Consider the following 49,367-nt stretch of genomic DNA (forward strand, 5'->3'; position numbering starts at 1 on the left):
GCCCTCAAGCGGAAGATCGTTTCGGAGGAAAACAGCGGAGCCAAGGAAGTAACCATCTGGGGCCAGCGCGTCACCAAGGCGCTTTACGAGAAAATTCGCGACGACAAGGTTCAGGACGGCATCGTCCAGGAAAGCCTGCTTGGCACCAAGAAAAAGGGCGTTCTGGACATCAACTGGAAATCCGGCGTCAAGGATGGAGCGATCACCGAATGGTAGGCCGACTTCTTTCATCTCAGGAAAAGGGTAACACCTCATGCTGACCGGACGCGAGACCATGACCTCGATCGAGGCAGCCCTGAACGACCTGCGCCGCGAGGAAGCCGAACTCGGCACCCGCATCGAACGGGCAACCCGTGCCTTTGCCGACTTCCAGACCCGCAAGGGAGAAGCCTATAAGGATCTGGCACGGTTCCGGCTCGACACGCAGTCCGTCGAAAATCTGGATATCCGCCTGGATTCCGCCGCACGTGAAGCTCGACGCCTGCTGGAGAAGCGGGCATCGGACCTGAAGGTGCTGATGGAAACGCTGCGCACGCGCGAAACTGAACGTGCAGAACTGCAGGCAAAGCGCGACAGCCTGATCGCGGACCAGACCGCAGCTGAAGACCGTCTGGACGGCCTGATGGACGCCGTTGACGAGACTCTGGAAAAGGACGCTGCATTTCTGGCCCAGCGCGACCGGACATTGGCCGCCCAAAAAACCGCGGAGGCTGCTGCGGCAAAGGCAAAAACAGCCGTTGAGGACCGCGCGTCGAAAGGCAAGGCCTATGATGACGACCGCCTGTTCATCTATCTGTGGCAACGCGGTTTTGGCACACCGGACTACAATCACCGGGGCCTCACCCGGGCGCTAGACCGCTGGGTTGCCGGGATCATCGATTTTCACGGTGCACGCGCCAACTACGCCATGCTGACCAGCCTTCCGGAGAAACTGGAAGCGCATGCTGAACGCTGTGCGGAGATTGCCGAGGAAGAGGCCGCCCGCCTGACCGCTCTCAGCCGTGCGGCGATGGAAGAAAAGGCTGGCGAAGACCTCGTTGGCAAGATCGAGACCCTGAGCGAGGGGGCAAGCGATCTTGAAACCCGTCTTGCAGCTGTCGACAAGGGCATTGAAACCGTTGCTGCGGCTGTTCAGTCCTACAGCACGGGCGATGATGACGATTACCAGAAGGCGGAGGAGCATCTGGCCAAGTCACTGGAAGGCGACGATCTGGACGACCTCTGGCGCGCCGCCCTTGCAACGCCCTCCCCCGAGGATGAGAAAATCGTCCGCCAGATCGAGGATCTGAGCGAGAGAATGGAATCGCTGACCCGTGAAATCCGGCAGGATCGGGAATTGCAGCGCGACATTACCGCCCGTCGGTCGGAACTCACTGACGTCGTCAAGCGGTTCCGGACCAAAGGCTACGATCAGTGGGAATCCACCTTTTCCGACAACAGCCTGACCACAGTGTTGCTTGGGGAGTTGCTCAAAGGTGGCATTGATGCCGCTGAATACTGGGCGCGGGCGGAGCGGTCCCACAAGCGACGCAAGCCGCGTGGCGGTCAGGTCGGTTTTCCCGGTGGCTCCGGCTTGCCCTCCAGCATGGGCGGGCGTCGCTCCGGTGGAGGCAGCTTCGGCGGCGGCGGATTCAAGTCGGGCGGCGGATTTGGCGGAGGTGGTTTTACCACCGGCGGAAGCTTTTAGGTCACACTGCGCAATAATCTTGCAAAAATGGCCCGGACGTACATGCAATAATAAGCAAATTGACGTAGATAGCGTTCCAGTTGTTCCAAACCGAGCTGCCGAGAGACTGATGTTGAAGTATGTGATGCCCGCCGCCCTGGCCTTGGCCCTGACCGCCTGCCAGTCCAGCACGACGCCGACAGAACCAACCACACCGAAACAGCCAAACCTGACCGTTCCTCAGGGCGCCCAGTCGGTCAAGATCGCCGCTGACCCTCAAACGGTTCGCAACGCGCTCATTTCCAGCGCAAACGAACGCGGCACCAAGGTGGTCCAGAGCACCGCCAACATGGTGGTCATGGAACGCGTCATGGCCGGTGAGAACCCGGCACTGGACGCAGAATTTGGCCCCTCGAACAACGGCAATCGAGTCATTCGCATCCGTGTGCGCTTCACCGGCGCAGCTTGCAACACCTTTGCAGTTCAGGAACTTGCGGTTCTCAACAATGCCCATACCGCCCTTGAGCAAAGCTTTGTCCTGCCCGGCAATGCCAACACACAGGAAAGCCTCAACGGCCTGAAATCCCGCGCCGAGCAGTCAAGCGGATGCCCGAAGATCGGATAAAAGCAATCCGGGAGCGCTGCGGCCAGCCTCCCGGTGATTACTCGTAGTTAGACAGCCTCGGCTTGAAGGTAGTTGTCCTTGTATTCAGCTGCCGCCGGGATCGGTTTGATCACATCAATCAATACACCGTTCGGGTCGCTGGTAATAAAGTGACGCTGGCCAAAGGCTTCATCTTTGAGTTCAAGCGCAATTGGTAGATTTTGCTTCACAGCGTGTTCATAAACGCTGTCGACATCCTCTACTTCAAAATTGAGAATGATGCCCTGCGATTTGCCGCGAGCGGCAGCTGGAATTGTTTCGTGGCTACCGTCCATGATTGCCAGATTGACATTCTCGTCTTCCGACGATTGCAGATGCACATACCAATCTGCCTCGAAGACCACATCGAAGCGAAAGTTTTTCCGGTAGAACCGAACGGTCTCCGCTACTCGATCTGTCATGAGGACCGGATAATGTTGTGTGCACTTCATGGCTTCCATCCTTCTTCAAAATTACATACAGTGTGTATGTTTATAGCAACTAACATACAGGCTGCATGTATGCAAATAAGATCTGCGCGGCGCCCTCAAGCTGAAAGACGGGCAGAAACAAGAGATGCGCTGCTTATTGCGGCCCGAAAATTGTTTGCTGAAAAGGGATACGCGGAAACCGGCACGCCCGAAATCGTGAAGGAAGCCAAGGTTACGCGCGGCGCCCTTTATCATCATTTTACCGATAAAGCCGACTTGCTGAGTGCAGTCCTTGAACGCGAAGCTGAAGAAATCGCCGAACAGATAGGCAAGGATACGAACACCGCCCAGTCTCCGCTGGACGCCTTGTTGACCGGCGCCAAAGCCTATTTCATCGCCATGAGCAGGCCGGGAAGAACAAGATTGCTGCTTCTGGAAGGCCCGGCTGTCCTCACTCGGGAGCACATGAAGAAGATCAACCTGACCGCAGGCGAAGCTGCACTTCTGGAGGGTCTGGTACATGCCAAGAAACAAGGCTTTCTTGGCGATCATTCACCTGATGTCATTGCAGATCTGCTCTCCGCAGCTTTCGACCGCGCGGCTCTTGCGATTGCAAATGGTGGAAATCAGCAGCTGTATGAACGGGCTATCGAAGCCTTGCTGCACAACCTCTTGAGCAAGGGGAGTTGAATTGCCAATAGCAGTGACGCATGGTGAGTGAAATTGACAAGAAAAGCTCTTCCATGCCCACCGTTTATCAGCTGAAGTCCCGTTTTCAGGACCTTCTCCGCCCTCTCTGCAACAGGCTCGCCCGCGCTGGCGTCACCGCCAATCAGGTTACGATAGGCGCGTTGGTCTTGTCTGTTGTGGAAGGCCTCGCCATTATTGCCTTCCCCGCCAGCATCTGGCCCTTTGCCCTTTTACCCGTGGTCCTGTTCGTCCGCATGGGCCTGAACGCCATCGACGGCATGCTGGCTCGCGAACACGACCAGAAGTCAAATCTCGGCGCGATCCTCAATGAGCTAGGCGATGTGGTCTCGGACGTCGCGCTTTACCTGCCCTTTGCCGCCCTTCCCTTCATTCGCCCGGAGCTGGCCGTTGGTCTGGTGGTGCTGGCCATCATCGTGGAAATGACTGGCGTGATCGGCGTCCAGATCGGGGCGAGCCGACGCTATGACGGCCCCTTCGGCAAGAGCGACCGGGCTGTTCTCTTTGGCACCTGCGGCGCATTGATTGCCATCGGCGTGACGAGCCCGCTGCTTTTCACCATCGTGTTTTCCGTGGCGTGCGGCCTGTCCCTCTGGACTATCTGGAATCGTGCCCGCAACGCCCTTCGTGAGCTGGAGCAGGCCTGACCATGACATCCTTTCATTGGGCGATTGCCGGCATCTGGGGACTTTTGATCCTCGCCAGCGTGATCGTGTTCGTTATCTCGAAGCGGTCTGAAAAGGATGTTAGCGAGCTGGTGCAGCGAACCCAAAGCTGGTGGGTGATGATCGGGATCTTCACGGTCGCCTTCCTCGTCAGCCCGGTTATCTCGATCATCGTGTTTGGCCTCATCAGCTTTCTGGCGCTGAAAGAGTATTTCTCGATGATCCCGACAAGGCGGGCCGACAGACGGGTTCTGCTTTGGGCCTATCTTTCGATCCCTATCCAGTATTTCTGGGTCTATGACAGCTATTACGGCATGTTTGCGGTCTTCATTCCGGTCTACATGTTCCTGTTCCTGCCCTTTGCCAGCCTGATATCCCAGCAGACGGACGGGTTCCTGAAATCGGTCGGAACCCTGAATTGGGGCCTGATGCTCTGTGTCTTTTCCATCAGTCATGCGGCATTCCTGATCACCTTGCCGCCGGTTACCGATGGCGGCGCGGGCGGCCCCGGACTGTTGCTGTTCCTTGTGTTCCTGACCCAGTTCAATGACGTTGCCCAATACACCTGGGGCAAGATGTTCGGGCGCCACAAGATCATTCCCGGCGTCAGTCCGAACAAGACCTGGGAAGGCTTTCTCGGAGGCGTTGGTACCACTTTCGTGCTTGCCGTTTTCACTGCACCGCTCGTCACCCCGTTTTCGTTGGGTCATGCGGCGGCAATCGGCCTGATCATCCCGGTCACCGGCTTTGTGGGAGATGTTACGGTTTCCGCCCTGAAGCGGGACCTCGGGGTCAAGGACACAGGCAGCCTCATCCCGGGTCACGGCGGCATTCTAGATCGGATCGACAGCCTGACCTTCACCGCGCCGATTTTCTTCCACTTCACCCGTTTCTTCTTCTACTAGGCCGGAAACGCATGCTGCAGAAGATCTTCTACATCTTCATCAAGATAGCGGTGCTCTTTCTGCTGGGGCTGAATGTTCGGCGCAAGGAACTCCTGCCGGACACAGGCCCGGCCATCATTGTCGCCAACCACAACAGCCATCTCGACACGATGGTCCTGATGGCCCTGATGCCCCTGGATCGCCTGAAAGACATCAAGCCGGTCGCAGCGGCCGACTATTTCTTCTCCAGCCCCAGGATGGCGTGGATCTCCGAACATGTGCTCGGCATCATCCCGGTGGAACGCAGCGGTGCCGACAAGTCCATCGACCCGCTTCAAGGCTGTTATGATGCCCTGGAGCAGAACAAGGTGCTGATCCTCTTTCCCGAAGGCTCGCGCGGCGAACCGGAGAAGATGACAGACCTGAAGAAGGGCGTATCCTATATCGCCGAGCGCTTCCCCGATGTGCCGGTCGTTCCCGTGTTCACCCATGGGCTTGGAAAGGCGCTGCCAAAGGGCTCGTGGCTGCTGGTCCCCTTCTTCTGCGACATCTTTGTGGGCGACGCGTTCAATTGGACCGGTGATCGCGCCACCTTCATGACCACCCTGCAGGAGCGGTTTCAAACGCTCTCAAAGGAAAAGAACTTTGCTTCGTGGGAATAGCCCCACGAAGCAATGTTGATTACACCTGCGACAGCCCCCATCCCAGAGCTGCCGCGATTCCGAGGACCAGAAACAGGTTCTTGTGCCAGCGCAGCAGGAGAAGACCGCAGATAAGCGTGACGACGGGCACACGCCAGTCGAGACTGGAAAGGTCCGGGATCCAAAGGGTCAACGGCCCGTGCTTGCTTGCGCTCACCTCGCCAAAAAGAACATGCAGCGCGAACCAGACCGACAGGTTGAGCACCACGCCAACGACTGCGGCAATAATCGCCGTCAGAGCCCCCTTCAAACGCGGCTGGGCCGATATCCATTCAATGTAAGGCGCACCTGCGAAGATCCAGAGGAAACACGGCGCAAAGGTGGCCCAAAGCGCCACCACGCCTGCTACAAGGGCCAGCCCGACTCCGCCTTCCTTGAAAGCCGCCAGAAAGGCCACGAACTGGGTGACGAGAATGAGAGGCCCCGGCGTTGTCTCGGCCAAGCCGAGCCCGTCCATCATTTCCCCGGCGGTCAACCAGCCGTTCTGCGTCACCACATCCTGCGCCATATAGGCCAGAACTGCGTAGGCTCCCCCAAAGGTGACAACAGCCAGTTTTGAAAAGAACAGGCCAATTTCGCTGAGGATCGGCACGCCGGACAGGGCGCCAATGGCAATGAGGGGCACGAACCAGACAACAAGCCCGATGACGACGGTTCCAAGTGTACGCCTGACGGAAACCGTGACCGCCACCTCGCCCCCCTCACCGGCATGCCCGCGATAGGCAACGGCCCCGTAACCGGCCGCCAGCAGCACGATCAGCGGAAACGGCACGGCCAGAAAAAAGATCGCCACGAAGGACAAGCCTGCAAGAGCCCATTGCGAGGGACTGGTCAAAGCGCGCCGAGACAGCTTCAAGAGCGCTTCAAAAACAATGACGAGGACCGCAGCCTTGATGCCAAGAAAGGCCTGACCAAGGACGGAAACTTGCCCATAGAGCGCATAGATCGTCCCGAGCAGGAAGATGACCGCCGCACCGGGCAGGACAAACAGGAGGCCTGCAAGCAACCCTCCCGCGACGCCTTTCAGCCTCCAGCCGGAATAGGTTGCCAGCTGCATCGCCTCCGGACCGGGCAACAACATGCAAAAGCCCAGCGCGTTGGTGAAGCTGCGCTCCGACAACCATCCGGTTTCGTCAACCAGCTTGCGATGCATGAGGGCAATTTGCGCTGCCGGCCCCCCAAAGGACAAAAGCCCGATATTGAGAAACACGCGCAACACCGCCGCCCAGCCCGGAGAGCCGTGATCTGAACACGGTTCTGCCATCGTCTGCGTGGCCATTTCTGATCGCTGATCCACCGCTCACCCCCGCTTCGCTGCAGTCGGCCAATCATGGCCTTCGTCGCTTGCATCCCGAGCCCAGCGATAGAACGCATCATATAGGCCAAGTCCAGCCTCAAGTTGCTGAAGATCATCCTTGAACATGCGCGACAACCCGACAGAGGCAGCCAGCAGACCGGCGGCCTGCGGTGCCAGATCATGCCGGTTCGTATCGGCTGCCCGCACCACAAGGGCAAGGCGCTCCAGCGCCTCACACTTAAGGCCGAATTCCTCAACCATTGTGTCAAACGTGCAGGCTTCTCCCCGGTGGCTCCAGAAAACGTCCTCCACGTCAAAAGGCACAGCACCAAAACGGTCGGCAACGCCTTGCACCTGCAAGGGGGAAACAAACAGGAACCGGGCCTTTGGATCGACAAACCGTCGGATAAGCCACGGACAGGCAATCCGGTCGATCTTGGGGCGGTGCCGCGTGACCCAGATACACTCGCCAGGTGCATTTCCCGGCGCAACGGATGTGGCGGGAATGCGGACGAAACCTGAAACCTTCCAGCCCTCCGCCCCACCTTCCAGGTATTCGGCAGCAATGCCATGCAGTCTCAAAAACGCTGCCGCCCCTTCGCTCAGCTTCAAGCCACCATGACAAACCAACACCACCTTGCGACCGAGGAGTTCGGGGACAAGGGTCTCAATGGACCGGTGGGATTGCCTGAAGGCGGTGGGGATGTAGGTCGGGTCGGCCTCGAAATCCTCATCAATGCGCACATCAATGATGACAGGGCACTCCGGTGTTCCGACCAGACGGTTCAGTTGGGATGCAGTAATAGCATTTGGAGACGGCATAGTGCGTCCTTCCATGTTTCAGGAGTTAAAGGACGCGAATTTGGGCCGTTGCCTCACGGGGTATTCGCAAACCCCATGAGGGCGATCATGCAGTTGGCTGTGCTGATGTCAAGCCGGGAAGCCCAGACGGCTGGTCCGTATTATCAGCCGTTCAGGACGTCTTTCACCTTTGTTGCCAGCTGCTTGAGGGTGAACGGCTTGGGCAGGAAGTCGAACTGCTCGTTTTCCGGCAGGTTCTCCTCGAACGCATCCTCCGCATAGCCGGACACGAAGATGATCTTCAGGTCCGGGCGGGTCTTGCGCAGCTCAACCAGAAGCGTCGGCCCGTCCATTTCCGGCATCACGACGTCGGACACAACCAGATCAACATTGCCACCGGCTTCTTCCATCACTTCCAGTGCCTCGGTGCCGGACCCGGCCTCGTGCACGGTATAGCCACGTGATGCAAGGGCACGGGCCGCAAAGGCCCGAACCGCTTCCTCGTCTTCCACGAGCAGAATGGTCGCCGAGCCGGTGAGATCCGTAGCCTTTTCCGATTCTGGCTGCTGAACAACCGGCTTTGTCTCTTCAACAAACTCCGGAATGTGGCGCGGCAGGAAGATGCGGAAGGTAGTCCCCTTGCCGACCTCACTGGTGCAGAAAACAAAGCCGCCAGTCTGCTTGACGATACCATAAACCGTCGAGAGGCCGAGGCCCGTGCCCTTGCCAACTTCCTTGGTCGAGAAGAACGGATCGAAGATCTTCTCCATGACGTCCGCCGGAATGCCGTGCCCAGTGTCTTCCACTTCAACCAGCGTGTACTCGGCAGGCGGCATGCCACGGGTGTTTTCGAACTTGGTCGATTCCTCGGCTGTCACATTGGTCGTGCGGATGGTCAGCTTGCCGCCGTCCGCCATGGCATCGCCGGCGTTGACAGCAAGGTTCACAATCACCTGTTCCAGCTGGTTGAGGTCGGCCATGACAGGCCACAGGTCGCGCCCATGGACCACCTGCAGCTCGACCTTTTCGCCCAGCAGGCGATCCAGAAGAATGGATAGATCCGCCAGAACATCATTCAGCGCCAGCTGTTGCGGACGCAAGGTCTGGCGGCGCGAGAACGCGAGCAGCTGCCGCACCAGACCGGCAGCCCGGTTGGCATTCTGCTTGATGTTCATGATGTCCTGGAAGGACGGATCGGTCGGGCGGTGGCTGGCCAGAAGCAGGTCAGAAAAGCCGATGATCGCGGTCAGGACGTTGTTGAAGTCATGCGCAACCCCGCCAGCCAGCTGGCCGATGGCCTGCATCTTCTGGCTCTGGGCAAACTGGGCTTCCAGCGTGCGCTGCTGGGTTGTTTCAAGTGCATAGACGATGGTCGTCTCGCCATCCCCTTCCCCGTCCTGCACCGCAGACACGTAGAAGGTGGCCGAGCGCGGGTCATGCCCTTCACTGAGCGGAATATCGATCGGGGCAATTTCCCCGATACCCTGCGAGGCCGCCTTGAGCGCCTTGCCAAGATCGTCACGACCACTCTGGGCGACATAGGCCTCCATCTTCGGTGCGCCGTCATCGGAATTGACGGCTCCGAACAGCTTCAGGAACGGCGCATTGGTCCGAAGAACCCGGCCTTCCTTGTCGAGCGAGGCAATGGCGATCGGCGTATTGTTGAAGAAGCGGGCAAAACGGACTTCTGCAGCCCGAAGAGCCTCGGAAGCTTCCTCGCCGCGCGAGCGGTTCAGCACCAGCGTCCGGCTGTCGCCTGCAATGCCGTTTTCGCCAAAGGGAACCCGGTGCAGCAGTCGAACCGGCAGCCCCCGACCGGAACGGGTCACGAGATCCAGATCAAAGGTGTCGCTCTTCACTTCCCCGGCCTGACCCGTAACCGAGCGGATCAGTTCCGCGCCATCGCCGCGAACGATGTCGATCAGGGAAAGATCCCCGACTTCAAACTGGGCAAGATCGTAACCCAGCCAGTCGGCCAGCGTCGCGTTGAGATAAACCACCTGTCCAGCCGCATCGCAGGACAGGAAGCCCGCCGGTGCGTGGTCGAGGAAGTTGATGACGCGCTGCAGTTCCTGAAAGGAGTTTTCCTGCTCGGCCCGGTCACGGGTAATGTCGGACAGCTGCCAGACAGTGAGGCGGCGGTTGGAGCGCCCCTTATCAGTGATCTCCAGTGGCCGCACAAGCACACGATACCAGCGCGGGCCGCCATCGCTGCGCCCGAGCGGCGAAGCCATACGAACTTCTTCCTGTGCGCGGCGTCCATCCCGCATGGCCTGCGACAGACGGTAGATCGCGTCAGCAGCATCTGGATCGCTTGAGAAAACGCGCTCGATCACACGGACATCGGCTGAACTGTCGACGCCCGTCAGATCGGCATAGGCCTGATTGGCATAGACAAGACGACCATCCTGATCGGTTACGATGGCCCCGTCTTCCAGTGTCGCCAGAAAGGCCGCCGCAATGGGGCTCGATTCAGCACTTCTGCCGGACAGTCTGAGAAAGCCCATCGCCCAGGCGAAGAGGCAGAACACACCGACAACGGCTAGGATGCCCAGCATGGCCAGAACAAATGGCTGGGCCTGGGTCCTGTCCATGACGGCCAGGATCGCCGCAATGCCGAAAAGGACCAGCGCGAGCACAATCAGCAACCACAGACTGCCGGACCGCTCTGGCCGGTCAATCAGGGGCTCATTCGCCGCACTGTCAAATTCACTCATCGTGTGTAACTCCCCAGCCCGAATCGTTTACAGGCTCATTCCCAGCATTCTGCGATCTTCCGGCGAATTCAACCAAGTGTTCCCCCGGCTATGTGGATGAAGCCGCCTAATTTGAGCGCCAATTGGACCGTTTGCGCATCCGGTACACGAAGCCGATGACTTCGGCCACTGCCTTGTAGTGCTCTTCGGGTATTTCCTGCTCAATTTCTACACTTGCATAAAGGGCACGCGCCAGTGGCGGATTCTCGATCACCGGAATTTGGTGTTCCTTGGCAACGCCGCGAATTCTCAAGGCAACTGCATCTGTACCCTTGGCGATACAAAGTGGTGCCCCCATGCCGTCTTCATATTTCAGGGCCACCGCATAGTGCGTCGGGTTGGTAACGACCACGGTCGCATCCGGCACGGCAGACATCATGCGCTTGCGCGAGCGCTCCATGCGGATCTGTCGGATCTTGCCTTTGACGTGCGGATCGCCTTCCGTCTGCTTGTACTCATCCTTGACGTCGCGCAGCGACATCTTCTGCTTGTTGAACCACTTGTTGCGCTGATAGGCGAAGTCGGCCGCTGCAACGACGGTCATGAACGCCATCACCGCGCCAAGCAATTGCAGGATCAGGATCCGCGCCTCTTCCAGAATGATGGTCAAATCCGCGAAGATCATGACATCGGCTTCATCGCGACGCGGCCACAGAACCGCAACCATCAGCGCACCGACAACGAAAATCTTGGCGATACCCTTGGCGAAGTTCACCAGACTTTCGCCGGAAAACAGCCTCTTGAAGCCGGACAAGGGTGAAATCTTGGACAGTTTCGGCGTGATGGTTTCCGTCGTGAACACCAGCTGGTGCTGCACCATGTTTCCGGCAACGGCCATCACTACGAGCGCGAGAAGCGGCAAGCCGACAATAAGCGCTATCGATTGACCCGTATCACGCCAAAGGGCCTTCAGCGCATAGCCATCCACCGGGATCTGGTGGGCGTGCTCCATGTAGCCTTTCAGGAGACTGCCAATGGAGGCGGCAATTTCAGGCGCAAAAAGAGCAATCAGCAACGTCGCTCCGGCAAGGGTGAACCAGGTGCTCACCTCCTGCGATTTGGCAACGTCCCCCTTGTCATGGGCTTCCTTGAGCCGTTTTTGTGTGGGGTCCTCAGTCTTTTCTGCATCATCTTGATCATCAGCCATGGCGCTCTCCTACCCTGCTATGAACTTGCCAAGCGCCGCCTCGAAATGTTCCAGATAGAACGTAATCAAGGTGCCAAGCAGGGCCATGAGGAGGAAGAACCCAATCGCAATATTGACCGGCATGGCGATAAAGAAGATCTGCATTTGGGGCATCAGCTTGTTCAAGAGGCCGAGCCCGAAATAAAAGACCAATCCCATCACGATAAAGGGCGCGCTCATGCGAAGCGCAATCGAAAAGACTTCCGCAACCGTCTTGGTCGCGTTGTCTGCAAAATCCCCGACCGGCACGAAACCGCCAGGGGGAAACAGGGTGAAACTGTCATGCAGGGCGGCGATGACCAGATAGTGGCTGTCCGTCACGAACACCATAGTCATGCCCAATAGAGACAGGTAGTTCCCGAAAAGGGTGCCTTGCTGACCACCATTCGCGAGATCCGCGCCGAAGGCAAAAGCCAGACCCGACTGGTTGGCCATGATGACGCCAGCGGTCTGAAGCGCGGTCGAGATCAGCTTGCCGCACAGCCCGATCGCAAAGCCGATGATCAGCTCGCTGCCAAGAAACACCAGCAAACGTGCAGAATTTACTGTGAGGTCCGGCGGGTAGTATTGGGAGGCAACGGGATAAAGGACCAGCGTCACACCAAGCGCAATCGTCAGGCGAATGCGGGGCGGGATAGAGCTTTCACCCAGCGCAGGTAACAGCATGACCATCGTGCCGAGACGCGCAAACATCAACAGGAAGATTGCGGTGATCTGCGGCAGGAAGTCGAGCTGGATCGTCATGCGCGGCCGTCACGACGTCTTCAGGATCATCTCGGCGATCCGGGCTGTGAAGGAGGAAAGCAGCTGCCCCATGAACGGCAGCGACAGCAGAAGCGTGACGAAGATCGCGAGGATCTTCGGCACGAAGACCAGCGTCATTTCCTGAATCTGGGTCAAAGCCTGAAACAGCGCGATGACGACACCGACAAGCAGGCCGATTATCATGACCGGCGCAGAGATGAGGATCATCGTCCAAACACCCTCACGGGCGAGATCCATAACTTCACCGCCGGTCATCGCAAGCCTCCAGTGCTTCAGGAGCTGTAGGGCAGATCACATCGGCATCCGCATGATTTCCTCATAAGCGGAAATCACCCGGTCACGAACCGAGACCATCGTTTCAAGTGCTACTTCGGTTTCGGCGATTGCGGTCACCACGTCAACAACGTCGGTCTTGCCTTCCACAAGTCCGATCGCCTTCTTATCGGCTTCCCGTCCCTGCTGGATGGTGCTTGAGACCGCTTCCTGCACCATCTGACCAAAGTTGGCCTCAGGTGTTTTCTGCTTGATCTCGTTGGCAGCAATCTGCTGCGCCAGACGTGCAGCGGACTGATAGGCATTGTTGGCAATCAGCGAACTGGCCATGACCCGGAACTCCTAGACTTCGCGAACAGGCTGAAAGGATCAGCCCCTGAGGATATCGATGGTTCGCTGAAGCATGCGGCGGGAGGACTCGATCACATTCAGGTTGGCCTCGTAGGACCTCTGAGCTTCACGCATGTCCGCCGTTTCAATCAGCGTATTGACGTTAGGCTCAAGAACATATCCTTGTTCGTTTGCCGCAGGATGGCCGGGTTGATAGCGCTCCTCGAAGGGAGACTTGTCTTCGGCGATTTTCCCAAGCTCAACAACTTCTGCGTTGAGTTCCTTGGAAAAATGGGATTGGAAAGTCGGGATGCGGCGGCGATAGGGTTCCCCGTCCGGGGTCTTGGCCGTCGAATCTGCATTGGCGATGTTCTCTGCGATCACGCGCATCCGGCCGTTTTGCGCCTTCAGACCGGACGCGGCAACGAACAGGGACTTGATCAGATCCATCTTGTTTCTCCCGGGGCCCGTTCAGGACGCCCATTTGTCAGTCGGCCCAATACTCAACCGCCCTTGGACAGCGCGGTCCGGATGAGCCCGAGACCACGCGAATAGAGGGTCGTGGCCGCCTGATAATCCATCTGGTTCTGGGTGACTTTCATCATCTGCTCTTCCAGAACCACGTTGTTCCCGCTGGGGGTAATTTCAAACATATCCCGCTTTTCCGCCTCTCCGGCGGCAGGAGCGGACAATGATCCGGAGATATGCCCGACTTTGGTCACCGATGTCTGGAGCCCGGCTTGCGCCAGCCCGACATGGTCGGCAAAGTCGAACTGCTTCACCTCGCGAGCGCGGTAACTCGGTGTATCGGCATTGGCAACGTTCTCGGCCAGAACGCCCTGACGGACCTGATGCCACTGCATCTTGGACTTCAGTGCCTGGAAAAGCGGAATGTCGGAAATCGCCATAGCGAGCCACCATTGGTTAACAAACTAGGCAAACATTGCCGACCAGAAGGTTAATGAAAGGTTAACAAACCCCTTTCACCTGCCCGCAACACACCGGTTTCCTTGAAGCAAAACTTAATTTCCTTTGCATTTTGCGAGATTTTCCCTCGCGCCGGCAGGCAGTTTTTGCCGCCCTCTGTTAACCTGTGAATAGCAAGAGATTCGTTTTCAACCGCACCAACGGTCGAAGGCACTACAGATAACAGGCGTTGCGGCAGAAGCCCGGCGGTCAAACCGCTCAAGAGGATCGAATGTACAACTGGATTGAACAAACGCTTGGCGTCGGAGACGGGCTTGCCCGCATTCTGGCATTCACCGTATCCCTGATTGTTGTTCTGGTCCTCTTTGCCCTTTTCGTCATCATCCTGAAACGGCTGATGGGCACCAATTTCACCGGACCGAGGAATCGTCAGCCGCGAATCCAGATCATGGACGCGGCAACGATTGACCCCAAGCGCAGGCTTGTGCTGGTGCGCCGGGACAATGTGGAACATTTGCTCCTCATTGGTGGCACGACCGATGTTGTGGTGGAGCAGTCCATCATACGCAACGCGCCTTTGGGTGCGCAGCATCCGCGCCAAGTCCCGACCCTTGCCGCAGGCCCTGGCCCGCTTCCGGAGCCGCCATCAGACCTTGATTTCGATGATGAACAAGAGCCGATACCGGGAAAAGTGGAAACAAGGTCGGCGGAGAGCGCCACCAGAGCTTCTGAGCCTGCCCCTATGCCTGTGGTCGAGACGGCCAGCGTTCAGCCATTCACGGCTCCCACTCGCCAGGTTGCCGAGCCGCCCAAGCGGACCGGACCGAGCCCTGAGGCATCCCTCGTTCGGGCTGCGGCAGGCGGATTGTTCGCATCGCGTCAAATAAAGACGGATGAAAAGCAGCAAGAGCCGCCGACATCGGGGATTGCTGAAGTTGCACCTCGCCCGGCGACAGAGGCAGCACTGGCAGAAGCAGCGGCCAAGGCTCCGACGCTTCCCCCGGTCACGCCTCCGCAACCGGTCTCCGCGCGCCCTGCACTGTCACCGCAAACGGCATCCCTTTCCGGCCTGACGGCATCCCGCAACGCGCCTGAGAACCGCTCTTCACCGGAGACCGCGAGCACGGCGCGGCCGGCCCCTGCAATTGCCTCGCCGGCAATCACCCCGCCGAACGCAGTTGACGACAGCGAACTTTTCGAGCCTCAACATTCCGGCCCCGAGAAAACTGCGCCGCTGACAACAACCCTCGCCAATTTCGCCGCGCGCAAACCCGCCCTGTCCCCAAGCCAATTCAGCCGGACCCCGCCGAAGATCACTCCTCCGGCCTCGGGCCCTGCCGCAAGGGCGAAAACCGCTGTACTGGCAGGCTCCGGAAACCCATCGGAGGTAAAGGAAGACGCGGTTTCAGAAGACGAAGCAGTCGACACCACTGCCTTGACTTCGGCAGAACCGGCGGCAGCCAAATCAGAACCTTTACCGTTTCCCTGGCGTGGATCGGCTGCCGCACCGCAGGTGACAAAGCCTGTCGAACCGCCAGCACCTGCCAAAACGGAAACCGGGGAAACAGTGTCCGCAACTTCCATGGACACAAAGCCTTCGGAAACAGGCTTGCCGGACGATCAAGCATCCACCTCGGCGCTTCAGACCTCGGACGCTCCATCCGGGGAGACCAAGGCAGAGGCCAAAAAGGATGATCTGGACCTGCCATTGGGTACGGAAAAGAAAGAAGCAGCAGCGGGCGAAAAGGCGTCTGACTCCAACGCTCCAACCGTGCCGTCAGAACAGGAAAACGACAACATTCCGGCAGAAAGCGCTGCCGTTGTGACGGCGCCGACCAGCCCGTTCAAGCCTGTTGTCGTTCAGTCGGCGCCCAAGGTGGAACACTCTCGCGTGCACGCAACCCCAACAGAAGTAAACCCCATCGAGGCGGAAATGGAAAAGCTGCTCGATGAAATTCACGGACCACGAAGCATATGACAAAGCGCCTCCGGCTGTCTCCGGGACGCATCACATGGTTGGCCCTGTCAGCATTGGCGCTGTCGGCGCTTTTCTTTGTCTGGCCTGCGTCTGCCCAGGACATCACGATCGGATTTGGTGACGACACCACGCTGACGGAACGAGCCGTCCAGCTGGTCGCGCTCATGACGGTGCTGTCCCTCGCGCCGTCAATCCTGATCATGGTGACAAGCTTTACCCGAATAGTCGTGGTTCTGTCCCTGCTCCGATCAGCCATCGGCCTGCAAACAGCACCGCCAAACATGGTCATGATCAGCCTGGCCATGTTCCTGACCGCATTCATCATGGCGCCAACCCTTCAGCTCGCCTATGACGAGGGCGTCGAGCCGTTGGTAAATGGTGACATCGAATTCAGCGAAGCCTTCGTGCGGGCATCCGATCCGTTCCGCAAATTCATGCTGTCTCAGGTGAGGGAAAAAGATCTGGCATTGTTTCAGGAAATGTCCGGTCGTGAAGCTCCTCAAACGCCGGAAGATCTAGAACTCAGCACCCTGATCCCGGCCTTCATGATCAGCGAACTACGCCGCGCCTTCGAAATCGGGTTCCTGCTGTATCTGCCGTTCCTCATCATCGACCTTGTTATCGCATCGGTGCTGATGTCGATGGGTATGATGATGCTGCCTCCGGTCGTGATCTCGCTTCCCTTCAAGCTGATCTTCTTCGTGCTGGTGGATGGCTGGAACCTTGTGGCGGGGTCACTGGTCAAGAGTTTTGGCGGCGGTTAAAGCGTTTCCAGGCGAAGTGGATACCGGTTCGCCGTCAGGAAACGCGACAGATCAAGTATTTAGAGCGCGTCGAGCGATTTTGTAAAAACGAGACGTGCTCTAGCCCCGCCCGCCGGACAGCCCCCAACGATGGCAAAGTCAGGCCGGGTCTCAAGACCTTGCCCGCAATTCCATGCCAACAGTTTGAACAGATGATCTTTCAGCGAACCGGGAACAGAACTTATCCGTTTTCGCTGTCGACGCCTTCGCCGACAGGATCTACATCAGCCCGCGTGCTCGGCGTCATATATTGACGGCGATATTCCTTCATGAAGGTTTCGAGCGTGTCGATATCAGCGAGATTGTTCGCCACGTCGAGGAACTCGACCCCCTGAGCGGCAACCGGCCGGGTCACGACCTCAAACGCAAAGGCTTCCGCGCTGTCGGTCATCTTTGCCAGGAACTTGGTGTGCAGGCGATCAAGGCTCAACTGATCCCCGGCCAGAGAATAGGCAATCGCCGCACGCAGTGCATCAAGCCGCTCCGTGTTGTCGAGCGCCACCGGGTCAGACCAGCGAGAGCCGAGCATGCCCTCAAGCTGCTCACCGGCTTCTCGCCAGCTCTGGGCTGCCCAGAACGTGTCGGCCCGTAGCCGATCCACTTCGCTGCCGCGCATGTTGCGAACAAGTTCCAGCGCAAGGTCGGGACGACCGCTCGCGGTCAGGGCTCGTGCCTCGACGATATTGCGTTGGCGCTCCAGAGCGGTCGGCAAGCTGGATTGCCGCGTGCGATTGATCACCCGAAGCGCCTCTTCGGGCTTGCGATCCATCAGGTAAATCGCGCCAAGGTCTGCCGCGATCTGCGCACGCGCCGCACCTTTCAGGCGGTTGTCCACCTGATGCTGCAGCAATTCGGTTGCCTGATCCAGAAGGTCGACATCCATCAAACGGCGAGCCAACTGGCGCACCATCTCGTCGCCCTGTCGCCCGATCGGGGTCAACTCCCGAAAGTCATAATAGAGTGCCAACGCCGCCACGGTTGGCATCTCGTCCGCTTTCCCATCCAGGAAGAGCGACGTGAAGACCGCATTCATTTCTTCTTGCAGCAACCGCGTCGTATCAGCTTCAGGATCGGCCTGAACGGCCAGCTTCATGGCTTCAAAGGCTTCGCGGTAGCGCCCCTTTTCTGCATAAAGCTGGGAGAGGAAGCGAAGTGTCTTCAACTCGATTTCGTCGCCGCGCCAGGACATTGCCAGCCCCGAAAGCTGATCTATGGCAGTGTCGCTATCAATTTCTCCATCACGGAACCGGATACGGATGGCCCGATACTCGGCTTCCGATGCCCGTGGGCGATCCAATGACCGTGAGACCAGATCGAAGACCCGCAGTGCTTCCTGCGAACGGCCCGACGCATCCGCGACACGGCCTCTCAACAGGTCATAGCGAGCGGCCTGCGACGAGGTGATTTCGCTGGGCTCGATTTCGGCGAGAAGCGAATTGGCCATTCCGAAGTCATTGGCTTCCACGAGCGCGCGAGCTGCGGCCAGCTTGAACTCGGTCTGGATCGCTGTTGGATAATTGCCCACCACCGGGCGCCCTCGCGGCATGGTTATGCGCGCTGCGTTCCAGTTACCAAGTTCCGCATCGACGATGGTCTGCCAGATGGCCGCGTCGGCGTTGCTCTTCAGATCCGGCCGGTTGAGGTGTTTAGAGGCATCATGCGGGCGACCGGCCATTGCCTCTGCCGCACCCATCATCAGGTTGAACGATCCATCAGATTCAAGTCCAGGCTCCTTTTCCAGCGCCAGATGCATCAATCCGAGCGCTTCCTGAGGAAACTGGTGGGCCAGATAGAAGCGGGCCAGATTGAGAAGCGGGCCACGGCGACGCCCTTCAGGGGCCTGACTCAGCTGGTCTTGAAGGTCGATCAGCCGCTGACGATACGTCTCCGGCGTAGCGGTCTTTAGCGTCACGAACTCGACCGCGTCGACGGCATCCGGATCAACGATGGAATTGAACACCCCCGTCCCACCGCGCAAGTGACGGTCAGACAGGGACAAGCCGGTCGACTTCTCAATGATCACGTCATCACCGAGGATCTTGGCTTGAAGGCCATCTGCCTTCGGCGCGACGGCAACGCCCTGTGCGGAGCTGAGCGCATCAAGATCCACGAAGGATTGCGGCTTGAGCAAACCGCGCGGCGGGCCAAAGCCGGTCACAAGTACAATCTTGTCACCAACAAACGGGTCTTCCAGTTCGCGGATGTTCTGAGGTTCGTTGTAGTGAATTCTCAGGATCGACCCGCCGTCGCTGCGCACATTGCGCTCCATCTTCAGCGGAATGGACGGCTCCAGGATCATGTCACCGATCACCAGAGACCAGGAATTTCCATCGGCACCGACCGTTGCCAGAACAGGATCCGTCAGATCAACGCGCAACACGCGATACCCTTCGAACTCTTGCACATCGATCTTGCTGGTGTTCTCTGCAAGCGCAGATTCCATGCCGCGGGTATCAAGCGTGACGTCGGTGTCAAACACCATCCAGATGCTGTCGTGTCGACGGAAAATGGCGCTTGGCGTCGGCTTGGGGAACGGAAACACCACGCGAACCGTATTGCCTATACGCCGGGCCTCGGCGGCCACGAGATTGCGAGCATCTTCACCGATATTCAGCGGCGGCTGTTCCGGCGACGGTTGCGACTGCGGCATGGGCTGAGGCTGAACCTGCGCAAAGTCCAACCCGCCACTGGCACGCCATGGGGCTACAGAGGGATTGTCCGACGGCAGCACCAGAGGCGGTGGCAAGGTGTCGTTCATCGGTGCCGATACAGCTTCACTCACCGGCATGGGCTCAACTGGCGACGAGCTCGTCTGCACCGGTTGCGCCGGTGTTGTCGGCATGGCGCCACCCAGCGGCATGGCCGTTCCCACGTCCTCGCTCGCCGCAACCGGAACCTGCTCAAACGCAGGTACGGCAGCGGTCACTTCCGCCCGAGGAAACTCGACCGGCTGGAAAGCTTCAAAGTTGGCTGCCGGAACGGTACCGGAATTCGCGGTGGCCTGCGGGACGCCGAGCGGCTTTGCCCGAGGCATGGCCATGCCATCTGCATTTGCGGTCGGCGCGGCTTGTTCGGCCTCAGGCGCGCTTGCGATCTGAACCGGAGCGACCGGTTCGGCCGGGTCAACAACGCCAGCACGGGATTCAATCGCCGGCTCACGGCGCATTTCCTCAGATGGCAGCGTGTCATCGCGTTTTCCGGGCGCAACAATAACGCCTCTTGGCCCGCCTTCCCCGCCAGCTTCAACACTCTCCTGCTGCTGCAGAGCCTGATTAACAGGATTAAGCGGCGCATCGGAATGCGGCGTGACATCGACGACATAGGTCAGGTTTTCCCTGAAGGCGCGAATATCGACCGTTGGGTCGATACGCATCAGGAACTTCAGCCTGCCCTTGTCGATGAACGAGTTGGCATCAACCACGCCAGGTGGCGGGTCGGTGATCAGCTGGGTAATATTCAGGTCGGCCGGGTGATTGAACGTCACCCGAATGAAATCTTCCTCACGAACAAATGCCGTGTCGAATTCTGTGGACCAATCGAAAACAAGCCGCGTGAACGTCGGGTGCTCGCCAATTCTCAGGTTCACCCGCGGCGGCGGCTCATTCGTCATGCGCGCCTGTTCAAGCGCTTTCACCTTGCGAAGAGCCTCTTCGGCACGCTTGGCCAGATCACGAACAACATCCTCCGGAAGACCGGGGGGATGCCCCTGCCAGTTCATCGGCAGAATATCGATGAAGAGCTTCTCACCTGCTTCCAGCGTGTTGATGCGGTACTGCTTCTTCAGCGCAAACCGGATGGCGCTTCCATCCGGATCCCGGCGGGCGATCGACACATAGTCAGGCAGGTTGAGCGGAGCATCTTCGACCTTGATGTCGACCGGCTCCTCGAAGGAAATCCGCAGAACTCCGCCGGTTATAACCGCATCAAACGTAGGAAGAAGGGTCCTGTCCGAGAAGGTGAGAACCATGCGGCCATAGCCTTCCTCGGGCTGGGCCTGAAAACTTACAGGTTCTGGTGTCTGGGCAGATGCGACACCGCCAAAAACCATGACAACGAACAAGAGGCAGATGACTGCAGATACACGTGTCCACACGGGCGCAAAGTGCCCCGCAACGCTTGAAAAAGCGTCCTTGAACATCGTCTTGCAGCTATCGTACGGCACCTTCGCCTTTCCCCGGCTTTCTCCAACGCTCTACAATACTTGATAGGACCTTAACGCGGCCTTACATCGCCCGTTAAAAACCCCGGCTTCAGACCATCAAAAGCGGGGATTTCGGACGTTCATTTTCAGCCTGAACCCTAGTTCGACTGGATCTTGGGAAGTTCGTCAGAGGTTTCCTGCATAACCGGCTTTGGTGCGGCTTCCACACCTGCAATGGCAACGGTCAGTTGCTCGGCAGCTTCCGGGTCCATTTTCCCCAGAATGTCCGCCATTTTCTTGGGCTTCATCTGACGCACCACCTTCAAGAGAACCGGCAGGTCCAGTCTGTTGAAGATCCGCGCCGCATCCTTGGGTTTCATGCTCTCATACATGACCACAAGAGAAGCGACCTCATTCTCCTCCTGTTTCCTCTTTTCATCCAGAGCCGCTTCGATCCGCTGTTCCAGAGCCTTGAGTTCCTCGACACGCTTGTCGATGCGCTCTTCAGTTGCCTGAAGCAGCTTTTCCCTCAGATCGAGCTGGCCGCGTTGCTGATCCAGCGTCTCCCGGCGCTTGCCAAGGCTTTCCAGAACAGCACGCTCTGCAGCAGATCCACCGATTTCCAGAGATTCCGGCAAGGGGGTCGTTTCGCCTTCGGCGCTTCCCTCAGCTCCCTCAGCAGGAGCTTCCCCTTCTGCCGGGGTCTCCCCTTCGGCGGGAGCCTCTCCGTCCATCGGCTTTTCTTCACCACCTTCAGCGGCTGGCGCCGCTTCGCCCTGCGTTTCCTGCGCAACTGCAACCTTCACCGGCAAGCTCGGGCCACCTGTCCCGAAGGACAGCCCGAGCAGCTTCAGCGCCAAAAGGGCGCTGGCTGAAATTGCCAGAAGAGGAAGCAGTCTTACATTCATGCGGCAGCACCCTCGGACCGCCGACGGAAGCGCTCCAGGCGTGCGGTGGCTTCAGCAGCTGCATTGCGGATTTCATCGGCACGAGATCCCCGCGCCCTTGCCGGCTCGACGTGAACCGCCGGCGCCTGCACTGGAGCTTGAGCCTGCGGCTGCGCCTGAGTCTGCGGAGCATAGTCCTGCTCCATATCCTGACGCATCTCGCGCCGGGGAGCTGCCGCGCGTTGCGCCGCACCACCACGAGCAGCTTCAGCTATCTGGCTGATCTTGTTGAAGATCTTCTCACCCTCATCAACCTGCTCCGCCAACTCGCGTGACATCTTTTCCGCCTCATTCAGACGGGAGCCAAGGGTCTTGTCAGCTTCGGTTGCAGTCGACTTCAAACCAAGGATCGCGCGCTCGGCGATCTCCGTGGCCGTCATCAGCTCGGAGATGGTTGCCCGCAAGGTTTCCTCATCCGCCCTGAGGCGCTGCAAGCGGTTGTTCAGGATCCAGCAGTAGGCGATCGTCACCAGAAGGAGAACGGCCACCAGCAGCTCAATGATAGTTCCAAGAGGCAAGCTCATCATGTCTGCTCCACTTCGCTTTGCATCGCGCGCTCAAAGGCGGCAAGAGTCATCTTCGGTTTTCTCAGATTCTTGGAAACCCTGATAGCAATTGCGTCTTCGACCTTGCCAAGGGTTCCTTCGGTCAACGGGATGTTTCCACACTTCAAGGTCACCGGATCGGTCGGCTCCCGGTCGAAAACCAAGGTTTGGCCGACATCAAGGTTCAAAATCCGCCCCAACGGCAGGTGTGTTTCATGCAGAACTGCATCCACCTGGATCGTTGCTGCGTGGATTTCACTCGCAAGGTGACCTTCCCAGATCGGGTCGCGACCGAACTTTTCACCCATGAACATCTGGAGCAGCAGATCGCGGATCGGCTCCAGGGTTGCATAGGGCATCATGATCTCGACGGTACCGCCCCGGTCTTCCATGTCGATGCGAAGCTCGACAAGGATGGCCGCGTTGGCAGGGCGCGAGATCGCCGCAAAGCGCGGGTTTGTCTCCAGCCGTTCCATGTTGAAATGAACCGGGGACAACGGCGCAAAGGCGTGTTCCATGTCCTTCAGGATGATCGACACCATCTGATGAACCAGACCGGTTTCAATCGTCGTGTAGGGACGCCCTTCGACGCGAACGGCAGTCGTGCCGCGACCACCACCCAAAAGCACGTCGATGATGGAATAGATCAGGCTCGATTCAACCGTGATCATCCCGAACCCGTCCCATTCCTCGGCCTTGAAGACGCCCAGAATGGCTGGCAGCGGGATAGAGTTCAGATAGTCGCCGAAGCGAACCGAATTGATAGAATCCAGCGACACTTCAACGTTGTCGGACGTGAAGTTGCGCAAGGATGTCGTGGTCAACCGCACAAGACGGTCAAACACGATTTCGAGCATCGGTAGACGCTCGTAGGACACCATGGCCGAGTTGATCAGGGCGCGAATGCCGCTCTGATCGCCCGCGATCGTGTCTTCAACGTTAAAGCCCAGAAGGTTGTCGATTTCCTCCTGGTTCAGGACACGGTCAGCACCACGCGTGGCATCTTCAAGCTCGGGCTCACTGTCATCCACCATGGCCGCCCACTGGGCAGCCATGTCGTCAGACCCTTCTACGCCCTGCTCTTCGAGCGCAGCTCCCCAGGCAGCAGCAAGGTCGTCATCTTCGTCCCCTGCTCCCTGCTCGGCGAGCGCAGCTCCCCAGGCATCAGCCATATCCTCATCAGAAATGTCGTCTTCTTCCGCCATATCGCACCATCACTGTACGAGGATTTCCTTGAACAGAACCCCGTCGACCCGCGCCGGATAAACCGACAAGTTGATGCGCCTGAGCAATTCTTCCTTCAGACGAAACAAACCGGCGGACCCTTCTAGATCCGCAGGACGCAACTCACGCAAATAGATCTGGAATGCATCCAGAATACGCGGCAGAAACGGCTCGATCTTCGTCACCATTTCCTCATCACTGACTTCCAGGGCAATTCGTACCTTGAGATAGGTTGCCCGTCCGTCGGTGGACAAATTCACGGTCATTTCCGGCAGGTCGTAAAAGACCACCGGCTTTTGCTCCACGACAGGGGGCTGACCCGGCTCCCCGGCGGGCATTTCCGGCTCTGCTCCCATGAACAGGAAGTAGTAGGCCCCGCCACCGGCTGCCGCCAGAACGACAAGTCCGATCGCACCAAAGAGGATCAGCTTCTTTTTGCCACCACCACCTTCGGCGCCTTCTTCACCTTCTTCGTCAGCAGCGGCACTCTCGTCAGCCATCCGGAACCTCGCCCAAATTCACGCGCACGCGTGATTAGTATCTAAAGAGTTAATGATTAACATTCGTTACCAAAAGGTTAACGCCACCAACCCGGCAAAACTTGCCAACTGGTTAATCTTTGCCGGAATTCTTTGCCCTCCGCACCCCGAGCGTTTTTCTTTTACCCAGATTTTTCAGTAACTTGCCAATTGGCACGGTTCTCGCATTAACCATGTCGAGCAGGCGGTCTGGGGAGACCAAGCGCTCGTCGGGGAGCAAAAGGAACCGTTAACAATGGAGAATGCGCAACTTATCGCGCTCTCGCGCCAGTCCGCTCTGCGGAATCAGCTGAACGTTGTGGCCAACAACATGGCCAACATCAACACGGCTGGTTTCAAGGCTCAGCGGATGCTGTTCGAAGAATACATGATGCCGGTGGCCGAGGCGACCGAGTTCCAGAACCGTGACCAGGACCTGTTTTATGTTCACGACTATGGAACCCGCACTGATTTCCTGCCGGGAAGCATCAAACTCACGGGCAACGAACTGGACGTCGCTATCGAAGGTGACGGCTTTTTCGCCGTCCAGACCGCCGATGGCGGTGAGGCTTACACCCGCAATGGCACCTTCACCCTTGATGAAGGCGGTCAGCTGGTAACGCCGGACGACAAGCCGGTCCTGACCGATGGCGGCCCGATCAACTTCACGACTGCTGACGGCAAGATCGAGATTGCCCGCGACGGCACAATCTCCTCCGAGCTTGGAGTGCGTGGCCGCATCAAGATCGTGAACTTTGAAAATCCGCAGACACTCGTGCAGATGGGCGACAACCTCTTTTCCGGTGAAAACCCAATCCCGGTCACGAATGTGCGCGTTGCCCAGGGGGCAATTGAACAATCCAACGTCGAAGGCGTGGTCGAGGTCACCCGACTGATCGAGATCACCCGCGCCTATACCACGGTCAGCAAGCTGATCAAGGACGGCGACGATCTGCGCCAGAAGGCGATTTCAACCCTTGGACGGCTTGAAGCCTGAACCCGCAGAAGGAACTGAATCATGAAAGCACTCCATATTGCGGCAACGGGCATGAAGGCTCAGGAACGCAACGTCGAAGTGATCTCCAACAACGTGGCCAACCTGCGTACCACGGGCTACAAGCGCCAGCGCGTCGACTTTCAGGATCTGATGTATCAGAACCTGCGCCGCATGGGCTCCGAGACCTCCACCGCAGGCACCATCGTCCCGACAGGCGTGCAGATCGGCTCCGGTGTGAAGGTGGCTTCCACCTCCCGCATCATGAGCCAGGGCGCTGTTGAGCAGACAGGCAAGGAACTTGACCTTGCGGTGCGCGGCGAAGGCTTCTTCCAGATCGAATTGCCGGACGGCACCACCGCTTACACACGCGACGGTTCTTTCGAGCGCGATCCGAACGGAACCATCGTGACGGTTGATGGCTACACCGTTGTTCCAGGCATCACCATTCCGCAGGATTCACGCAACATCACGATCTCGACGGACGGCACTGTTTCCGCTGTCGATGGCGCGGGGGCAACCGTCAACCTCGGCCAGATCCAGGTCGCACGTTTTGTCAACAAGGCCGGTCTTGAAGCTATTGGCGACAACCTCTTCCTGGAAACCGAAGCAAGTGGCGCAGCTCAGGTCGACAACCCCGGTTCCGACGGGTTCGGCAGTGTTCAGCAGTACTTCCTTGAAATGGCTAACGTGGATGCAGTGACCGAGATCGCGGATCTGATCTCGGCCCAGCGCGCCTATGAGATGAACTCCCGTGTCATCAAGGCGGCTGACGAAATGTACTCCACCACGTCGAACCTGCGCTAAGGGGAGGCAGATCATGAAAATGCTTCGCTCTCTTTTCTCCGCGGCTCTTGTTCTGGCAGGCTCCGTCAGCTTTGCAGCTGCCGACCAGCGCCCGGTGCTGCGCTCGGAAGTTCACACGCTTTCAGAGATCGTCACCGTTGGCGACTTCTACTCAAATGCCGGGCTTGTTTCGCAAAAGCCGCTGTTTCGCTCTCCGGACTTTGGCACGACCGGCACCGTGCCTGCCGCCATGGTGGCGGAACGGGCAAAAGCTGCCGGGCTTGCCTCAGCCAGCACGGACGGCCTGCGTCAGGTGGTGGTTCACCGCCGCGCCGAGCTCTTCGATCAGGCACGGTTGAAGTCTCTGGTTGCAGAAACCCTTGCCAATCAGGATGCCAGCCTCGACGTTGCCGACCTGAACATCACCTTGTTCTCCAACGTGGGCACCATTCAGGCAAACCCGGCTGCCGAGCAACTGGTACAGGTCAACAATGTCCTGTGGTCACGCTCGGACGGACGGTTCACCATCAGCTTTTCCTTCGCCGGTGAATATGACCGCACCAATGTCAGCCTGAATGGCCACGCGCAGGAGATGCTGGAAGTCACTACCCTGCTCCAGCCGTTGAAGACAGGTCAGATCCTGCGCCTTGAAGACCTGACGACAACCCGCATGCCGCGCACCAAGGTTCCGGCCAATGCCGTTGGCAATCCCGATGAAGTCGTTGGCCTTGCCGCACGGTCCAGCTTGCGCGCCAACATGCCGCTGGCCCGCAACGACTTCACCAAGCCGATCCTGATCTCACGCGGAGAAAAGGTAACGATCACCTATGTGATTGGCGGCATGAAACTCACCACCCGTGGAAAGGCCATGGACGATGGCGCCAAGGGTGAGCCGATCGACATCATGAACCTCGACTCCCGTCGGATTGTTCCGGCCATGGTCCTCTCTCGCGGCCAGGTTCTGGCCCAGCCGGCCCATGCACAGATCGCCAGCGCGGAAGGACAAATCCAATGAGCCGCCTCAACATTGTTTCCCGGATTGGCCTTTGCGTTCTTGCAACGGCAACCCTGACCGCCTGCGGCACCGCAGACAAGCTGGCACAGGTCGGCAAGACCCCTGCCCTCAACGCGATCCAGGATCCGACCACCACTCCTGGCTACCGCCCTGTCCAAATGCCGATGCCGGAAGTTCAGCAGGCTCACTACAGCCCGAATTCCCTCTGGCGGTCTGGTAACCGTGCCTTCTTCGATGATCAGCGCGCCAATCAGGTTGGTGACATCCTGACAGTCATGGTCACGATTGCCGACAAGGCCGAGATCGACAACAAGACCGAGCGCAGCCGCAAGGACAACAGCGCAGCAGGTGCAGGCGGCGCACTTGGCAGCCAGATTGAAAAGTGGGTTCTGCCAGACGCAGCTTCCGCCAGCGCTCTTGCCTCCATCGACAGCTCCACCAACTTCTCCGGTGAAGGGTCAGTCGACCGCGAAGAGAAACTGCGCACCACCATCGCCGCCGTCGTCACACAGGTTCTGCCAAACGGCAATCTGGTCATCGAGGGACGTCAGGAAGTTCGGGTGAACTTTGAGGTCCGCGAGCTGATTGTGGCCGGCATTGTACGCCCGGAAGACATCGCCTCAAACAACACCATCGCCAGCGAGAAGATTGCTGAAGCGCGCATCGGATACGGCGGACGCGGCCACATCACCGATGCACAGCAACCACGTTATGGCAGCCAGGTCATGGATATCATCCTGCCCTTCTAAACGAGATACGCAGCCGGGACACCCGGCTGCAGCTTCCCCCAGCTGTGTTCACGATGGCGTTCTAGAAACCGGAAGGACCACAGCCGATCAAGGCACGGCGTCTCGCTCCCCGAGCGCCGTGCCTATCTCCCCCTCCCCACAACAAAAAACCCCTTTGGCACGCCAAAGGGGTTTCCCGTAAACTCTCGAAACAGGACGTGATCAGTCGTCCCGATAGACCTTTTCCCGGCGCTCATGCGCTTCCTGGGCTTCGATCGAAAGGGTCGCAATCGGACGGGCTTCAAGCCGCCGAAGAGCAATCGGCTCTCCCGTCTCTTCACAGTAGCCATAGCTGCCATCGGAGATTCGCTCCAAAGCAGCATCAATCTTGGAGATCAACTTGCGTTGGCGATCACGCGCACGCAATTCAATTGACCGATCAGTTTCTGAAGATGCCCGGTCCGCCAGATCCGGGTGATTTTGGCTTTCTTCCTGAAGGTTCGCGAGGGTTTCCTTGCTCTCCTTGAGGATCTCTTCCTTCCACGCCAGCAGCTTGCCCCTGAAATAGTCGCGCTGACGATCATTCATGAAGGGCTCGTCGTCGGTGGGTCGATACTCAGACTCTAATTCAACCGTCATCGATAGCTCCCAGTTACCGTTGGGTTGGGTGCATATATATAACCCGAGGGGAACAAGGACAACGTTCTTTCGGTAAAATTTCGGTTAGTAAAAAATGTTTCGTATCAAATACTTGCTGTAATATGAGCATTTTACCTGCAGTTGAATTAACCGGAATTCGCCAGCCTAACCGTCGAATCGGCCCAATTTCGCAAGCTCAACCCTGACGCGTAATTCGATCTCCCTGATCACCCCATCCACCTTTTCATCACCGCTGTCGACCTGCTTTCCGACCTCTTTTGCGAGCGCCTCAAGCCGGTCTTCGGAGACATGACCACCCAGCAAATCCGTCCGCAAGGTTTCAAGACCGTCCAGCAAAGAATGCCCGCGGCGTGCTGCCTCGGATGTCCGCGGGCTCTTGGGCAGCACTTCCTGCAAGGCAAGGAGAGCATCCATCCCCTGAATGGACGTGCCACCGGAAACCGGGCCTGCGCTGCCAGCCTCTTCCCCCATGTCGGGCTGGAAGGATGACCCATCGCCGCCCACGCGCTTCTTCGAACTGCGTCCCTGAACGCCGGAGATGGGGTTCTTGCCTGTAATTCGCATGTCTTTGTTATCCGTTTCGCCGAGTGGCGCGCGCCAGTTTGCGCTCAAGTCAGTTCTTGCCCAACAAGGTAATTGAGTCCGGGCCGACGCGGCAAGATTTGCCGACTACAGTACACGAATTCCACCCGCACAACGCGAAACTTTCCATAATTCAGATCATTTCGCGCTGAAATCCGCAGATTTCTGCGGCATAGCCGTTCTGCACAAGGCCCGCCCGTTAATTGGCACGGTTCTCGCATTAACCATTGCCAAACGATCACCTCTCAACGGCGGGTACGCGAAAAACCATGAAGAAGCTGCTTTCCATCGGATGCACCCTTTTCAAGACAACACTGGCAGCAGCCGTGGTTGTCGGCGTCGCCATTACAGGCATTTCAAGCGCAAATGCGGCCTCGCGGATCAAGGACATCGCCGACTTTGAAGGCATTCGTGAAAACCAGCTGATCGGGTACGGTCTTGTCGTTGGCCTCAACGGAACCGGTGACACCCTTCGCAACGCGCCGTTCACCCGGCAGAGCTTGCAGGCCATGCTGGAGCGTCTGGGCGTCAACACGCGTGGTGTCGATTTGAACACCAACACCGTGGCCGCCGTTATGGTGACCGCCAATCTGCCGCCATTCGCCACACAGGGCACTCGGATCGACGTGAATGTCAGCGCTCTTGGCAATTCCGGTTCCCTCCAGGGCGGCACCTTGCTGGTCACACCACTGGTTGCAGCAGATGGCGAAGTCTACGCGATTGCCCAGGGGTCGGTCGCCATCGGCGGCTTTTCCGCGCAGGCAGATGCCGCGTCGGTTACCCGCGGTGTCCCGACATCCGGCCGGATCTCGAACGGCGCCCTTGTTGAGCGCGAAGTCGAGTTCAAGCTCGCCTCCCTGACGACACTGCGCCTCGCCCTTCGCAATCCGGATCTGACCACAGCCCGCCGCGTCGCCCTGTCGATCAATGAGCTCATCGGCTCACCGACAGCCGAGCCGCTTGATCCGGGCACGGTCCGCATCGATCTGCCGCGTGAATTTGTCGGCAATATTGTTGACCTCCTGACAGACATCGAGCAGCTGATAGTCGAACCCGACATGATCGCGCGCGTCGTCATAGACGAAAATTCCGGCATCATCGTCATGGGTCAGGAGGTAAAAGTCTCCACGGTCGCAGTCGCGCAGGGCAACCTGACCGTTACGATTGCCGAGAATCCAGAGGTGGTGCAGCCCCTGCCCTTCGCAAATGGCGAAACAGCCGTGGTGCCCCGCTCGGAGTTGCTGGTGAATGACGACCCCAATGCGAAGCTGGCGATCGTTCCCGGCACGGTAACTCTCAAGCAGCTCGTCGACGGCCTCAACGCTTTGGGCATCGGCCCTCGCGATATGATCTCCATTCTACAGGCGATCAAGGCATCCGGCGCCCTTCAGGCAGAGATCGAGGTGCTGTGATGATGGACGCAACACAAGGCCTTCAGACACAAAATGACCCGCGCAGTGTTCTTCAGGGCGTCGCCGCGGGCAACCGCAGCGCGGCGAAGGATGCAGCAAAGGAATTCGAGGCTGTCTTCCTGAACAACATGCTCCAGATGATGTTCACCGACCTTGAAGAAGGCGGCACCTGGGGCGCAGGAAACGGCGCGGAAGCATGGCGCGGCATGTTGGTCAACGAATACGCGGAAGCAATTGCCGACGCAGGCGGCATTGGCCTTGCCAGTGCGGTTGAACGGGAACTCTTGGCACTTCAGGAAGCAGCACAATGACGGCTCAGGCACAGACACCAGATCTTCCCTTTTCCCTCGAACGCCCGACAAGCCCCACAGAGGCCGAGAACTTCTGCTCTGCCCTGATCGACACGATGGAGCGTCTTTTGAACGTGATTGAGCGGGAAACGGAACTCGTTCGCTCCGGCAGCCTCAAGGAAGCAGGCATTCTGCAGCCGGAAAAGGCGCGGCTCATTCATGAATATACGCGCGGCATGATGTGCGCCAAGCAGCACGCTGTGGCGCTCGGCAACCTCTCGCCGTCAGCCGCTGATCGCCTTCGCCGTCAACATGGCGAGTTCCAGCCCGTGCTGCGGATCAACCTTGCCGTGCTCGCAACCGCCCGCGAAGTGACAAATGACATTGTGTCCACGGTTGCCCGCGCAGTCGGCGCCCGCCGCCAGACCACGACATACGGATCTGCGGGACAGGCCCCGCAATCCGCAACGGCGGCAGAAGGGATCGCAGTCAACAGGTCCCTGTGACCGTTGACGGATAATATCTCTTCGCCGCGTTTCATGCCGCAGTCTTGGGCCAGATTGCGGCATGAAGCATTTTTATCTGCCGAAAAACGCAGGTAGCTAAAGTTTTAACGGTTCTCCTAATGGGATGTTCAATCCGTATCCGTACCCTCTCCAACATGGGTTAAATGTACTCAACACCCGGAGGACAGGACAATGGAAACGGGATTTGCCCGGTCGCCATTGCCGTCATACACGGCGATCACGTCGGCGACCCGGGCCCCGGAACGGAACGGACCAGCAGCACGAACGGAGTTGCCTGCTGGCAAGGCCGTCTCCCCGGCCCAGGATCTCGACGAGACACGCCGCTCGGCGGACAATGGGACCGTACGTGGTCAGGACGCTCGCCTGCCCCAGATCGAACGCAAGAATGTGGTCGATCCGGAAAGCAAGAGCCTGATCTTCATCGCGACGGACAGTGAATCCGGCGAAGTGGTTCGCCAGATCCCGACCGAGACGCTCAGAAAACTGCGCGCCTACGCGAAAACAATTGAAGAACAGACCGCACCCAAGACAAATCAGGTTGTCTGACGAAAAGCCAGAATGGCGTTGGTCAGGCAACCTGCCCTTTTTTCTCCCGATCATTATATTATCTGCAGGCAACCTCTGGTCGTGGCGGTATTCTTTCAAGATGACCTGCCTTGTCACCTTTCGGCCTCCCCATCGCCTCGCGTCAGGCCGCCTCTGCCTTCTTTGAGATACGCAGGTTCGTCTTCATAGGACGGCATCTTGCCTTACCCGCGTCGAAAACCATTCGTCCTAACGCAGGGAAAGGGCCGAAAAACGGACCCAAAACCGCACGCCTGCGACGAATTTGTTTAAAACAGGTCGAAATTTTTTTCTGACTTCCCAAGAGGCAACTAGAGGGAATTGTTAACGCAAGTGTGTTGAGCCCCTCGCCGCACCAACCGGCACACCGCAAGCGTTAATTCACTTTCAGCAAACCTTCAGGTTGCAAGCCCCTGCACGATATGCACAAGGAATTGATTTTTATCGTATTTTCCGAAAATTCGCTTTGGTAAATAACAAATAAAATTAACTTCAAATATTCACTTTCCGATTTCCATTTATTTACCAACAAAATTCACCACAAATTTTGACGATTACTTAAAGTTAAATCGTGGTAACTATAGTAATTAGGCAATACAATAATAATCATATCGTAGAGTTCGCTTGTCATTTAGAAAGAATGACTGGGGAAAAACAGAAGGAACTCTGTGATGGGTAGCATTACACTTTCAAGTGCCGTCCGGAATAACCTTGCATCCCTTCAGGCGACGTCAAACCTGATTGGTAAGGTGCAGGAACGGCTTTCTACGGGGAAGAAGGTCAACTCGGCTCTCGATGATCCGAACGCATTCTTTACGGCACAAGGTCTGAGCAACCGCGCGAATGACTTGCGCACCCTGCTTGATGACCAGGGACAGGCCATTCAGACACTGAAAGCTGCCGACAAGGGCATCAGCGCGATTTCTGATCTGGTCGATGCCGCAAAGGCGAAGGCCAACCAGGCCATTCAGACTTCGAATATCGCTGAACGCGAACAGTACGCTTCTGAATATAATGAGCTGCTGGGTCAGATCGAGGATCTGGCAAAGGATTCCGGCTACAAGGGCAAGAACCTTCTGGCTGGTACCGGCAACGATCTGAACGTGACCTTCAACGAAGACGGCACATCTGATCTGGACATTTCTGCGGTCGACTTTACCGATACGGCAACTGGCCCGCTGAAACTGACCGATCTGGCCAGCTCCACAGGCGGCACTGCGACGTTCTCCTTGAACAACGACGGTGCAACCGGCACACCCGCCCTCACCGGCGGTGCGCTTGTCACCCTGGATGACGCCTTTTCTGCAGGCGACACCCTGACGATCACCAACACGGCCGGCGAAGAAACCAAGATCGAAATCACCGACACGCTGACCGTCAGCCAGCTGGAAGCCGCCATCACGGCAACTTCCTCCGACACGACCGCATCTTTTGCGAGTGGTACGATGACGATCACATCCACTGACGAGACCGTTCAGATCAAGTCTGACAATGCCAGCTTCAACTCGGGCGCAACTTTGCAGGCCGGTACACTCGGCGGCTTTGGAACTGACAGCGGCATCGACGCGGTGGTCGAAAAGCTCAAGAGCGCTCAGGACAAGCTGCGTTCCCAGGCTTCGACTTTCGGTACGAACCTGTCGATCGTGCAAAACCGCGAAGACTTCACCAAGGCAATGATCAACACCCTTGAAGAAGGTGCCGGGAAACTGACCCTTGCAGACACCAACGAGGAAGGTGCGAACCTTCTGGCTCTGCAAACCCAGCAGTCCCTTGCCTCGACATCCCTGTCGCTGGCAGCTCAGGCAGAACAAAACGTTCTTCGCCTGCTTTAAAAAATACAAAACATAGGCGCAAACAAACCATGACTGGATAAGGCGGGCTTCGGCCCGCCTTTTTCATTTGCCTTGTGGCATGATTGACGGGCCGACAGATGCAAGTCGCAATTTCTCGCGATGACTGTAGAGGCATGACAAGGGCAAATCTGCCCCTCCTGTTACATCCGCCATTGTCAGGCAAGATTTCCAATCTGATATAAATTACAACGGTTTATAACTTTTTTAATGATGAAATATGTCGGATAAAACTGACAATAACATCTGAAAGCCAAGTTGCGTCATGTGTCCTGTGGTCGGGCCCAGAACGGGTCCAAGTATTGCGTACCCCAGAAAGGACACTCCATGAGTGACATCACGATTACCGCCGCCGTCCGTTCCAACCTGAACGCCCTTCAGGCAACATCAAACATGATGAGCCAGGTCCAGGAAAAGCTCGCTACGGGCAAAAAGGTCAACTCGGCGCTGGACAATCCGAACTCCTTCTTCACCGCAAAAGGCCTTGAGAACCGCGCAAGCGATCTGTCCACCCTTCTGGACGATCAGGGTCAGGCGATCCAGACCCTGAAAGCTGCCGACAAGGGTATTGGTGCCATCTCCGAACTGGTCGACGCCGCAAAGGCAAAGGCCAACCAGGCTCTCCAGACCTCCAGCATTTCGGAACGCGAGCAGTTTTCTCAGGAATACAACGAACTGCTGACGCAGATCGAGGACATCGCCAAGGATTCCAGCTACAAGGGCAAGAACCTGCTCGGCGGAACCGGCAACGACCTGAACGTTGTCTTCAACGAAGACGGCTCCTCCGACCTCGATATCAGCGCGGTTGACTATACCGACACGTCAAATTCCAAGGGTCTGAACCTTTCCGACCTGTCCGGCTCCGATGGCGGTACGGCGACCATCTCCCTGAACAATGACGGCGCAACCGGCACCCCGGCCCTCACCGGCGGCTCGGCCCTGACCCTGTCAAACAACTTCAGCTCGGGCGACACCCTGACGATCACCAACACTGCGGGTGAGGAAACGACCTTCACGGTCACCGACACCACCACCGTTGATGATCTTCGCACGGCCATTTCCGGTTCCTCGACGGACACTTCCGCCAGCTTTGCCTCTGGCACTCTGACCATCAGCTCTGACGATGAGACGGTTCAGATCAAGTCCGACAACAGCAACTTCAACAGTGGCAGCAACCTGCAGGCCGGTACACTTGGCAGCTTCGGGTCCGATGCGGATATTGAAAAGACCCTGTCTTCCCTGAAGTCCGCCCAGGACACCCTGCGCGCCCAGGCATCGACCTTCGGTACGAACCTGTCCATCGTTCAGAACCGTGAGGACTTCACGAAGGCCCTGATCAACACTCTGGAAGAGGGTGCTGGCAAGCTGACCCTGGCCGACACGAACCAGGAAGGTGCAAACCTTCTGGCTCTGCAGACCCAGCAGTCTCTCGCCTCGACGACACTGTCCATGGCGTCTCAGGCCTCCCAGAACGTGCTGCGCCTGTTCTGATCAAAAAAAATTTCGACAAGAAGGCGGGCCTCGGTGCCCGCCTTTTTTTATGCCTCGAAACTACCACTCGTTTTTCTTTCTTAGCTTTTGTTTTTTCTCGAATTTTCCCCTCGGATCTCCCCTAACGCCATCTCAGAACCCTTGTCAAAATTGACGTTAAGAGAGTCTTTCAAAAAGCAACCTTACGTAACCTTCTCATTGGCAATACAGCTTAACCTTGCATTAAGAGCCCATGTCGTTTCTAGCGATGCAACCACCCAGAAAGGGCTGGTTAAAAATACGACCTAGAAGGAATAGTATTATGAGTGGGATAACCATCACCAGCGCCGTGCGCAGCAACCTGAACGCACTTCAATCCACCGCTGAAATGATGAGTTCCGTGCAGAACAAGCTTTCAACTGGAAAGAAAGTCAACTCCGCACTCGATAACCCGAATTCATTCTTCACCGCCAAGGCCCTTGAGAACCGCGCCAGCGATCTCGCAACTCTTTTGGACGATCAGTCTCAGTCCATCCAGACGATCAAGGCAGCAGATAAAGGTATCAACGCAATATCTGAGCTCGTTGACGCGGCAAAGGCAAAGGCCAATCAGGCGCTACAGTCTTCGAGCAAAAGCGAACGACTCAAGTACTCGAAAGAATACAATGAGTTGATGACTCAGATCGAGGACATTGCCAAGGACTCCGGTTACAAAGGCAAAAACCTACTGGCCGGCTCACCAACAAACGATCTGAAAGTTGTCTTCAACGAAGACGGCTCGTCGAATCTCGACATCAAAGCTGTCGACTACACTGACACAACGAAAACAGATGGACTGAATCTCAGCGATCTTGCGGATGCCGACGGCATCGCGACTGGTAAAGATATCATACTGAAAAAAGGCACAACCGACCTTACAGCCACTGCAAAGGTGAGCGATGCAGATGGCTTCGCCGTCGGGGACGTTTTGACACTCACTGATTCAAAAGGCGCCGAAAAGAGCATCAAAATCACTGATACCATGACACTCAATGATTTGGCGACTGGGCTGGGAAGCCTCTCGGGTGACACGACGGCTACTGCCGCAGTCGGCAAAATTACGATCAAGAATGAAAAGGCAGCTCTGGATTTCTCCGGCGGTGGCCAATCAGTAAGCACCGGAACCTGGGGTGGTTTCGGGGAGGATTCCGCCATCGAAGAAACCTTGGGCAAACTAAAATCCGCACAAGACACCCTTCGCGCACAAGCATCGACCTTTGGTACAAACCTCTCCATCGTTCAAAACCGCGAAAGCTTCACAAAAGCGATGATCAACACGCTTGAAGAAGGTGCCGGCAAGCTGACTTTGGCAGATACCAATGCGGAAGGTGCAAACCTTCTGGCCCTGCAAACCCAGCAGCAGCTGGCCTCCACGTCCCTGTCCCTCGCCTCTCAGGCGTCGCAGAACGTGCTGCGTCTTATCGGCTAAGCCGCTGGAGCATTTCCAGGCGAAGTGGATACCGGTTCGCCGTCAGGAAATGCGCCAAATCAGATATTTAGAGCACGTCGAGTGTTTCAGTAAACGCGAGACGTGCTCTAGGACAAAAAGAAAAAACGACAAATCGAGGGTGGCGGACAGCAGTTCGCCGCCCCCGAGCCGCTAACACTTCCTTTACGTTAATTTCAGCTAACCACGTTTCTTCAGGATTCGTTACCTCGCCAGGATGCCCAATGTCACTCGCACCCAGGACGGGTGTCTGTACTGAGTACTCCTAGAAGGGACGAAACTATGAAAAGCGTAACTCTGGCGAGCGCCGTGCGCTCGAACCTGAATGCATTGCAGGCTACTTCTCAACTGATGAGCAATGTTCAGGAGCGCCTCGCAACAGGTAAGAAAGTCAACTCGGCTCTCGACAATCCGAACTCCTTCTTCACCGCCAAGGGCCTGGAAAACCGGGCAAATGACTTGAGCACCCTGCTTGATGATCAGGGCCAGGCCATTCAGACCCTCAAGGCAGCGGACAAGGGTATCGGCGCCATTTCCGAACTCGTTGATGCAGCAAAGGCGAAGGCCAACCAGGCTCTTCAGACCTCCAACATCAGCGAACGTGAGCAGTATGCCACTGAATACAACGAGCTGCTTACCCAGATCGAGGATCTGGCAAAGGATGCTGGTTACAAAGGCAAGAACCTGCTCGGTGGAACTGGCAACGATCTGAACGTGACCTTCAATGAAGACGGCACGTCTGATCTGGACATCACTGCAGTCGACTATACCGACACTGCAAATGGTCCGCTGAAGCTTACCGATCTGGCAAACTCCACTGGCGGCACCGCAACGTTCACTTTGAACAATGATGGTGCAACAGGTGCCCCTGCCCTGACCGGCGGCGCGCTTGTAACTCTGGATGATGCCTTCTCGGCAGGTGACACCCTGACGATCACCAACACGGCCGGTGAAGAGACCAAGATCGAAATCACCGACACGCTGACCGTCAGCCAGCTGGAAGCAGCCATCACGGCAACGTCTTCCGACACGACCGCATCGTTCGCCTCCGGCACGATGACGATCACCTCCACCGACGAAACCGTACAGATCAAGTCTGACAATGCGTCCTTCAACTCCGGCGCAACGCTTCAGGCTGGTACACTCGGCGGATTCGGCACGGACAGCAGCGTCGACTCTGTGCTGACCAAGCTGAAGAGCGCGCAGGACACCCTTCGTTCGCAGGCATCCACCTTCGGTACGAACCTGTCCATCGTTCAGAACCGCGAAGACTTTACGAAGGACATGATCAACGTCCTGCGTGAAGGCTCTGGCAAGCTGACCCTTGCAGACACCAACGAGGAAGGTGCGAACCTTCTGGCTCTGCAAACCCAGCAGTCCCTCGCCTCGACATCTTTGTCATTGGCAGCGCAGGCTTCTCAGAACGTGCTTCGCCTGTTCTAAGACAGCGCATATTGCAGAAAAATTTCGAAATGGCGGGCCTAGGCCCGCCATTTTTGTTTCCGCGCCTTCGTAAACTGCCGCCGGGAAGTTTGACAGGCGGCAAAAGGCGGCTTGTTAAAGTTTTCAGATACATCGCGATTATAACCAATGCGCAAATAGACAAGACAAATACACCTAAAAATTGCAGACAAAAATTATTTTGACGAAAAGTCATTTTTTGCAAAATACGGAAAACTATAGCAAATTTTCGAAAAACGCCTCCCCAACACAACCCAAAACACACTAACTCCCCTAGGTCATTAACCATTGCTTTACCCTGTTTTGGGAGGTTTTTACCGACTGTTAGGGTTAACAGTAAGTGATGCCTAACGTTCCGCTCAGGAAGAGCGACAGTATTTGTTGACCTAGGAAGGGGAAACCTATGGGTAGAGATATCACGTTGTCGGCTGCCGTCCGGCAGAACCTGTTGACGCTTCAAACCACTGCGGACCTGATGTCCGGCGTCCAGAACAAGCTGGCAACTGGATTGAAGGTCAATTCCGCCCTCGACAATCCGAATTCATTCTTCACCGCATCCGGCCTGAACAGCCGCGCAAAAGACCTGAGCACCCTGCTCGATGACATGGGCCAGTCGCTTCAGACGATCAAGGCCGCCGACAAGGGTATTCAGACGATCACCGATCTGGTTGAAACCGCAAAGGCCAAGGCAAACCAGGCCCTGCAGACGCAAAGCCAGTATGAGCGCAAGACTTTTGCCAAGCAGTACAATGAACTGCTTGAGCAGATCGAAGATGTCGCGAAGGATTCGTCCTACAAGGGCAAGAACCTTCTTGCTGGCGATGGCAACGACCTGACCACCATCTTCAATGAGGACGCAACCTCCAAGCTGACGATCAAGGCCGTTGACTACACCGACACGACCTTGTCCGGTGGCCTCAACCTGTCCGACCTGGCAGAAGGCGAAGGCGCAGCAACCTCCTTCGGCATCAATGGCGGTTCCCAGAAACTGACATTCATTGATGGCGCCGGCCAGGTTCTGAACTCCGCCTCCAAGCTGAGCGAGTTCACCGGCATTGCGGTCAACGACGTCATTCAGCTCTTTGACGACGCAACAACCGGCGCAGTTGTCGGCGGTGTTTCTCTTACCGTCACCGCAGGAACCACGGTTCAGGACCTGATCAACGAGCTGGAATCTGCTCCGGGCGTTCGCACCGAGTTCGACCAGACGACTGGCGAACTGACGATCATCTCCAACGAAACAGCCGACCTGCGCAACAACGGCGCCAGCGGCGGCAACACCGGTGACCTTGTCGCAATCACCGCTGCTGCAGCTACATCCAGTTCTGCCCTGCTGAAGAGCACCGCAGGTTTCAAGGTCGGTGACACCCTGACCCTGACTGACGGCAACAACTTCGAGCTTGGTTCCCTTGAAATCGAAGACGACACCACGATCCGCGATCTGGTCGACTTCCTTGATGATTTCAACGGTGTCAGCGCGTCTTTCAATGCCACCACCGGTCGCGTGGGCCTTGAATCAGACACGGACCTATCACTCACCAGTGACAACACGAACTTCAATGCCGAAGCCTTTGCCGCCGACGCGGACGGGGTCACCATCAGCGCACTGTCAGACAGCGGCTTTGCAACTGACAATGACATCAACCGCGCGGTCGACCGGTTGAACACGGCGCTTTCGAACCTCCGGGCCCAGGCATCCGAATTCGGTACAAACCTGTCCACGGTTGAAATCCGAAAGGACTACACGAAGGCGATGATCAACACGCTGCAGGAAGGTGCAGGCCTCCTCACCCTTGCAGATACCAATGAGGAAGGTGCAAACCTCCTGGCCCTCCAGACCCGCCAGCAGCTTGCCTCAACCTCCCTCTCCTTCGCTTCTCAGGCGGACCAGACGGTGCTCTCACTCTTCTAAGTGTAGAATCAGCCGATCTGACGACATACAACCTGACGACCAGCATGGCGGGTATTATTACCCGCCATTTTTTTTATTCATCAGAAGTATCCAGAAAAATCGCCAAAAAAATTTCGTTAAGATTCAAAGGGTTGAAAAAAATCTTTTGGTAACCTCTCTTTACAAAGTGTTAAGAGGTGCACGGAAAAGCGATTTCACCATTAGAATTGCACCTAATTGCCTGTAGGCGCTGCAGTAAAAGCGCTCCGGCAGAACAAGTGCAACTGATGCGGTGACCCCTGATGAGTGATATTGTCCTTACAAGTGCAGTCCGGGAAAACCTTCTGGCCCTGAAAAACACTGCAGATTTGCAGTCACGGACGCAGAACCGTCTGTCGACAGGTTTGAAGGTCAACTCCGCGCTCGACAACCCGAACTCCTTTTTTACGGCTGCCGGACTGAACTCACGCGCCGGAGATCTGGGAAGCCTGTTGGACGCAATGGGCCAGGCGGTTCAGACCATTCGCGCAGCAAATGATGGTATCGAGGCCATCACAAAACTGGTGGAATCGGCAAAAGCAATCGCCAATCAGGCCCAGCAAACGCAGAGTGAATACGAACGCAAAACCTTCACCAAGCGTTATAATGATATTCTCATTCAGATCGAAGATCTGGCGAAGGACTCAGGCTACAAGGGCAAGAACCTGCTTGCCGGTCTGGGCAATGAGCTGGAAGTCATCTTCAATGAAGACAGCACTTCCACACTGACGGTCAATCCGGTCAACTACACCGATACAGCCCTTGAAGACGGTTTGAACTTGGCCGATCTGGCATCCGGAGGCACCGGCACCAGCTCCTTTACCATTCAGGGCGGCACTGTCGAACTGGACCTTGCCACTCTTCAGGCCTCGTCAAACCTGACGGATCTCGCCCAATGGGCAGATGGCGACGTGGTCACCATTACCGACGGCACCAACACCAAGACACTGACTGTCGGGACTGATATCACAACGGTTCAGGACTACATCGATGCCATAAATGGGCTGGGCGGTGTTCATGCCTCCTTCGACGAAGGCACGGACAAGATTACGATTGCTTCTGGCCTTGGAACCGGCGTCACCCTTGCTGTCAGCAAGAATAATGCCGGCGGCGGGACGGCCACCAATGGCGGCATTGCGGCTGGTACGGCAACGCTAACCACCACCGCATTGACTGCCAGTGCAAAGCTGACGGACTCAGGCGGCTTCAAGATCGGCGACACCATCACGATCACCGACGGCAACGGATTTGAACCCGCATCCATTGAAATCGATGAAGAAACAACCGTTGAAGACCTTGTCACCCTGATCGACAACGTCAAAGGCCTCGATGCCACCTTCTCTGGCGGCAGCATCAGCCTGATTGGTGAAGTCACATTCACGATCGGCAGCGACAACAGGGATTTCAACCAAGGCACGTTGAATGTCACCGACCCGGTCCCGAAATCCGAAGTCTTGCTGACTGCGGCATCGTCCGAATTCAAGTCCGACACTGACATCAACCGGATCTTGCAGGCAGTTAACGCTGCACTGGATGAGCTGCGGTCCTCCGCAAGCTCCTTGGGCGCGAGCCTCTCCACAGTCCAGATCCGGACCGATTTCACCGAGGAACTGATCAACACTCTCGAAGTGGGTGCAGGTGCCCTGACAATCGCGGATATGAACGAGGAAGGTGCAAACATGCTGGCCCTGCAAACACGCCAGCAGCTTTCTTCCACAGCTCTCTCACTTGCAAACCAGGCAGAACAAAGCGTCCTGAGCCTCTTCGGCTAAGGTCTTCGGGGAATATGGTTAAAAGCTACCCGGTCGGTTAAGGTTTTGGTTAACATTTGGGAGCGATACTCACACTCGGAGGTCTCAGAATGGCGCTCAAGGTCGAACTGAAACCCGGCGAAAGAATTATCATCGGTGAAAGTGTCATCACCAATGACAATCAAAGAACGCGTCTCTTCATCGAAGGGCAAGCGCCAATTCTCCGGGAAAAGGACATATTGACACCGGAAACTGCGGACACTCCTGCAAAACGCGTCTATCTGGCAGTACAGCTCATGTATCTGTCTGAGGACTTGGAGAAGATTCAGGAAAACTACTTCACACTTGTCAACGATATCGTTCGTGCAGCTCCCAGCACCATCCCGTACATCACGCGGATCAGTAATGCGATTATCTCGGGAGCCTTCTACAAGGCGTTGAAGGAAGCTAAGAAGCTTATTGAGTACGAGAGGACGCTAATAAGTCATGTACAAGCAGGCAGCGCAGGCTTATCAAAAAACGAGCCAGGTGGCGGTGTCCCCGAGGGAGCTGGAAGCGAACCTCCTTATGAAGGCTGCAGCCCGGCTTCAGCTGGTTAAGGACGAGTGGAAACAGTCCTCGTTGGCGCAGCGCGATGACGCGCTGACCTACAATCGCAAGCTCTGGACCATTCTTGTCACCTCTGCGACCAATGGAGACAACCCGTTGCCGCAAGAGATCAAGAACAACATCGCGTCTCTCGGCGTTTTTGTCTTCAAGCAGACCATGGAAGCCATGGCTGACGAGGAAGGCAACAAGCTGAACTCTCTCATCAGCATCAACCGCGCCATCGCGGAAGGCTTGCGCGCTCGGGCAGAATAAGCTCTTCGCACCCACCGCTTGTTCCGGGCGAGCTTCGTCAGACAGATTTTTATATTCCCGTCAATCCTGACGGCGGCCAGTTTCCATCCAAACGTTATAATTTCTCTTGCCAAACTCACCTTCATGTCACGACCAAAACGGTTTTCAAACGACTTCGATCGAGCGAGTTGAGGGCATAATACCGACCTCAAAAGACAACAAACTATCTGATGGCCTCGATCCGCTTTGTCCAGTAAGACGCGCACACTAAGCAGGATGGCCTGACTGGCCGTTCAAGCAGCGCAACGCTGTCCGGCAAGCCGGAGCGAGCCACCCAAGGCCGCGTTTGGGCATTGCACGGCTGCGTTACAGGTTTTGAACGATAAACCATATCGCCCTGCAACCTGCTCCTTGCCTAACAGCTCCTAAACACGGTCAGATAGGTTTTTGTCTTTTAATTTGGTGTAAAATCAGATGCGATTGCTACACCCATCTCCTTTGCGCACGCCACAATCAATTAATTTCAAGTGACAGTTTACTTATTAGAACTACTGGCTCGGCACCCATCTAACCATCACAAAATCGAAAACTGTCAGGGTAGTTCAAATAGAACCTCGATCACGGCTTAATAGTAGCTCCAGAAGCCTCACCGGCCCAATATGTGTGCCAGTTCTACGATTTCTCGTGCATCTCCACTTCCAGGCATTTGATTTTCGAACATTCGTCCGATTACTTTTTTCAGCTGTTCCAAATCTTCACACCTCACAGCCGCAATGCCTTCGACGATGTGTTTCTCGTGAAGCTGTGGATCAACTGCTAGTTCGCTGCTTTCAGCCAAGTTTCGAAACAAACCAATAAGGTAATCCGGGCTTTGCACCATGAGCTTCATTCGAATGCCACGCATTTCTTCAATACTGTTGCGGGCTGCCTCATAGTCCTGCTCGCGCACCAGCCTTCGCGCACTGGTCACCAGGCGCTCATAACGACTGGTTTCCGCTTCACTCGCGATGATCCGGAGCACATCGAAATCCTCCTCGGCCTCTATGATCTCGGTGTCCAGAACACGTTTTTCGTTTTCAGGAGACATGCGTAATAGCGCAATCTCCTGCCGCAACCGGCGCGCTTCTTCAGCAACAGATCGGTTCGTGTCGGCCTCTGTTGAAGTGGACAGGGACAAATGCTGGCGCTCAATTCGCTTGTGCAGTTTGCCCGAAGGATCCGCAGCTTCATGCAGGATCTCGCTTAGTTCTTCCAGATCCTGCTCCGCCTGCGCCAAAAGGCACGATGCAATTTCGGAGCCAAGTTGTCCCTCGTAGTTCTTGTGCCCGGCAGGAGCCAGATAGAGATTTGCTGCATCAATGATTTTGCCGAGTGTTGGTAGTTCGACGGAGAAACTCATTAGACCGTTATCACGCATTTTCCAGTGAACCAGGACTTTATCTCCGCGATTGAGCCGCTCACCAACATCGAGTCCCGATGCAGCGCTCAGATGGAAATCTCCAATATGGAGATTGCGTTCTGGATCCTCGACACCTTCCGCCATTTCATAAAACTGGAAAGAGATATGATCGTTTTCCCCGCCCTTCAGGGTTTTCGCCGCTCGGAATATCTCCTCGCCTTCAGCTGGAAGACTGGCCCCCTTGCGCAGCAGTGGGGACAAGACGTTCCGTTCAGCTCCAACAATTCCGGCTTGGATCTTAACCGCCAGCGTATAGGTCATCGGGATGGCGGCCGCGCTTGCCGCTGTGCGAACAATCGTGATTTGCCGACTCACATCCTCGACTTCTTTGCCGAATGGATCGCTGACCTGGATTTTGAAGCGATTTTCACCGTCCTTACTTAGGTGCAAAGTCAGGGTCACCGGACCATCAATTGGTTTCTTGCCGCTCGTGCGGCCATCTTCGTCGAGAACTTCAACTTCAAACCCAGCCGGGATTTCTGTTCTGGGTTTCAACAACAGCCTTGTTGCGTCATCTGAAACGCGGCCTTTAAAATCAAAGGTCAAAGCAATAGATCCGGTCACATTCTCGCTGACACGCGTCTCCTTGCGGGTTGACCCAGCGTTTGTCCAATCCCGGCTTTCTGCGAAAATGGCAGCCCCGCAGGCCACGGCTGTCATCGGATCAAGCCCTTGTTCGACTTCTATTGCCAACTCGTCTTGCAGCAATTGCCGAACAATTGGCATTTTTGAGGGACCGCCAATAGGCACGACCCGCGATATGTCTTCATGAGTGTAGCCGTTTGAATGGATTATCTTACGACATAGGTCAATTGTTTCGTCTAACCGATCTCGAATCAGATTCTCGACCTGGTCCCGTGAAATCTCGAGCGAGATATACATCTCGGTTCCTTGTTTATCCAATGCCCGGAGCTCATCTTCACTGGCGAAGATCGAGGCACTGCTGGAAGCTGACAACTGGATTTTCGCGCGTTCGATGGAAAAACGGGCAATCTTAGCTATATGGGCGTAGTTGTCTTCCGTCTGGAAATGTTCTGGAAGATCAAAATTGCAGACGAGCCAAGGCCGGACAAACTCATCGAAGATGGTTCGATCAAAGTCACGACCTCCGAGCATGTTGATGCCTTCATGGGCAATGACATTGACGGCGCCCTGTGTGCTCAGAACAAGCGCAACATCAAACGTGCCTCCGCCCAAGTCATACACCAAGAAGACGCCGTCTCGCTGCTTACTATTCGCAATCGAGGCCATGGCAGCAGCGACGGGCTCCTGCAACAGTGTGACTCGATCTAGGCCGGCCATATTAGCCGCAGAAATCGTCGCCTCATTTTGCATTTGGTTGAAGGCAGCAGGAATCGTAATCACGGCACCAGCAATATCCTGCATCCCTGTTTCCGTTACCGCCTGACTAACAAGGGTCTTAATGATCTCGGAACTGCACTGTTCGGGCGTCCAGATATTTCCGGCAAATTGGATGGGGCTTTTCGTGCCCATGAGCCGTTTAAACCCCGAAGCCACATTATTGGGCGCTGTGAGCAAACGATCCTGCGCCGCCTTGCCCACAAACCGATGCCCCCGTCGATCCAAGTATATGACGCTAGGAAGCACATCAGACCCGTCCCCGGATTTGAACAGCCGAACCTGTCCATTTACGTAGCCAACAACTGCAGAGTTCGACGTTCCAAGATCAATTCCGAGATACACGTAAGTTCTCCTCAATAATTATTTTGAGCAACAATCACGCGTCCAGGACGGACAACGCGCATGTCACAAATTATGGCCGGCTCAATCGTCCTGGTTACAATCAGCGCTGTTTCGTTTTCAAAATCATCTTCGTTGTCCGCTGAGGCTGCTATACCGGGCTCAAAAACCAGCCCTTCAAATTCGACGATCCGGAACCCGCAGCGGTCAGCGAATCCGTTCAACTGCCTGACTGCATATTTGGTTTGCGACAGAAGTCGTTTGGACTCCGCCTCCTGAAGTTGGCCCGCCGCTTTTACCGCCCCCCGTGCGAGTTTCCAGTAGTCGACAAGAAGATCAGCCAAACCTGGAACAATGTCAGCACCTGTAATAAGTGGGGTCACTTTCCGAAGGTCCTTCTTGCTTCTTGTTGCAACTTAGTTGAAATTTTGGCTGTTTCAGCTTCAATTTTCTCTTTTATTGATGGTCGGAACCGATAGCTTGAACAACGCGCGTTCCAATCAGCGACAAGCTTGTTGAAGTGGCCGATCTCCGAATTAGTCAGGTAGAGGTTGCGCATGTATTCCAAGCGTTCCTGCTGAAAAATACAGTAGCGCAACTGGCCTTCGGACAAGGTCATCCCAGATGCGATCGGCGGCTTCAGCTCAGGATACGTAGGCGTCGTCTTTCGTTTTGGAACGGGTATTCCCGGAGCATTCGTCTTTGACAATGTGACCGACGGACTTGACTGTATCTGAGCAGTTGAATACGGGCGGTCTCGGCGGTCATCCTCCATATTGATGACAAAAATGACGAGGCCAATTGCAGCGAAAATGCCCCATTTAATGTATTTGACGGCCTTCTTTTGCTGAATTTTCTTTTTCAGTTGGGCATATTCGCGCCTTTTTTCTGGTGCCGCATCGGAGCTCAAGTCATCCAATATCCGCATGGCAGCCGCCGGGTTACTTAAATTGGCTTGCAGTTCACCCAGTTTCCAGTTTTCGCACAACGTGGCACGGTCTTCCGTCAGTTTCTCCCGTACGTTGTTCTGCAGCGAGCTGCAGGCATGAGTAACCAGTCCATCGATTAGCAAAAACGCCGTCTCCGGATCATTCTTGTCATTGTTCCAATACAATCCCAGATCACGTACAATTAGATATGAGATGCTTGGGTCCGCCAAATTGGAATTGGCCTGGTTGAAAGCGGCCGCAATCCGGCCAACGACACCTTGAGCGCGTTCGCTAAACCCGTTTGCGCGCAGAGCGGATTTTATAAGTGCGTTGGGGGTGTCCTTGGCCGCTTCGCATGCCTCGAAAAGCGGCTGCAAGAGTCGATTGCTTTTTTCTTGCTCAATCAGCTGTTCGAGATCAAAGACATCGCCGCGTAGCGTTTCTGCAGCCGATTCGAGTTCCGGAAAAGTCCGAAGCAGCGCCTCGGACAATTGCAAGGAAGCCTCAAAGCAATTGTGGTTGTTGGCTAGATCGATGCTGAGTTCGCGAAGGCCTCGATATAGCGCCTTGGACCTCGGCTCCTCGTGCCCTCGAGATTGGTCATACAGCTGGACAGGCTGATTGATTTCATCCCATCGGAACAGCAATCCATCGATGTCTTCGATATGTGCCTTAAGGTCATCTTCAGCGATCCTGACCCTTTCCACTGCATACTCGATTTTTTGTGAGATAACAGCGAGATCGCTTTCGCTGCTCTTGTCGTACTCCCGCACAAGGTTTTTTAGAAACGTGCTATCTGCTTTACGGGCCAGTTCTTTCTCAACAATTGTATTCATCAACAAACCTGGAACACCAGAACGCCAGATGGCGTTGGCCGCTACCGCCGCTTGTTGAAGGCAAAGGGAAGACAACGCGCCTTCAATTCGCGACGAATCCGCTAAAGGAAAACCAGCTAGTTTTCTGTTTTCGTTGATAAATTCGACCGCTGCGCTGACCCTGATATTGTCCCAGCACTTGCACAAGGAACGGACGAGCGCTTCGGTTCCTTCGGTCTGAGACAAGCAATGGGCAAGGATGTTGGCCCTGGCGAGTTCCGGAAAGTGGTCGGTTTGTTCTGGGAGCTGGTTCCACTCTTGAGCGCTGATGGCCTGAAGGGCTTTTGTCGTTTGTTGTTGGCTGAGTTCCGGCAACCAGCTCAGTTCCTCAACAAGCCGTTTAAGTGGTGTCACAAGAGAATGTTGAGCGTTGAGCAATGCTTCCTGCGGAATGGTCCCTTCGAATTCAGCATCTTCCAGGAGATCTGAAATTTCAGCTGCAGAGGAGGGGTAGTCCGCCTTAAGAATATGAAATCCGTTTAATAAAAGATCCGATGAAGACCTCAATTTGATACTCACATGTTATGATTTCAAAACAATTCGGAAGCTCGCATAGCGATAGTGCGCAAATCAACCAAAAAATGAAGAATCGCACGCCACAATCAATTAATTTCAAGTGACAGTTTACTTATTAGAACTACTGGCTCGGCACCCATCTAACCATCACAAAATCGAAAACTGTCAGGGTAGTTTACACTATTCGACTTGAGTCAGTTGATTGACAAAAACAGCCTGCCCGGTTTCCCGGACAGGCCGTGTTCGTGAGGAATGAACGCCCCTTCGGCACCAGCCTTAGGAGCGCTGCGTTCAACTTCACTTCTTGGCAAACCAGACGTCTTCGGTGAGCATCTCGCCGTTGTTTGCAGTTGACTGCATCAAGGTCTCGCCGCGCTCGTTCTTAACGTCGTTGCGCTGTGTCGAGAGCTGGTTCACACCGGCATCAGCTGCAGAGCGGAGCTCGCCAGCGTCCACATCACCATCCATGTTGGCATCAACCCACACACCCATGTTGGCCATTTCGTCGCCGGTCAGCTGACCGTCACCGTCCTGGTCATAGGTGGCCATTTTCTGGTAGCCGTCTTCATAGCGACCACCCTGGTCACCCATCAGGGCATTGCCGTCGATCTCGCCGTTTTCGCCGATCTTGGTCATGTCGACAACAAGGCCGTCACCGCCATTGATCCACTCGACCTGCTCCTTGGTGCCATCACCATCGATATCAAAGGCGATTGTTTCACCAACCTGACCATCGACACGCTCCTTGGCAGTCGACACGCCGGTTGTGGAGATACGACCGTCACCATTCAGGTCTACCGCCACCGGAGAGGCAATCTTGTCCCTGCCCCTACCGTTGTCATAGTCGGCAATCTTCTGACCTTGCGGGTTCAGGATGTGATACTTGCCATCGCCCTGGTGAACAGCCTTGTAGCCATCTTTCAGCACACCGTCTTTGAAGGTATAACCGCCGTCAGCCTTGTTATACTTGCCATGGCCCGCAAGCCATTTGCCATCCTTGCCCTTCACGTAGTCGATAGCTGCCTGATCGGCTGCGGAGATCTGCGGCTGAACCGGAACTGGCTGTATACCAGCATTCGGAACGGCCTGCCATACGCCATTGTTGTTCACAACAGTCCAGCCGCCATTGTCGCCGCCGCCACCATTGTTTGCACCACCGTTGACGACCTGCCAGGTGCCGTTGTTGTTCACAACTTGCCAGTCACCGTTGTTGCCGCCAACCGCATTTGCGCCACCAGCATCAACATTGATTGCCTGCCACGTGCCGTTCTCGTTCAGAACAGCCCAGCCTCCGTTGTTCCAGCCACCGTTGTTCCAACCGCCGCCATTGTTGGCGTCACCGCCGTTCCAGC

46 protein-coding genes and 1 pseudogene (1 of these 47 only partly in view) are annotated in these 49,367 nt (G+C 56.4%); 25 read left to right on the forward strand and 22 right to left on the reverse strand.

Annotation, left to right across the window (positions count from 1 at the left end; translation table 11 throughout):
- The 3 genes from F0155_RS16115 to F0155_RS16125 form a co-directional block, all read left to right on the forward strand.
- Positions 1-216: the final stretch of a DUF6384 family protein gene (locus F0155_RS16115; protein WP_150525573.1), read on the forward strand. Its footprint begins 714 nt before the window's first position; the window shows 216 of its 930 coding nt (coding positions 715-930); its start codon lies off the left edge, out of view; its stop codon occupies positions 214-216.
- A gap of 37 nt (positions 217-253) precedes the next feature.
- Positions 254-1,687, forward strand: a complete 1,434-nt coding sequence (locus F0155_RS16120; RefSeq protein WP_150525574.1) for a coiled-coil domain-containing protein — start codon at positions 254-256, stop codon at positions 1,685-1,687.
- 109 nt (positions 1,688-1,796) lie between these two features.
- Entirely contained in the window at positions 1,797-2,291 is a 495-nt protein-coding gene (locus F0155_RS16125) for a hypothetical protein (protein WP_150525575.1), read from the forward strand.
- Between the two features lie 47 nt (positions 2,292-2,338).
- Here F0155_RS16125 and F0155_RS16130 read toward each other — a convergent pair whose 3' ends face one another.
- Entirely contained in the window at positions 2,339-2,761 is a 423-nt protein-coding gene (locus F0155_RS16130) for a VOC family protein (protein WP_150525614.1), read from the reverse strand.
- 69 nt (positions 2,762-2,830) lie between these two features.
- Here F0155_RS16130 and F0155_RS16135 point away from each other — a divergent pair, with 69 nt between their 5' ends.
- Genes F0155_RS16135 through F0155_RS16150 form a run of 4 tightly spaced genes read left to right on the forward strand, consistent with a single transcriptional unit; the run spans position 2,831 to position 5,659 of the window.
- Positions 2,831-3,430, forward strand: a complete 600-nt coding sequence (locus F0155_RS16135; RefSeq protein ID WP_150525576.1) for a TetR/AcrR family transcriptional regulator — start codon at positions 2,831-2,833, stop codon at positions 3,428-3,430.
- A 53-nt stretch (positions 3,431-3,483) separates the two neighbouring features.
- Positions 3,484-4,095, forward strand: a complete 612-nt coding sequence (locus tag F0155_RS16140) for a CDP-alcohol phosphatidyltransferase family protein (protein WP_150525615.1) — start codon at positions 3,484-3,486, stop codon at positions 4,093-4,095.
- A gap of 2 nt (positions 4,096-4,097) precedes the next feature.
- Complete coding sequence (locus tag F0155_RS16145; RefSeq protein ID WP_150525577.1) at positions 4,098-5,018, forward strand: phosphatidate cytidylyltransferase; 921 nt, start codon at positions 4,098-4,100, stop codon at positions 5,016-5,018.
- An 11-nt stretch (positions 5,019-5,029) separates the two neighbouring features.
- A complete protein-coding gene (locus tag F0155_RS16150; RefSeq protein WP_150525578.1) occupies positions 5,030-5,659 on the forward strand; it encodes a lysophospholipid acyltransferase family protein in 630 nt (209 codons plus the stop codon).
- Positions 5,660-5,678: 19 nt separating this feature from the next.
- On the opposite strand, the gene chrA is transcribed toward F0155_RS16150, so the two are convergent.
- The 10 genes from chrA to F0155_RS16200 form a co-directional block, all read right to left on the reverse strand.
- Positions 5,679-6,962, reverse strand: a complete 1,284-nt coding sequence (gene chrA / locus F0155_RS16155) for a chromate efflux transporter (protein ID WP_150525616.1) — start codon at positions 6,960-6,962, stop codon at positions 5,679-5,681.
- A gap of 36 nt (positions 6,963-6,998) precedes the next feature.
- Positions 6,999-7,817, reverse strand: a complete 819-nt coding sequence (locus F0155_RS16160; protein WP_150525579.1) for a chromate resistance protein ChrB domain-containing protein — start codon at positions 7,815-7,817, stop codon at positions 6,999-7,001.
- A 143-nt stretch (positions 7,818-7,960) separates the two neighbouring features.
- Complete coding sequence (cckA, locus tag F0155_RS16165; protein ID WP_150525580.1) at positions 7,961-10,513, reverse strand: cell cycle histidine kinase CckA; 2,553 nt, start codon at positions 10,511-10,513, stop codon at positions 7,961-7,963.
- Positions 10,514-10,619: 106 nt separating this feature from the next.
- The gene (flhB, locus tag F0155_RS16170; RefSeq protein ID WP_150525581.1) at positions 10,620-11,699 is read right to left on the reverse strand and encodes a flagellar biosynthesis protein FlhB; all 1,080 of its coding nucleotides are present in this window, start codon (positions 11,697-11,699) and stop codon (positions 10,620-10,622) included.
- Positions 11,700-11,708: 9 nt separating this feature from the next.
- Positions 11,709-12,482 carry a flagellar biosynthetic protein FliR gene (gene fliR, locus F0155_RS16175; RefSeq protein ID WP_150525582.1) on the reverse strand — a complete coding sequence of 258 codons (774 nt, stop codon included), beginning with the start codon at positions 12,480-12,482 and terminating at the stop codon, positions 11,709-11,711.
- A gap of 9 nt (positions 12,483-12,491) precedes the next feature.
- Positions 12,492-12,758 (reverse strand): flagellar biosynthesis protein FliQ, encoded by a 267-nt coding sequence (gene fliQ, locus F0155_RS16180; protein ID WP_150525583.1) that lies wholly within the window; start codon positions 12,756-12,758, stop codon positions 12,492-12,494.
- Positions 12,759-12,794: 36 nt separating this feature from the next.
- The gene (fliE, locus tag F0155_RS16185) at positions 12,795-13,106 is read right to left on the reverse strand and encodes a flagellar hook-basal body complex protein FliE (protein WP_150525584.1); all 312 of its coding nucleotides are present in this window, start codon (positions 13,104-13,106) and stop codon (positions 12,795-12,797) included.
- Positions 13,107-13,145: 39 nt separating this feature from the next.
- Positions 13,146-13,556: a flagellar basal body rod protein FlgC gene (flgC, locus tag F0155_RS16190; RefSeq protein ID WP_150525585.1), complete on the reverse strand. Its 411-nt coding sequence runs from the start codon at positions 13,554-13,556 to the stop codon at positions 13,146-13,148.
- 53 nt (positions 13,557-13,609) lie between these two features.
- Positions 13,610-14,014, reverse strand: a complete 405-nt coding sequence (gene flgB, locus F0155_RS16195) for a flagellar basal body rod protein FlgB (protein WP_150525586.1) — start codon at positions 14,012-14,014, stop codon at positions 13,610-13,612.
- A 50-nt stretch (positions 14,015-14,064) separates the two neighbouring features.
- Entirely contained in the window at positions 14,065-14,295 is a 231-nt protein-coding gene (locus tag F0155_RS16200; RefSeq protein ID WP_150525587.1) for a hypothetical protein, read from the reverse strand.
- Between the two features lie 9 nt (positions 14,296-14,304).
- Here F0155_RS16200 and F0155_RS16205 point away from each other — a divergent pair, with 9 nt between their 5' ends.
- Together F0155_RS16205 and fliP are read left to right on the forward strand one after the other, a co-directional pair.
- A complete protein-coding gene (locus F0155_RS16205) occupies positions 14,305-16,011 on the forward strand; it encodes a flagellar biosynthetic protein FliO (protein WP_204934501.1) in 1,707 nt (568 codons plus the stop codon).
- On the forward strand, positions 16,008-16,775 hold the full coding sequence (fliP, locus tag F0155_RS16210; protein ID WP_150525588.1) for a flagellar type III secretion system pore protein FliP: 768 nt from the start codon (positions 16,008-16,010) through the stop codon (positions 16,773-16,775). Before F0155_RS16205 ends, fliP begins: the two co-directional genes overlap by 4 nt.
- Positions 16,776-16,995: 220 nt before the next feature.
- Here fliP and F0155_RS16215 read toward each other — a convergent pair whose 3' ends face one another.
- The 5 genes from F0155_RS16215 to F0155_RS16235 form a co-directional block, all read right to left on the reverse strand.
- Positions 16,996-20,976, reverse strand: a complete 3,981-nt coding sequence (locus F0155_RS16215; protein ID WP_208999322.1) for a tetratricopeptide repeat protein — start codon at positions 20,974-20,976, stop codon at positions 16,996-16,998.
- 137 nt (positions 20,977-21,113) lie between these two features.
- Positions 21,114-21,863, reverse strand: a complete 750-nt coding sequence (locus F0155_RS16220; protein ID WP_150525589.1) for a MotE family protein — start codon at positions 21,861-21,863, stop codon at positions 21,114-21,116.
- On the reverse strand, positions 21,860-22,429 hold the full coding sequence (locus tag F0155_RS16225) for a DUF6468 domain-containing protein (protein ID WP_150525590.1): 570 nt from the start codon (positions 22,427-22,429) through the stop codon (positions 21,860-21,862). Before F0155_RS16225 ends, F0155_RS16220 begins: the two co-directional genes overlap by 4 nt.
- Positions 22,426-23,652 carry a flagellar motor switch protein FliM gene (fliM, locus tag F0155_RS16230; RefSeq protein WP_150525591.1) on the reverse strand — a complete coding sequence of 409 codons (1,227 nt, stop codon included), beginning with the start codon at positions 23,650-23,652 and terminating at the stop codon, positions 22,426-22,428. The genes F0155_RS16225 and fliM overlap by 4 nt, the downstream gene beginning before the upstream one ends.
- 9 nt (positions 23,653-23,661) lie before the next feature.
- Complete coding sequence (locus F0155_RS16235; protein WP_150525592.1) at positions 23,662-24,171, reverse strand: flagellar basal body-associated FliL family protein; 510 nt, start codon at positions 24,169-24,171, stop codon at positions 23,662-23,664.
- 274 nt (positions 24,172-24,445) lie between these two features.
- On the opposite strand from F0155_RS16235, the gene flgF reads away from it, so the two are divergent.
- The 4 genes from flgF to flgH are packed head-to-tail and all read left to right on the forward strand — an operon-like array spanning position 24,446 to position 27,733.
- Positions 24,446-25,186 carry a flagellar basal-body rod protein FlgF gene (gene flgF, locus F0155_RS16240; RefSeq protein WP_150525593.1) on the forward strand — a complete coding sequence of 247 codons (741 nt, stop codon included), beginning with the start codon at positions 24,446-24,448 and terminating at the stop codon, positions 25,184-25,186.
- Positions 25,187-25,207: 21 nt separating this feature from the next.
- Complete coding sequence (gene flgG, locus F0155_RS16245) at positions 25,208-25,990, forward strand: flagellar basal-body rod protein FlgG (protein WP_150525594.1); 783 nt, start codon at positions 25,208-25,210, stop codon at positions 25,988-25,990.
- A gap of 13 nt (positions 25,991-26,003) precedes the next feature.
- Positions 26,004-26,984, forward strand: coding sequence for a flagellar basal body P-ring formation chaperone FlgA (gene flgA, locus F0155_RS16250; protein WP_150525595.1), 981 nt, complete (start codon positions 26,004-26,006; stop codon positions 26,982-26,984).
- Positions 26,981-27,733 (forward strand): flagellar basal body L-ring protein FlgH, encoded by a 753-nt coding sequence (gene flgH, locus F0155_RS16255; protein ID WP_150525596.1) that lies wholly within the window; start codon positions 26,981-26,983, stop codon positions 27,731-27,733. The genes flgA and flgH overlap by 4 nt, the downstream gene beginning before the upstream one ends.
- Positions 27,734-27,934: 201 nt before the next feature.
- Here flgH and dksA read toward each other — a convergent pair whose 3' ends face one another.
- Positions 27,935-28,351, reverse strand: a complete 417-nt coding sequence (dksA, locus tag F0155_RS16260; protein ID WP_150525597.1) for an RNA polymerase-binding protein DksA — start codon at positions 28,349-28,351, stop codon at positions 27,935-27,937.
- 165 nt (positions 28,352-28,516) lie between these two features.
- Positions 28,517-28,936: a flagellar assembly protein FliX gene (locus tag F0155_RS16265; RefSeq protein WP_150525598.1), complete on the reverse strand. Its 420-nt coding sequence runs from the start codon at positions 28,934-28,936 to the stop codon at positions 28,517-28,519.
- A gap of 296 nt (positions 28,937-29,232) precedes the next feature.
- Here F0155_RS16265 and F0155_RS16270 point away from each other — a divergent pair, with 296 nt between their 5' ends.
- The 12 genes from F0155_RS16270 (at position 29,233) to flaF (ending at position 42,556) form a co-directional block, all read left to right on the forward strand.
- Entirely contained in the window at positions 29,233-30,366 is a 1,134-nt protein-coding gene (locus F0155_RS16270; protein WP_425299976.1) for a flagellar basal body P-ring protein FlgI, read from the forward strand.
- Positions 30,366-30,677, forward strand: coding sequence for a rod-binding protein (locus F0155_RS16275; RefSeq protein WP_150525599.1), 312 nt, complete (start codon positions 30,366-30,368; stop codon positions 30,675-30,677). Before F0155_RS16270 ends, F0155_RS16275 begins: the two co-directional genes overlap by 1 nt.
- Positions 30,674-31,162, forward strand: a complete 489-nt coding sequence (locus tag F0155_RS16280) for a flagellar protein FlgN (protein ID WP_150525600.1) — start codon at positions 30,674-30,676, stop codon at positions 31,160-31,162. The genes F0155_RS16275 and F0155_RS16280 overlap by 4 nt, the downstream gene beginning before the upstream one ends.
- A gap of 192 nt (positions 31,163-31,354) precedes the next feature.
- On the forward strand, positions 31,355-31,729 hold the full coding sequence (locus tag F0155_RS16285) for a hypothetical protein (protein ID WP_150525601.1): 375 nt from the start codon (positions 31,355-31,357) through the stop codon (positions 31,727-31,729).
- Between the two features lie 689 nt (positions 31,730-32,418).
- Positions 32,419-33,579: a flagellin gene (locus F0155_RS16290; RefSeq protein ID WP_150525602.1), complete on the forward strand. Its 1,161-nt coding sequence runs from the start codon at positions 32,419-32,421 to the stop codon at positions 33,577-33,579.
- Between the two features lie 345 nt (positions 33,580-33,924).
- A complete protein-coding gene (locus F0155_RS16295; RefSeq protein ID WP_150525603.1) occupies positions 33,925-35,088 on the forward strand; it encodes a flagellin N-terminal helical domain-containing protein in 1,164 nt (387 codons plus the stop codon).
- Between the two features lie 301 nt (positions 35,089-35,389).
- Entirely contained in the window at positions 35,390-36,535 is a 1,146-nt protein-coding gene (locus F0155_RS16300) for a flagellin N-terminal helical domain-containing protein (RefSeq protein WP_150525604.1), read from the forward strand.
- Between the two features lie 300 nt (positions 36,536-36,835).
- Positions 36,836-37,996, forward strand: a complete 1,161-nt coding sequence (locus F0155_RS16305) for a flagellin (RefSeq protein WP_150525605.1) — start codon at positions 36,836-36,838, stop codon at positions 37,994-37,996.
- A 421-nt stretch (positions 37,997-38,417) separates the two neighbouring features.
- Entirely contained in the window at positions 38,418-39,926 is a 1,509-nt protein-coding gene (locus tag F0155_RS16310) for a flagellin N-terminal helical domain-containing protein (protein WP_150525606.1), read from the forward strand.
- 281 nt (positions 39,927-40,207) lie between these two features.
- Positions 40,208-41,716, forward strand: a complete 1,509-nt coding sequence (locus F0155_RS16315; RefSeq protein WP_150525607.1) for a flagellin N-terminal helical domain-containing protein — start codon at positions 40,208-40,210, stop codon at positions 41,714-41,716.
- Between the two features lie 89 nt (positions 41,717-41,805).
- Positions 41,806-42,294: a flagellar biosynthesis repressor FlbT gene (flbT, locus tag F0155_RS16320; protein WP_150525608.1), complete on the forward strand. Its 489-nt coding sequence runs from the start codon at positions 41,806-41,808 to the stop codon at positions 42,292-42,294.
- The gene (gene flaF, locus F0155_RS16325; protein WP_150525609.1) at positions 42,182-42,556 is read left to right on the forward strand and encodes a flagellar biosynthesis regulator FlaF; all 375 of its coding nucleotides are present in this window, start codon (positions 42,182-42,184) and stop codon (positions 42,554-42,556) included. The genes flbT and flaF overlap by 113 nt, the downstream gene beginning before the upstream one ends.
- A gap of 625 nt (positions 42,557-43,181) precedes the next feature.
- Here flaF and F0155_RS16330 read toward each other — a convergent pair.
- From F0155_RS16330 to F0155_RS16345, 4 genes and pseudogenes are all read right to left on the reverse strand, one after another.
- On the reverse strand, positions 43,182-45,698 hold the full coding sequence (locus tag F0155_RS16330; RefSeq protein WP_150525610.1) for an Hsp70 family protein: 2,517 nt from the start codon (positions 45,696-45,698) through the stop codon (positions 43,182-43,184).
- Positions 45,699-45,709: 11 nt separating this feature from the next.
- A complete protein-coding gene (locus tag F0155_RS16335; RefSeq protein ID WP_150525611.1) occupies positions 45,710-46,078 on the reverse strand; it encodes a hypothetical protein in 369 nt (122 codons plus the stop codon).
- Positions 46,075-48,018 (reverse strand): hypothetical protein, encoded by a 1,944-nt coding sequence (locus F0155_RS16340; protein ID WP_150525612.1) that lies wholly within the window; start codon positions 48,016-48,018, stop codon positions 46,075-46,077. Before F0155_RS16340 ends, F0155_RS16335 begins: the two co-directional genes overlap by 4 nt.
- 294 nt (positions 48,019-48,312) lie before the next feature.
- Positions 48,313-49,367, reverse strand: a pseudogene (locus tag F0155_RS16345) (hypothetical protein); the annotation flags it as partial.

Origin of the sequence: Roseibium sediminis (assembly GCF_008711325.1) — a bacterium.
In the GTDB taxonomy this organism is placed as follows: domain Bacteria; phylum Pseudomonadota; class Alphaproteobacteria; order Rhizobiales; family Stappiaceae; genus Roseibium; species Roseibium sediminis.

Bases quoted from the DNA above. Each gene is read 5' to 3' on its own strand.
- F0155_RS16305 (WP_150525605.1), top strand. From the start codon at position 36,836: ATGAAAAGCGTAACTCTGGCGAGCGCCGTGCGCTCGAACCTGAATGCA.
- chrA (WP_150525616.1), bottom strand. From the start codon at position 6,962: ATGGCAGAACCGTGTTCAGATCACGGCTCTCCGGGCTGGGCGGCGGTG.
- fliQ (WP_150525583.1), bottom strand. From the start codon at position 12,758: ATGACCGGCGGTGAAGTTATGGATCTCGCCCGTGAGGGTGTTTGGACG.
- F0155_RS16285 (WP_150525601.1), top strand. From the start codon at position 31,355: ATGGAAACGGGATTTGCCCGGTCGCCATTGCCGTCATACACGGCGATC.
- F0155_RS16275 (WP_150525599.1), top strand. From the start codon at position 30,366: ATGATGGACGCAACACAAGGCCTTCAGACACAAAATGACCCGCGCAGT.
- flbT (WP_150525608.1), top strand. From the start codon at position 41,806: ATGGCGCTCAAGGTCGAACTGAAACCCGGCGAAAGAATTATCATCGGT.
- fliP (WP_150525588.1), top strand. From the start codon at position 16,008: ATGACAAAGCGCCTCCGGCTGTCTCCGGGACGCATCACATGGTTGGCC.
- F0155_RS16130 (WP_150525614.1), bottom strand. From the start codon at position 2,761: ATGAAGTGCACACAACATTATCCGGTCCTCATGACAGATCGAGTAGCG.
- F0155_RS16120 (WP_150525574.1), top strand. From the start codon at position 254: ATGCTGACCGGACGCGAGACCATGACCTCGATCGAGGCAGCCCTGAAC.
- fliE (WP_150525584.1), bottom strand. From the start codon at position 13,106: ATGGCCAGTTCGCTGATTGCCAACAATGCCTATCAGTCCGCTGCACGT.
- flgF (WP_150525593.1), top strand. From the start codon at position 24,446: ATGGAGAATGCGCAACTTATCGCGCTCTCGCGCCAGTCCGCTCTGCGG.
- F0155_RS16290 (WP_150525602.1), top strand. From the start codon at position 32,419: ATGGGTAGCATTACACTTTCAAGTGCCGTCCGGAATAACCTTGCATCC.
- flgA (WP_150525595.1), top strand. From the start codon at position 26,004: ATGAAAATGCTTCGCTCTCTTTTCTCCGCGGCTCTTGTTCTGGCAGGC.
- fliM (WP_150525591.1), bottom strand. From the start codon at position 23,652: ATGGCGGAAGAAGACGACATTTCTGATGAGGATATGGCTGATGCCTGG.
- F0155_RS16125 (WP_150525575.1), top strand. From the start codon at position 1,797: ATGTTGAAGTATGTGATGCCCGCCGCCCTGGCCTTGGCCCTGACCGCC.
- F0155_RS16135 (WP_150525576.1), top strand. From the start codon at position 2,831: ATGCAAATAAGATCTGCGCGGCGCCCTCAAGCTGAAAGACGGGCAGAA.
- flgG (WP_150525594.1), top strand. From the start codon at position 25,208: ATGAAAGCACTCCATATTGCGGCAACGGGCATGAAGGCTCAGGAACGC.
- F0155_RS16310 (WP_150525606.1), top strand. From the start codon at position 38,418: ATGGGTAGAGATATCACGTTGTCGGCTGCCGTCCGGCAGAACCTGTTG.
- F0155_RS16140 (WP_150525615.1), top strand. From the start codon at position 3,484: ATGCCCACCGTTTATCAGCTGAAGTCCCGTTTTCAGGACCTTCTCCGC.
- cckA (WP_150525580.1), bottom strand. From the start codon at position 10,513: ATGAGTGAATTTGACAGTGCGGCGAATGAGCCCCTGATTGACCGGCCA.
- flgB (WP_150525586.1), bottom strand. From the start codon at position 14,014: ATGGCGATTTCCGACATTCCGCTTTTCCAGGCACTGAAGTCCAAGATG.
- F0155_RS16235 (WP_150525592.1), bottom strand. From the start codon at position 24,171: ATGGCTGACGAGAGTGCCGCTGCTGACGAAGAAGGTGAAGAAGGCGCC.
- flhB (WP_150525581.1), bottom strand. From the start codon at position 11,699: ATGGCTGATGATCAAGATGATGCAGAAAAGACTGAGGACCCCACACAA.
- F0155_RS16220 (WP_150525589.1), bottom strand. From the start codon at position 21,863: ATGAATGTAAGACTGCTTCCTCTTCTGGCAATTTCAGCCAGCGCCCTT.
- flgH (WP_150525596.1), top strand. From the start codon at position 26,981: ATGAGCCGCCTCAACATTGTTTCCCGGATTGGCCTTTGCGTTCTTGCA.
- F0155_RS16225 (WP_150525590.1), bottom strand. From the start codon at position 22,429: ATGATGAGCTTGCCTCTTGGAACTATCATTGAGCTGCTGGTGGCCGTT.
- F0155_RS16295 (WP_150525603.1), top strand. From the start codon at position 33,925: ATGAGTGACATCACGATTACCGCCGCCGTCCGTTCCAACCTGAACGCC.
- F0155_RS16150 (WP_150525578.1), top strand. From the start codon at position 5,030: ATGCTGCAGAAGATCTTCTACATCTTCATCAAGATAGCGGTGCTCTTT.
- F0155_RS16265 (WP_150525598.1), bottom strand. From the start codon at position 28,936: ATGCGAATTACAGGCAAGAACCCCATCTCCGGCGTTCAGGGACGCAGT.
- F0155_RS16205 (WP_204934501.1), top strand. From the start codon at position 14,305: ATGTACAACTGGATTGAACAAACGCTTGGCGTCGGAGACGGGCTTGCC.
- F0155_RS16280 (WP_150525600.1), top strand. From the start codon at position 30,674: ATGACGGCTCAGGCACAGACACCAGATCTTCCCTTTTCCCTCGAACGC.
- flaF (WP_150525609.1), top strand. From the start codon at position 42,182: ATGTACAAGCAGGCAGCGCAGGCTTATCAAAAAACGAGCCAGGTGGCG.
- dksA (WP_150525597.1), bottom strand. From the start codon at position 28,351: ATGACGGTTGAATTAGAGTCTGAGTATCGACCCACCGACGACGAGCCC.
- F0155_RS16160 (WP_150525579.1), bottom strand. From the start codon at position 7,817: ATGCCGTCTCCAAATGCTATTACTGCATCCCAACTGAACCGTCTGGTC.
- flgC (WP_150525585.1), bottom strand. From the start codon at position 13,556: ATGGATCTGATCAAGTCCCTGTTCGTTGCCGCGTCCGGTCTGAAGGCG.
- F0155_RS16300 (WP_150525604.1), top strand. From the start codon at position 35,390: ATGAGTGGGATAACCATCACCAGCGCCGTGCGCAGCAACCTGAACGCA.
- fliR (WP_150525582.1), bottom strand. From the start codon at position 12,482: ATGACGATCCAGCTCGACTTCCTGCCGCAGATCACCGCAATCTTCCTG.
- F0155_RS16315 (WP_150525607.1), top strand. From the start codon at position 40,208: ATGAGTGATATTGTCCTTACAAGTGCAGTCCGGGAAAACCTTCTGGCC.
- F0155_RS16145 (WP_150525577.1), top strand. From the start codon at position 4,098: ATGACATCCTTTCATTGGGCGATTGCCGGCATCTGGGGACTTTTGATC.